Here is a 57671-nt window from a genome sequence, read left to right on the forward strand (position 1 = left end):
ACTCGGTGAGCTAAAAACTCCAACTGTTTACAATGCGGCTTTAAATATTCGTCAAGCGTGGGATGGCCGTGCGCAAGCGCTTTATGATCAAATCGACTCACCCATCTTAAACCCAAAAGAGCATGATATGACGTGGCCAGAAGTCGTTGCCAAGTTAAATCAAGATAAAACGCTGGTCGCGCAATTTACTAGAGTGTACTCGCAGGGCGTAACGCAGCACACGATAAAAGACGCAATAGCGACTTTTGAAGGGTCGTTAATCACGCTTAATGCGCCGTTCGATTTATGGCTTAAAGATAAAAGCGTAAAACTGCCTAAGTCGGCTATTGCCGGTTATGAGTTATTTAAACGGTATGGTTGCATTAGTTGTCATCAAGGGCGCAATGTTGGTGGCAATATGTTTGCCAAAATGGGCACCTTTGGTGATTATTTTGGCGATAGAAATACACCAATTCAAAACGCGGATTATGGTCGTTTTAACGTCACTGGCAATGAGCAAGATCGTTTTGTGTTCAAAGTACCGAGCTTGCGACTTGCTAGCAAACAAGCATACTTTTTTCACGATGCTAGTCATAGCAGCCTAGAAGCCGCCGTTGCGACCATGGCCAAATACCAACTTGGCCGCAATATCTCAGACTCCGATATTAACAAGCTAGTTGCCTTTATTGACAGCCTAGCAGGACATCACCACGAAATGGATTTGGAAAACCACGAATGAAGAATAAGGCCTTCATTGGTGTGCAAGCGTTACTGCTGTGCGCGCCAATTGCGCTTTTTGCGTATTTTTACTCGCAGCAAGAGCTCAGCAGTCAAACACACCAAGCACGAGTTACCCTGCTCTTTGAAGCCAAAAGTATTGATGCCAAACTGGATGCCGCTGTGTTACAAATGCTTAGTGCACAGCTCAATCAATATGATGAGTTAGCGCAATTAGCGCATGCAATTGATGCTTTGAATACACCACAGCGAGATGCATTATTTGCAGAAGCCACGCCTGACATTCGACAGCAATTTGATGCTTATCGTCGGCTACTCAGTAATAAAGTATTGCAAGTCGAGTCCATTAAAACTGCGGCGGCAAATATTAAAAATAGCCTGCTTTATCTTCCCGAGTTGCTAATCGAGCTGGAGCAGAGTGAGCCCGAACTGGCAACCCACGCCAATAGAATGCTTGCTAATTTAATGTTGGGTCAGCTCTACGAATTTGTCGCAGAGCCTTTAATGACCATCAACTCTGAAAGTAGCTTAGAGCAGCTTATCTATCAGCATTTTAATGTCGCGCTTGCTAACAGTGCAGAATTAAAAAAGGCAAAACAACGCTTTTTGTCTTTGCCGAGTGACCAAGCTTTTTCAGCACTTTACGCGGCATATAGCCAGCACCACAGTGAAACCATAGAAAAAACCAAGCATCAAAGTGAATTACTCTTACTGCTGACCATTGTGCTATTTTTGCTCTTGATTGTGTTTGCAAACCGACTTTATGTGGCCAAAAATAAAATTCTGAGCACCAGCCAAACTTTGTCCGATGCCGTTGCGCGTTTAACCGAAGGCTTTGCTCTTTTTAGTCGCAGCGGCAATTTGCTGCTCTGTAACAGTGCTTGGCGTAATCATTTCGCAATTGCCGATAGCGAAAAAATGCCACGCAAACTAGAAGAGTGGCAGCAGCAGTTTGGAGAAATTTTTAACTCCGACGCCAATTTGCATCAAACCGAATCTGGCGCTTGGTTACAGGTAAAACAAACGAACACACACAATAATGGCCAAGTGTTTGTGAGTGTTAATGTCTCCCTTTTTAAACAAGCGGAAGAAGAGCTTCGCAAGTGGGGCCATGCCATTGAGCAAAGCCCCTCTTCTATTGTGATCACCGATCCTCGTGCTCGCATTGAATACGTTAACCCTAAGTTTGAACAAGTTACTGGGTATTCACTTGAGGATGTGAAAGGACAAACACCCAAAGTACTAGGCTCCAAACAAGGATTTACCGACTACAAAGCGCTGTGGCAAACCATCAAACAAGGCAAAGTCTGGCGTGGTGAGTTTTACAATCGCCGTAAGTCTGGAGATTACTATTGGGAGTATGCGTCTATTTCCCCGATTAAAAACCAACAAGGGGAAATCATTAACTTTATTGCGATCAAAGAAGATATCACTGCACAAAAAAGCGCAAGTGCACAGCTTAAAACCGCAGCGGCGGTATTTAATGCAACGCAAGAAGGGATCATGACCACCAACGCAAAACTTGAGATCACCGCGGTCAATCCTGCTTTCACCAAAATTACTGGATACGAAGAACATGAAGTGCTTGGTCAACGACCTAATATTTTAAGTTCGGGTAAGCATGACAAACATTTTTATGAGCAGATGTGGAGCACCCTCAACTCGCACGGACAGTGGGCGAGTGAGATCTGGAACAAGCGTAAAGACGGTACTTTATATCCAGAGTGGCTAGCAATCAGTGTCGTGCATGATGACAAAGGGCTTGTGCAGCAATACGTTGCCATATTGTCTGATATGACCGAGCGCAAAGCGCAAGAAGAGCAGATTGAATATCAAGCCTATTACGATGTGTTGACCGGACTGCCGAATAGAACGTTATTACTTGAGCGCATTGAGCAAGATATTAAACGCATGAGCCGTACTCATCATCAAAGTGCAGTGTTATTTATTGATTTAGATAGGTTTAAGCGCGTCAACGACACCATGGGTCACGAGGCCGGAGATGCCTTACTTATCTCTGTAGCCAAGCGCTTAAACGGCCTGCTGCGTAAAAGCGATACCTTGAGCCGCTTTGGTGGAGATGAATTTGTATTGTTATTGAGCCAAATTGCGCATCCGGATCATGCCGCTCAAGTAGCCGATAAAATTGTCAAAGCACTGAGCGAACCATTTGTGATCAACGGCTTTGAGGTATTTACGGGGGCAAGCATTGGGATCGCGATTTTACCAAGTGATGCAAAAGATCAAAAAGAGTTATTACGACTTGCCGATTTAGCCATGTATAAAGCAAAAGAGGCGGGGCGCAATCAGTATCACTTTTTTGCGCAAGAAATGCAGCAACAGGTGAATCGTCGAGTTGAGCTGGAGCAGCTGCTCCGAGCTGCGCTTGAACATCAGCGCTTAACCGTACATTACCAACCTATTGTCGATACGGTGTCGGGTAAATTATATGGTGTCGAGGCGCTCATGCGCTGGCCAACTGATTTCGGCCAGTATATTTCCCCTGCTGAATTTATTCCAGTCGCTGAAGAAAGCGGCCTAATTGCTCCTCTTGGTGAGTGGTTACTTGCTAAGGCATGTAATGATATTCGCAGATTAAATAAAGCGCTCGGTATGAATTGTTATTTGACGGTAAATGTCTCGAGTCAGCAGTATCGACTCGGCTTTAACGCCACTATCATTAAACAAATCATGCAGCAATCAGGCTTTCTTCCAGAGAACTTAACGCTTGAAATCACAGAAAGCATCTTACTTGAAGATGATAAAGCCGTAACCGCTTGGCTGCAAAGCTTAAGGGCAACGGGGGTCAACTTAGCAATCGACGATTTTGGCACTGGCTACTCTTCGCTTAGCTACCTGAAACGCTTCCCCATCAATATATTAAAGATAGACCGAGGTTTTATTCAAGATATAGATCAAAACCAAGATGCTGCCGTTTTGGTCAACGCGATTTTGTCGATGGCGGAGAGTTTATCGCTCAAAGTGATAGCCGAAGGCGTAGAACAACAAGGACAACTAGATTGCTTAAAAGGCTTGGGCTGTCAGTATGTGCAAGGATACTTTTATGCCAAACCAATGGCGATTGAGGGATTAATCGACTGGGTTGAGCAATTTTCCATTGCATCGGAGCGAATAGCTCCCAAACTGTGGTTGGATTGAGGTGTGTGGCTGTTAAATTGCAGTATGGGGTGTTGTGATCCAATGAGAGCTGATATCTGGGCCCGTGAATGGGTTCCCAATCAAATGGCAATCCGTTCTAGATGGGTTGGCAAAGCTGTTTAGCTTTGCCAACTACTCAACGCAAAATCGCAGTTAGTAAAATTAAGATCTGTAAAAGTAGGCAAAGTACATTAGTAACAATGATTGCCATTCGCTGAAATCTCAGCCCATACATCAGCCAAAAACTAAACACCAATACATACCCGATTAAAAACGTAAAGGACAAGTTGGTTGGGCCTTGGCGCTCAAGTTCGCTGAGTAGCTGGCCGAATAATGCGATAAAACCGATCCCACCAAAGAATACACCGGCGAAATCCCAGTAGATATCTTTCGTTTGATAAAAGCCTGTCAGCCATGTTTTCATTCGCTTACTTCCTCTGATAAGTAGATATCCTGATAGTGATTGATACGGGCAACAATATGGTCATGCTGAATGGTACAAAAATGGTTAACTACGACTACGTCACAGCCTGCGCTAAGTGCGGATCTCACCCCTTGATCTGAGTCTTCAAATGCAAGGCATTTAGAGGTTGCCACTCCCAGTCGTTTGGCCGCCAATAAAAATGGCTCAGGGTGAGGCTTACCTTGCCCAACATCATCTGCGGTAATTAATATTTCAGGAATAGGTAAACCTGCTGTGGTGAGTCGTGCAACTGCATTGTGACGATTTGCAGAAGTTGCAACGGCCCACTTGCGTTGCTGTGCTTTTATTTCGCTTAAAAACGATTTAGCTCCAGGAATGGCTGTGACGGTATGGGCAAGGTCGGCTTCTGCTTGTTCCAACAGCTCAACTTCATGCAGGCTATCTAAATGCGGAGTAAATTGTTCTATAAAGTCTTTGAAACGTGCACCTCTGCCCGTAGTTAATACCATTTCCAAATCGACATGATGTTTCTCACACCAAGGCGCGACGGCCTGTCGTACTGCACTTTCAGAATCAACAAGTGTGCCATCCATATCGAATATCAATCCCTGATAACGGTTCAGGTTGAGTGAATTAAGTGCCATTTTTACTCCTTATGATAATATTTCACGCATAAACAGGCGTTAGTTAATAGTAAATCGGCTTTATCATGCATGTTTGTGCAAATAATACGCTTGTATCTCGATCTTTTTCAAGTAAAATTACGCAAAAACATGCAGGAACATGCAATGCTATTGGCAGAACGTCATCAATTCATTCTCGATCAGCTTAATTTACAAGGGCGGATCACCTCAGTGTCCTTGGCGCAAACGCTTGATGTAAGCGAAGACACAATCCGTCGGGATTTAAACAAACTGGCTGAGCTTAAGCTCCTGCGGCGTGTTCATGGTGGCGCTTTAGCGCTGCAGGATAATACTCCTGACTATATCGAGCGTTTAGATAAACCCGATACCAGTAAAATTCGTTATATTGAGCCTGCCTTAGCGATGCTCGTGCCTGGACAAACGATCGTGATTGATTCTGGCGAGACGTGCCGTTATTTGGCACAACACTTACCTAAAAATATGCCGTTGACTGTGGTTACGGGTTGTCCACTGATCGCCAAAGAGTTGGCTTATCATTCGCTGGTGGATGTGATTTTATTGGGCGGCCCGATGTTTAAACCAGCAATGCGGGTGGTAGGCATGACGGCGATCGAAATGGTGAAACGGATCCGTTTTGATATTGTTTTTATGGGGATTTGCTCGTTCCATATTCACCACGGTTTTAGTGCAAGCTATATCGAAGAAGCGGAGATCCTCTCTGCGACTATTCGTCAAAGCGATCACACTGTGATTATGGGACCGAGTAATAAACTAGATAAAGTCGCTACTTATCAGATTGTTACAGCTAACGAAATTGACACAATTATTACTGATGAAGAAATCAATCCAAGCTTAAAAAAGCAGATTGAGTCGCTAGAGATAGCGCTGACCTTGGTCTAGGTTAATAATGAAGCCAACAAATTAATATGGATCTACTTAGCAACTAGGGTCGCCGACTGACTATTGAGCTAAGCAGCTGTATACCTAAGGCTTTAATAAGGCAAAAATGTGATTGTTATAGAAACGTTCATTTTTGAATATAGCGTGTTTTAACACCGCTTCTTGCTCAAAACCTGACTTCTCTAGTAGCTTCATTGATGCATGATTGTCGTCAAATACTGCGGCAAAGATCCGTTCAATATTGGTCTCGCTAAATACCTCTGAGGTAATGTGCAAAATGGCTTTATGAGTAATTCCTTTACGCCAATGGCTTTTTGCGAGCCAATAGCCTATTTCACCAGAGCGCTCATATTCAAACTCGCCAGGATTAACACCTATACAGCCGATAAGCTGCTGACCATCGCAAATCGCCCGAACATAGCCGTGTTTACTGCCTTCATTTACCCACCACATGGCATCTTGCTCGGTGTAAGGTTGCGGAATTTTTGTTGATAAATACCGAACGACATCGGGATCGTTCAAAATCACGACCATGTTGGCAACATCATTGGCTTGGAACGGTCTTAGCTTGAACATTGAGCTCTCTTTCAATAAATTTAAACGTAAATTCATCAATAAGTTACCATTCCTTTTCGGGGTATACAATGCGTGCTTTGTGCAGAGAAAAGCAAGCTGGGGCTGGTTGTCGTCATCGGACTTTATTTTGCGTATTCTGATTGCATTAAATAAGGTTAATTATTTTATGGACGAGGAATCTACAGTGCTCACTTTAAACCTTGCATCGCAAATTCTTCAATTGAGATTACCTAACCTTAACTCGGGATAAGAAGTTAGTTAAGCTACTAAAATACCTAAGTTCAAAAGCGTAATATCACTCTAGCCAGAAGTTATTTCGTAATACAAGGCAAATTTGTGCGTCAATAGCTAGCCTATTGCAAGCAAATTTAATGCAGTAGTAAGGGATAACAGCTGCTAGAGAACAAGTTGTTATCCCGAGTTCAGGTTACCTATATTGTTTTTATTGTGTTTGCCCTAATTAAGAGAGTGGGATTACAAATTAATTGCAAAGGACTAGGAAGAAAAAACGATGGATAAAAATACCTTAATTGAATTGGTGACTGAGTACTTTAAAAAGATTGATGCTGGAGATTCAAGCTATTTAGACTTATTTCATGATGAAGTGACTTTCTTTTTTCCAAAGTTTGGTGACGCTGTTGGTAAGCAAGCATTACTTGAGTTTGGCGATAAAATTGGCAGCTCACTCAACAGTATTTGGCACGATATTGCGCATTTTAATTTCATTGTGTCTGGAAAAACTGTTGTTGTTGAAGGGCGCGAAGGCGGTGTGATGCGTGATGGTACGCACTGGCCTGATAATCAAATTTCATCTGGCCGTTTTTGTAGTGTGTTCGAATTCTCTGATAACTTGATCACAAGAATGTATATTTATGTTGATCCAGACTTCTCAAGCCAAGATAGTGATAGAATTTCAATATTATCGCGCTAATGTTGAGCGTTTTGATAAATAAAAGGATAGCTGAATTATGGTTTTCTCTGAAAGTGAAAAAGACACCTTACTCGCACTCAAGGGAGTTGGCCCTACGGTAATAAAGCGTTTTGAAGAAATCGGTATTTGCAGTTTGAGCGAACTTGCGACTTATGAAGTTGAAGAAATTGCTGAGCGGGTCGCTTCTATGTTGCGAACAACTTGTTGGAAAAACAGCCCACAGGCCAAAGCTGCGATCCAAGCTGCTATTACCAAAGCCAAAGAAGTAAGTTAACTGACTGGTTTATGGGTGGTGTGATGTAAAGCCCCTTTACATTTAGTGGGTTAGATTTATGGGTTTTACCGCTCTATCATCCGCAAGTGAGAGTATGAGTCAACCGTCTTACATCGGGTTGCAACTTAAACTACAGGTTTTTTAAATCAGGGCTCCTTTGGAGCAATGAATAAGGGAGTGTTTGCAAGAAAGCTCCCTTATTATTTGTTGCTACGAATAATCAATCTGCTGCGATAAAAGTAGCTTACTTTTCGTGTTGCAGAACATTCACTAAGTAGCCAAATGGATCCCGAACATAAAAGCGGCGCACACCCCATGGCTCCGACACGGGTCCATACTCAATCTGTATTTGCTCCGCAACAACTCTATTCAAAGCGGTGTCAAGGTCGTCGACTTCTATGGATAATTGAGGCACAGGCGTTCCTGATCCCCCTTCAGATGCCACACTAATTTGTGCGATCATTTCTTCACCTGAACTAAAAGTTTTAATCCAGCCATGGTCCATGACAAGCTCAAGACCAAAGACACGTTCATAGAATACTGCGGCATCCTCTGGGTTGGGGGTGTTAATATTTGAAATAATCCGTTTTACTTTCATTAGACTAAGCTCCAAATATGTCTAAGCGTGTGCTTAAAACTTTGTCTCACCGCCCTACTGAGAAGCGGCTGCTATAAAGTTGAGATCAAAACGTCCGTCCGGATCTTCTACTTTGATAAGCTCGTTAAGAGGTTTGTTTTTTAACGCCTTATTTTCAGCAAAGATGTCTAGTAATAGTGGTTTTACTTCGTTTCCGCATAGTGCCTCGGCGAGCGCTTCATGAGATAGCTTGAACAACATATCCATATTCTCGTCCTCGTCTTCAACGAGTTCAATATCTTCCCAGCTCTCGAAAATGTCTCTCAGTTTACTGACTTCTGGACAATCATCTTCAAAATCAGACAAGATGATAAACTCGTCTGAAGCAACGTTTTTATGCTGCTCGAAACGGCTGTCGGGCAGGCTGTAGATATTCCAATTTACATCGTAATGCCAAAATTCAACAGATAACGACATATGAGAATAAGTACTTTGATTTACATAAAATTTTAACTCGTTGATACGCTTTTTAATAAGCGTAATTAAAACGTTTTCGTAGGCTTCAATAAGCGTATTTTTATCAAACATAATGTATCCTAACTGCAGTCTTAAACAATAAAACTACGTGCTCCTAAATTGGTTCTCAGTATTATTTCCACTCTACTATGTAAATGTGAACTTTTGTTACTGGTGTTTGCTAAAAGGAAATTTATCCAAAACAGATCAATTTAACCATCAGTGTAGAAAAAATACCAGATTATGCAGAGCCTGTATGGCTTTAATTTGACAGTATAGGTTTACTCAGAATAAGTTAGCTGTTTCGTTATAAAGCCACTGCACAATGGGGCCTTTACTTTGTTCTCTGCGTTGCACTATGCCCATTTCGACGACCAAAGAGTTAGGAATATGCTCGGTTGACAGCTCGAACAGTTCTCCCATGTACCAAGGCGTATTGACAACATGTTCAGGTACTAATGCCCAACCAACGCCTCTAATGACTAAACCCATGATGTAATAGTAGCTGTCAATGTGCCAGTGGCTTGTGGATATGGCTTGTGACTGAGTATTACCAATGCGGTCGCGTATTACGAGCTGCCGATGTCGATTTAGCTCTTCAATACTCGGGGCTGGATGTTGTGCCAGCGGGTGGTGAGGGGAGCAGATCAAGATTTGTTTAAAGCTGTTTATCGAAGTGAAATCCAGCGATTCTGGCAATGGTTTTTGGTGAAATAAAATGCCTATTTCTGCCCTTTTTGCGCTTACCCATTGTGCAATGTCGTCTTGAGAGCCATTAATAATGGCTAATTTTAATAACGGAAATTGCTGAGCCAATCGTTCAAACAAAGATTCAAATGCGATGATGGGTACTGCTTCATCCATGGCAACGGTGAGAGACACCTCTTCGCCACTATTAAGAGAATTGGCTCTTGATTGCAGTCGCTGACACTGCATGAGCACCGCTTCGGCTTCTTTAAACAGATCAAGACCAGCTTGATTTAACACTGGCAGTCTGGCGGAGCGGTCAAAAAGTGCAAAGCCTAGATCGGCTTCCAGATTGGCAATTGCGGTGCTGACCCGAGATTGTGCCTTCCCCAAGTGTCTTGCTGCAGCTGAAAATGACCCCAACCTGACGGCGGTGACAAAGGCTTCGAGTTGATCGAGTGTCCAATGCATGATTATTTAACCTATCCGAATTCCGGATGGATACTAACTTTGACCAATCTCAATTACAAGGATAATAACGGTTTTTCTTGCTTAAGGATTTCATCATGCTGTTAGATTCAGCGAGCAACCCCCCCACAAAAGACGCTAACGTTACCCGCGCTTTTTGGCGTTATACTATCCCTGCCGTTGTCGCAATGGTGGTCAACGGATTGTACCAAATCGTCGATGGTATTTTTATTGGTCACTACCTTGGTGCTCAGGGGTTGGCCGCTGTAAACCTTGCTTGGCCCATTATAGGGATCATTATTGGTTTTGGCGTTTTAGTCGGGATAGGATCTGGCAGTTTGCTGTCGATTTATCGTGGCGCTGGCGACAATACCGATGTGCAGCAGCTGATGAGCACCAGCTTTTGGCTCATCGCTATCTTGACTGTGGTTGCAATGATTGTCCTTGTATTATTCGGACCGAGTTTGCTCGAGCTTCAAGGTGCATCGGGCGAGCTTTTACATTCCAGTTTGACCTACTTACAGGTATTGAATTGGGGAGCTGGGGTTACCATTGCGGCAGGTGCGCTGCCGTTACTACTAAGAAACAATGGTAAACCAGAAATGGCAACAGCTTTGCTAATTATAGGGGCGCTCAGCAATATAGTGCTCGATTATTTTATGATTGTGAAAATGCAATGGCAACTTCCCGGTGCTGCATTTGCTACGCTGATTTCACAAGGGATAGTCGCACTGGCGGCGCTCTACTTTTTGCTCACTTCTAGTGACGAAAGTAAACCCAAAGGCGCGTTTAATCAGCCACTAGCTCTGGAAATACTAAAGTTAGGCGCTGCAGGGTTGGTGATGTTTTTATATTTTGGCTTTATCGTTGCGTTACACAACAAGCAGTTGCTGATATTTGCCAGTGAAGTTGAGGTGGCGGCCTTCGCTGTGGTTGGTTACCTTGGCGTTATTTACTATTTTATCGCAGAAGGCGTAGCGAATGGTGTCCAGCCGCCCATCAGTTATTATTATGGAGCAGGCCTTTACCAGCGCATTCACACTATGGTTAAGCTGGCGCTCAAAGTAAGCTTGGGTGTTGGTGTGATGATGGTAACGATGTTTTATCTGTTTCCGAAGGATGTACTTGGGCTCTTCAGTGAGGATTTGGCTTTGCTCAATGCGGCCGAGCGTGGTTTGCAGCTGCATCTATCCACGTTATTCTTGGATGGCTTTATATTTCTTACCTCGATGTACTTTGTTGCGGTAGGCAAAGGCGGTAAAGCATTGGCTATTTCGCTTGGAAACATGTTGGTGCAATTGCCGTTTTTATATTTATTGCCCTTCTGGTTTGGTGTTGATGGGGTGTGGCTTGCGGTACCTATCTCAAACATCACGTTAACCGTTATTATCATCCCTCTGCTTTGGCGTGATTTATATCAGTTAAAGCAGCTTGAGCACTTTGCGGATATGAAGGACGCATAGGCGCATACTGAAGGCGCTTATTTTAAGCGCCTTCTTAGGGTTATCTTTGGCGTACGTAGTAATTTTTTACCACGCAATCTAAATATCTCACAGCATTCACGTGTTTGAATTTAAGCGGTTCGTTTAATTTTCCGAATAAAGGTGTTCCACCACCTAAAATAGTTGGAATGGTCGTGATAATTAGTTCATCAATGAGATCTTGTTGTAGAAAGCTTTGTATGGTTTTTCCGCCATCAATGTAAAGGTTTTTAAAGCTCTGCTGAGCCAGTTGTTCGACGATATCTGTCAGTTCACCTTGCACAAGCGATACCTTATCTGCAAAGGCCTTTGGTACCTCTTTAAGCGTATTACTTAATACAAAAACAGGTTTATTGTATGGCCATTCGCAATCAAATCCTTGGATTGTCTCAAAGGTATTACGCCCCATGATGATGGCATCTACGCGGGCCATAAAATCTGCGAACCCCAAGTCTGAACCTTCAAGGTTGGGTAATTCGTGTAGCCAGTCTAAGCGGTTATTTTTATCCGCGATAAAGCCGTCTAGGCTTGCCCCAATATAGACGATGTTTGCCATTTTATACTCCAATTGAACCCTAAACCATTTCAAGATAAAATAAATTCTACGGTGTAGAATTTATTTTATCTTAGCGAGAGTAAACAATGAGTGTCAAGGATAAGAAGCGTGGCCGACCGTTAGCGGAAGGTGAAGCACTAAGTCAGGAGCTGATCATACAAGCAGCAAAATTGCAGATGAAGGAAAGTAGAAAAGTGCCTAGTATTCGAGCGTTGGCGAGCAGCCTAAATGTCGATGCGATGGCAATTTATCACTACTTTAAAAACAAACAGGCTTTGCTCGAAGCTTTGACCTGCTCTTTAGTCGATGAAATCTATGAACCTAGCTGCGATGAACAGTGGCACACAGAGCTACAAAAGCTCAGTGCAAGTTATTTACAGTTACTCGACGACTATACAGGGTTGTTAACAGTGCTGCTGTCAATGGACTCAGTAGGTCCAGCTCAAGTATTTCAAACTCGATTTGAAGAAGTGACTCAAACGCTTGAATTACAGGGACAGGCACAACAAGATGCGATTTGCTTACTGGTTGATTATTTACATGGGGTAGCACTCGCTATGGAGTGTAACCCAGATAGAGAAGCGTTAAATGTCTCGATGACAAGCGGTGCAATTGCACTAATTTGTAAAGCGATTGAGGCTTAAGTGTCATTGCGTTGTGGCGTTGTAAAGGGGCATTACAACACATAGAGGCGAAGTACCTGTTAGGGGCGCTTGAGATAACGGTTTGGAGTGGTGCCGATTATTTCTTTAAAATCTCTTATAAGGTGGGACTGATCGGTATAGTTCAACTGAGCAACAATATCTGCCATTGTAGTCACATTGGACTCAAGCAGTGCAAGTGCTTGGTGCAGGCGATACTTTCGAATTAGCCATTTAGGACTAAAACCTATGTAGTGTTGGCAAAGCCTTTGTATTTTTCGTATTGGCATGTCGCATTGTTTAGCAAGTTGCTCAACCGAAAAAATATCGCTGTGATCTCGCAAAGTGTCGAGAATATCTTCAGCCATAGCAGCACCTGTGCTTTGAGGGAGTGTAAACGACATTAAAAATTGCGATAGCACTTTTACCCGCTCTGCATCATCACTTGCCATGGTTAATGAAGAAACCAGCGGACTCGATGGCACATCGCAAAGATGCTGCAAAGAAAAGGTTTTATCGACACATGTCAAAGGAGTGATATTAAATAGCTCCACTAGGGCACCGACCCTAAATTTAACCCCCAAGAGCTGCCCTTTTCCACGCATTGTGTAATCGTATACTTTGCTTACAGGGCCAATAATTTTTAACTCATCGGTACTTTGCAGCAAATGAAAGTTGGGATCTGGTAAGTTTCGTTGTGTATGGGTTTTATTATCCGGCAAACACCAGTCGACAAACCAAAATTGCTCGACAAGACCCTTTAACTCTGTACATGGAAAATACCGTCTAAGCTGGTAATTTGGCGCGCTTTGTTGTTGGTGAAGTACGCCGTTAATTTGACTATGGTTAGATTTCATCACTGCCTTGTTATGGATAGAGCTCTTCGTTTGTTGTCGTGTTTTTACAATACCAATTTGAAATCGCGTGCTAGATTTAAAATAAGCTGCATGAAACTGCAGAGCAAGGTCAAACTCTTCCACTATAAAATTAAGGGATAAACGATGCAACTAACAGGTGTGTACGAAATTAACAATTGGCAAGAAACCACAGAAAAACAATTTGATGATGGTGCTAAACTCTCAAAAGCCGTGGTGAGCCTCAGTTATGAAGGCGAAATTGAAGGCAGTAGCGAAGTTTATTATCAGCTTCACTATACCGAAGAAGGAGATGTTGAGTTTAATGGCTTTGAAGCAGTAACCGGGTGCTTTTCTGGGCAACAAGGTAAGGTTGTATTGATGCACGATGGTCGTTTTAAGCATGGTAGAGCACATAGTAATTTTACGGTGGTACAGAGCGATGTTGACGCGATTGCAGTGGGTGACAAAGGATCATTTGAGTCAACTGAAGGGAAAAAGGCAAACTACCAAATAACACATAACTGATAGCTTCAATGTCGTTACGCTAGGCTAAGTAACGGTGTCTTCTCGTGTCTAGCGTATACAGCGCATCAACTAACTCTGCAAAGTGACTAATAACGACATCTGCTTGATCCGCGTAATGAGGTTTATCATTGGGAGCAAACAAACATGACGGCATGTTGGCGTTATGTGCCGCCTCTATATCATAGAGATAATCACCAACATATACACATTGATAAGATGGCACTTGCCACGTTTGTGCAACTTGCAGCAGCGCGGCTGGGTCTGGCTTGGCTGGCGCATCGTCCCTCGTTAAAATCAATGGGATTGGCAATCCCGCTGTTTTAAGCTTCAATCGCGCCGCTTTTGCAAAATTTCTGGTCACAACGGCAAGCGGCACACCCATTCTCGAAAGGTGCGCAATGGACTCCTTTACCCCAGGAATAACTTCACAGTGCTGTGCGTCACATAATTCATGTTGGTGGACGATGTTCATGGCCTCTTCACGCATATAAGGTGAAGGCAATCCACTGATAAAACTGAGTAAGTCTTGCCCTACCGGACAGCCAATTTGTGCCCGAATAAGTGAGAAATCGAGTTCAGATGTCACTAACGTGCCATCTAGGTCAAAAATGATGCCTTTAACCGGTATCCTATCCATTTTCAATATCCTTTGGTTTCGCATGTGTACTGCGTAGCCCTACTTAAAGGTAGGTACGTAATTGAAGTTTGTAAAGATCAAGACGATAGAGTTTTACTTTTGCGGGATGAGTGGCTCACCAAAGGTGAACAGTGAGCCACTTTTTAGGCTTTTCGAGTATATTAGGCGAGTTTGCGTAGTAGCCCTTGTGTGTTCTGTTTCATGGTGTTCGCTACCATAAAGTAACCGATCACAGCAACGAACGTTGCGCCTGTTGCAGGCCCTAAAAGCCAAATATAGGGGTGCAAGCGGCCATCTACATCGAATGTTTGGACTTGGATCACCAAAAGTGCAATGTCACTGACCACGGCAGCTACCAGCCCTGCCAATCCGCCAAGTAATAAAAACTCATAAAGCGTGGCGAGCTTTATCAAACGACCTTTGGCACCGAGTGTGCGTAAGATAACGATTTCCTGCATGCGCTCGGCTAGGCTCGCCTGAACCTGAGAAATGAGCACCAATGAGCCGCTGATGAGCACGATACTCAGTACGAAGCTAATCGCCAGTGAGACTTGAGAAATCATCGACTGTGCCTGTTTGAGCTGGCTCTGAATGTCGATCATGCTAATTGTCGGGTACGCTTTCAAAAACTGACTAATCACCTTAGTGTCGGTGGTTTCAAGCTTGGCGGCAGTAAAGTAAGTCACAGGGAATTGGCCCGCGATTTTATCGTTAAATATCATCACAAAGTTAGGCTTCAGTGAGCCCCAATTGACGCTACGTAAACTCGTCACTTTGGCTTCAATTGTTTGACTGTTGATTAGGAAGCTAAGCGTGTCACCCACTTTTATCCCTACCCGATCGGCAAGCCCTTGAGCAACGGAAACTTGAAGCGCATCAGAATCATCGAACCACTCGCCATCGACCACTTCATTGCCCGCTGGCAATTCATCTAACCAAGTCAGATTGAGTTCTCGCCCTACCCCATCACGTGCATCTTCGTCTTTTTCTTCACCTTCTTGTAGCGAGACCCGGCGCGCAAACTCTTCACCATTTAGCGCATTTACACGGCCCAAAAAGACCGGATAAAAATGCTCATGTTTAATGCCACTTTCATCGAGTTTACGTTGCATTGGCTGAATTTCTTGCTCCGTGATATTGATAAAAAACGCATTGGGCGCATCTTCTGGAACTTGCATCTGCCAATCCGAGATCATGTCATTTTTCAGCACCACTAAAAACAACATTAATTTGATGGCAAGGGCAAAGCTAATAAGCTGTACTGCATTTGCATTGGCACGCTTTTGCAGTGTAGCAATAGCTAAAGACCAACTTGAGCCCGGACTCAACCCTAGCTTTCTACCCGCTGAAAATAATAGTCTTGAGATCACGTATAGCACAGCCATCAGTAGCAAGGTTGCACCGAATAAAATCGCGGTGATCTTAATGTCGCGACTAAATAACCACATTAACCCAAAGATAGTCAAAACTGAGAGTGCCATATGAATTCGACTAATCGCGATGGTATCTCCAAGGTTGCGTCTTAGGACGCGCAGCGGCGGGATATCAAACAAATCTAATAGTGGTTTCAGTGAAAACATCATGGCGCAAACTACACCCACGGCAATGCTCAGCAGCCAAGGCCTAAGCCCAGCTTCAGGCAAGGCTGTATCCATAAAGTTAATTAGGTAAGCAGCTCCAACATTTTGCAGCCCGTAACCGATAGCTAGACCAACCACAACGGAGAAAAAAGTCACTAAAGAAAGGTGTAATAGATAAATACGGCGGATGGTTTTGCGGCTACCACCGAGTGTTTTCATCATGGCGACAGGATCATATTGGCGCTCACAATAGCGCTTTGCAGAAACCGCCATCGCTACGGCAGCAAGCATGATCCCAAATAGTCCAGCAAGGAGTAAAAAGCTCTCCGAGCGAGCTAAATTTTCACCCAAAGGTGATTGCCTGTCTTTTATCCCCTGCCAAGATTGGTTGCTCTTGAGTTGCGGCTTAAGCCAAGTGTAGTACTCTCCCAGCTGCTGCTCTGAGCCCGAAAATAATAGGCGGTAGAAGACTCTGCTCCCGGGTTGAATGGCTTTTGTCACCGCAATATCATCATAATTAATGAGGACGCGTTTGTTCCCCGCCAGCGAGAAGAAAGGGGCATCAGGCTCGCTAATGAGCACCTTACTCACGGTAAACTGCCCGGCCCCTATTTCCACCTCGTCACCAATTTTAAGGCCAAGGGAGTAAAATAAGCCTTCGCTGAGCCATATATTGCCCTTTTTCGGGGCGGCTTTTATTTGGTAATTCTCGCCATCAAGACTATCTCTTAAAGTCAGCTTGCCTCTAAGTGGATATGTGTCTGTTACGGCTTTTAGCGAGCCAAGTATTAACTCATCGTTAGCGAATAACATAGAGTCAAAATACACTTGTTTGGCGGTATTTAAGCCAAACTCTTGCGCCTTGGTTAGTACTCGGTCGTCGAAATCATGGTTGCTCGAAAGCCGCCTGTCAGCAGCAATAAAGTCTGCGGATTTTTGTTCTAAATTCAAACGGATCCGCTCGGTAATGGAAGACAAGCTAAACACCGTCAATACTGCAAGCGCAATTGCAGCTAGAATGATAGTGAGCTCGCCTCGTCTAAATTCCCTAGAGAATAAAGTAAGTGCTAACTTAAACCACATTAACGGCCGCTCCTTGTTTTATTACCTCGAGTTTCCCAGCTTCAATATGAATAATGCGATCACACTGTTGAGCGAGTTGCTCATCATGGGTAACAAGCACCAAAGTGGTGCCATTCTCTTTGTTTAGGTCAAACAGCAAACGCTCGATAAGATGGCCGTTTTTACTGTCTAAATTAGCCGATGGTTCGTCAGCAAAGAGGATTTTAGGTTTACCGACAAAGGCTCTGGCGATGGCCACCCGTTGCTGTTCACCACCCGAAAGTTGTGAGGGGTAGTGTGTTAAGCGATGCGACAAGCCAACCTTTTCTAATAGCTCTGTCGCTTGATTTTTTGCACCTTTGTCCCCAGCTAATTCAGCAGGAAGCATTACATTTTCAAGCGCTGTTAAGCTTTGCACTAGCATAAATGACTGAAATACGAAGCCGACTTTTTCTGCTCGCAGTTGAGCTCGAGCTTCTTCATCCATTTTTTGTAATGATTCGCCATCTAAATGAACTTCTCCTTTGGATGCGATATCTAAGCCGGCAAGCAAACTAAGTAAGGTTGACTTACCAGAGCCTGAAGCGCCAACGATAGCCACGGACTCACCTGACTTGACAGTGAAATCGATATCACTAAGGATAGTGAGATTACCTTCGACGGTAGAGACCTGTTTAGTAAGGCCTTTTACTTGGATCATATTTAACTGAGAAAGCACTGACATGAAGTACTATTTCCTAAAGTTGTTGTTCATACTTGTTATTGTAATGACGCCGTTAAGCGCAAATGCCAAGCAAAAACTCATGATAGTTGGTGATAGCTTAAGCGCCGCTTATGGCCTGAAACAAGATGATGGTTGGGTTAAATTGTTACAAAATAAATACGAAACAGAACAAAATCCGATCGAAATTATCAATGTTAGCGTTAGCGGTCAAACAACAGGTAATGCTGTGGCAAAAATAAATCAGCAATTGAAAACGATTTCGCCTACTCATGTATTAATCGAGTTGGGTGGTAATGATGGCTTGCGCGGTTTCCCTGTAAAAAGGTTAAAGGCAAATCTCACACAGCTGGTGCAATCTAGTCAACAAGCAGGCGCCAACGTTGCCGTAATGGAAATCCAAATACCTCCTAACTTAGGTCCACGTTATACCAGTATGTTTACCGAGAGCTACCAACAAGTGACAGAGCAAACCGGTAGCTATCTAATGCCCTACTTTATGTTAGAAGTGGCGGACAAACCGGAGTTAATGCAAAACGATAACCTACACCCAAACAAAGAAGCACAACCTCTAATCCGCGACTTTATGTATCAAGAAATAAATCAATGGCTGGCAAAGTAAGCACGAAAAAAACCCGCTAAGAGCGCGGGTTTGGGTGTGTTTTAGTTTGAAATTTGAACGTAAAGCGATTACTTGAAGTTTGCGATGCTCGTTTTAGTCGCATCTACCGTTTTCCAAGCATATGATTGACCAACTACACCATAAGGCACACCGCCAAGAGACCAGTTCGGGTTAGCGAAGTAGTCGTACTGTGTTGCATTACCAAAGACATGTGGATAAGCCATGATACTGGCGAAGTTGTCTTGTACGCCGTGGCCCATGCCATCAACGTATACACCACCACTGGTGTCACCTTGTTTGCGTGAATGCGCTAGACCTTGGTTGTGACCAAGCTCATGAACAAATGTTGTTGCACCACAATCGATACCTGTAATGCTGAACATACGGTTGCTCATGCTTGAATATAGGTTGCCATTACTACCTTGACCTACCCAAGCTAGACCACATGTGATGTAGTTACCATTGCGCTCACCCGTACCAAGTACTGCAACCATATCTGCACGCCAAGTATTACGTAGGTTAGCTACATAGCTGCTGTTAGTCACAGAATCTAACCAAGCACTCGTTGGTGTGATGTTGTAGTTACCTAAGTTTTGCGTACCTGCAAGGCGTAGTTGCAGATCGATACCGTTCTGGCTGTAAACTTGGTTTGTAAACGCAATCAACTGATTGATTTTAGTATTAATGTTTGATGTAGCAGCCGCAGACTGATCAGTATAAAGAATGCCGATATCAACGGTGACTGCTGATGCGCTTGCAGATAGAGCGAGTGCTGTTGCCAGCGATGCTGCCTTTACTGTTGTATTCATTGTTTTTCCTTTCTTTTAGTTAACGTTACTTTTAGGTTGAAAAATATCTTCCTTTACAGAAACTGAGTTATGTTCTGTTTCGTCATGACTATCATGCGGATGCAGCTCTTCTTCTTTGTGAGAGCGATATAAGTCTCGCTTGGCTGCGATCCAGCCAAATTGGTTTTTAGATTCGAATACATAGTTGCCGCTTGGCGCGGTGAGTTGACCATATACGGCGTCTTTGCCTACCGTCAAAACGGTGGTATGGAAACGACCATCAGCACCAGTGACCTTACCAAAGACGCTTTTATCGCCGTTTTCTGCTAAGGATATGCCGGTCACTTCTGCTACAAATGACTCTTGTGTTTGCGGAATAAGCAATTCAAAGTTATCGCCGCCTTCTAATTTTCTGAGTGTAGGTAAGTCAAACTCAATATAAGCTTCATTGTTTAAGTCTTGTGGTAAAACCTTTGCGGCTGACAGCACGGCTTGTGCTTTATTCGAGACCTTATTCACCGCATAAAAGTCGCTACTTTTTTGTATTGGCGCTGTTGTGGTGATGGCTTGCTTAGAACCTTGTTCAAGCGTGTCAAGCTCTAGTGTCGCCTTCGACTCATCTTCTGTGTTGTTCGAAACTTGAATTACATTTGCATGTGAAAGTTGAGCTTCAGGCATAATTTTCCAAAAAGCAATTCCAATAAAACCAACAAGTAATGCAACAATGAGCAATCGCATAATCCACCACGAATACGTTAATAAGTGGTGAAATACTATTCATTTTGAGGGTTTGTGATCAACTTTAAATTTACCAAGCGTTTTCATTTGTATTCATTAAAATTAAATATCTTCATGATATATATGTATAAATCTCATTAACAAATCTTTACAATGTGGTGTGGTTTAATGTGTTATGCAGTGGGGTTGTCAAACTAATGTAACTAAAGTGTGTTCTTTGAAAGTAATTGATTAGATTAACTTTATTTTTTCAATTAGTGGCATTATTTATCTGTTAGTCTCTATCTAGTTGATTTGTATATTTAAAGTTTTCTGCTTTAGTTGACGCTTTTATTCATAATCCTGATGCGTGTTCAGGGTATTTTGCCATTTGTTTTGAAAACTGTTGTTTGACTTGGTGAAGTAACTGATCTGGAGTGAGCTCTGTAGTATTGTTAATCGCCGGCATAACAACAAAAGTTTTACTACGGTAGTCTATTGCCATAGGCACAATGGGGACTTCGGCGGATTGTGCGATGTAGATAAAACCTTTTTTCCATTCTGAGGTGTATTTACGAGTCCCTTCTGGGGCTAAGCCCAAAATTAATTTGTCGTTGGCATTGAAGATATCGCGAACCTGCGTGACCATACCATGAGGTGTATCTCGCCTAACCGGAATACCGCCCCATTTGCGTAACAGCCAGCCAAATGGTGGGATAAAAATGGTGTGTTTGCCTAAAAAACGAATTTCAACATCAAGTGCAAGCTTGACAGCAATGCCAATAAAGAAATCCCAGTTTGATGTATGCGGCGCGACGGCTGCTACGAATTTGTCTTCACTTGGGAAAGTGCCAGCTATCCTCCATCCCATCATCTTAAGCATCAAGTTTCCAAGCTTTCGACCAATAGGGCTGTTCGAGCGTGGGATATTAGGTGGAATATTGATCAAGGTAATGGCCTTCTTTGTTTTTATTATTTATTGGTGGTGAATTTATTTTAGTAGACAACTTTAGGTAGCCAGCGCTGGTGTACGATACCATCGTGTAAAATTAACTACTGACTAGACAGAGAAATCAACAAAAGCATGATTGAACTAATGTCGATCCCTTACTGCTGTATCCCAGCCCCAGATTAATTAACCAAAGCCGATAATTCAAGTTTCAATAGCTTGTCGCTCTGAGTTAGGTTTAGTTGGGTGAAATGCACTGGTGGATAGGTTGCCAAGTATATTTGGGGTTAAACAGGGTATCCCTTGTGTGGCCACTCAAGTTTGGGTTTTGCAGTTTCAATGCTTTTCTCTCTTCAAATTTAGCTTTTGCAATGGCTTCACGAGTAATTGGGTGATTGAAAAACAGTTTATCAAACGAGCCGTCTTCTATTGCTTTGTTGAGGCCATAGGTAAGGCGCTCCTTGAGTCGACGATTGTTTTTATTAACGAAAAAATACATGGCGGCGGGATAACAAAACGCGAACTTGGACTCTACCACTGCACTATTCATACTTTGTAACTCCGTCCATGGTTCGTGAAGCGCACGAGGAAAGAGCTCAAAGCGCTTTTCTTCTAGCATTTTAGGTAATAGAGCTGCCATGCTAGTAACCACAACAAAGCCATTTTTTTCGTAGATTGAGGTATCAGGCCAATCGATACCACTGCCAAGCGTGAAGCTCATTAATTGGGCGGGTGAGTTAAGTAGGGAGAGTCTTTCCTCGGTATCTTTATGGATAAGAAATAAACGCGCTCCCATCATCCCTTTTAATAACGGCACATATACCGTCGCTAAACTTTTTTCCCTTTGGATTGACGTCATGCTCCAGTGAACATCTAAAAGTTTCCCTTGCTCCAAAATTTCTAAGGTGCGTCCTTGGGGGGTGTGATCGAAAGAGTTTTCAATGAGTTGGTAAGCGCCGTATTTATCGCGGCTCTTATTTAAAGCCAGTCTTAACAACGCGATGTAGTAGTCTTGTTTGGGATCGGCAAATTCTTTAGAGATGTTATAGCGCACAAGATCGCTTGCACAGACGCTATATGACGTTAGTAATATGAAGGTTAAAACCAGCTTTATTGAGGCTATCATTCCTTTTCCTCGTCGCGCGTTCACAATGTATGCTTTAACTTTAGCGCAGAACATGAGTTGATAAAGTAAAAAAGACACCGAAGTGCCTTTTTACTTTAGCGAGTTAGATAACCTAAAACGTGACGCTTAGCCAATCATCATTGCCATCAAAGTGCAGCGACCTGACTTTTCCTTTGCCTTCAAAGTTTACCAAATTGACTTGTTCTGACCACACATCTCTAAGTGCATTATGGCGCATTTTAAGCTCTGTTATTGGTGAGAAAAGCGGGGTTTCTTGATATACCCAAAAGAATTGGCCATCGATTTCCGCACCAACCAAATTTAAAGGCAGCACTTTCCCTGCGCCTGTTTTTATTTCAACACGCTTACTGACATAATCCGCAAACCTTGCTCTATCAGCAGCATTGTTGAAGATGTCGGCATTGTGACTCAGCAGGCTCTCTATCGCATGTTCAGTATCATGGAGATAAAATCTGTGCATGATTTCGATATTGCCACTGCGTTCGTTAAATAACACGGTGGTGATCGCTGCTTTTAATTGGTGCGCCTGGCAAAGCGGCGAAATCAGCACCAGTAAACAGGCTAAGCGCCAGGTTTTCATTAATTATCCTTTTTCTCTTCAAGTGGTTTTAGCTCGGCTTTTACGTCTTGCATAATATCGCGATACACTTTACCTTCACGCTCTTTCTTTTTATAGAGTTCTAGGCGAGATTCTATAATGCGCCTTGGGTAATGGTTATTCTCGATATCAACGTCAGCAGTTTCCCATCGCGGATCAACGGTCACGGACGCAAGCGGTTTATCTTTATCCGTAATAATTAGCTTGCTGACGTTACGGGCATTGCGGCGCCAAATCTCAGCAGGGATAGTCCGCTCTTCTTTGCTACCATCTTGGTACGTGAGTTCAAGTAAGATTGGCATCACAAGTCCGCCGACATTACTAAACTTAAGCACGTAATAGTTTTTGTCTTCTTTTACCGCGCGTTCAAGGGTACGTTTTTCCCAAGGTTTAAGCTCAGATAAAAACTCACGATACTCATTTCGTTCTTCATTGGTTACCGTAAACTGGTCATTACTATCGTAAAAGTCTGTTATGTCTTGGTTTTTATCAATCCAAAGTGCGCGCCCTTGTTCTTGATTGCGTTTGACGAATAACGAGATTGGTTTGTTCTTTTCAAACTCACGTAGGCGGCCAAAGTCGATATCTGGGTTTTTGGTGTCTAACCGCAATTGATAGATTTTATCTAATGAGATATCGACATGATCAGTGCTGTAAAACCAGCCACGCCAGAACCAATCTAAATCGACCCCTGAAGCTTCCTCCATCGTTCTAAAGAAATCTGCTGGCGTTGGGCGTTTATATTTCCAGCGTAAGGCATATTCTTTAAATGCAAAATCGAATAGCTCACGGCCTAAAATCACCTCGCGCAGAATGTTAAGAGCCGCAGCTGGCTTAGTGTAGGCATTTGGACCGAGATGCAATACGCTGTCTGATTGCGTCATGATTGGAGACTGATCTTCAGATTTCATGTAGGCAGCAACATCTCTTGGCTCAACGCCCCAAGGAATGGTGGGATCCCATTCGCGGCCAGCAACGCCATCTAAAAAGCTATTGAGGCCCTCATCCATCCATGTCCACTGGCGCTCGTCTGAGTTGACTATCATGGGGAAGTAGATGTGCCCGACCTCATGAATGACAACGCCGATTAAAAAACGTTTCTCGGCCAGTGAATAAGTACGAGAGCCATCATCTTGCAATTTCGTACGCGGACCATTGAAAGTGATCATCGGATATTCCATCCCACCGACAGGACCATTTACCGACTGCGCGGTTGGATAGGGGTAATCAAACGAGAAGCGTGAATAGACTTCCATGGTATGAATAACGGCTTCGGTGGAGTATTTTTTCCACAAGTCCCCCCCCTCTTTGGGGAAAAATGACATGGCCATCACGAGAGGTTGCTCGTCACCACCTTGCTGATAGCCTTTAGCATCCCACATAAATTTACGTGATGAAGCCCACGCAAAATCGCGCACATTCTTGGCCTTAAAGCGCCACGTTTTGGTGTCATCGGTGCCGGCTTTTTCGTTTTCAAGCGCTTCTTCTTCAGTAACGACAAATACTGGGCGTTTTGCTGTTTTTGCTTGCGCTAGTCTGTCACGCTGGGTTTTGCTCAGAACTTGCTTTGGGTTATCTAACTCACCGGTTGCAGAAACGATATGATCGGCCGGCACCGTGATTTCAACGTCGTAGTCACCAAATTCGAGCGTGAACTCACCACTGCCAAGAAACGCCTTATTGGTCCAAGCTTCATAATCTGTATACGCCGTTAGACGAGGGAACCATTGCGCGAGCAAAAAGATGTCATTACCATCTTTTTCAAAGTGCTCATAACCCGAACGTGCGCCAACCGCATCTTCTTCAACAATATTAAAGGCGAAGTCCATGCTAAATTGCAGATCTTTACCTGATTTGAGCGGTTCGTTTAGGTCAACACGCATCATGGTATCAACAATCGTGACCTTGAGCGGTTTACCGCGACCATCCTTGACATTATTGATGACAAAACCAAGCTCAGTGTCATCCATAAACTGCTGGCGTCTGAGTTGATTTAGTGAAATTTTTGCATGTTTTGTAACCGGATTACTCTGTAATTCGTTCCCAAAAGTTGCAGTGCGTTCAGCGATTGAATCGTTTTTGAAGATATTTTGGTCTAATTGTAGCCATAAATATTTGAGGGTGTGAGGAGAGTTATTTTTGTAATGTATGGTCTGCGTAGCGGTTAATCTTTTGGCTTTCTCGTCCAAGTTGACATCAATATCATAATCCACCTTTTGTTGCCAATAACGCTCTCCGGGCTCACCGGCTGCGCTGCGGTAGATATTTGGGGTAGGTAAGGCTTCATCTAATTGGCGAAACTTATCTTCAAAGTGCCCTTTGGTTTGTGAAATAGCGCTGGCGTGTGCGACACCGGAGAGCGCGAGTGCAACCAATAAAGGCATAGCTGGTGTTGATTTTTTCATTGTTATTTCCCGTTTTATCATGCCAAGGCATTGACCGATAAACATTTTTATTTCAGTTTTTTGCTCTGAGTGAGTAGAGGGGATTTACATGGTGACAAAGGAAGACAAATAAAACCTTCTACGTGTCAATAAACTGACAAATAAAAACACATAAATCAAAGTTTTGAGATAAAGTAACAAGATTTGGACACGACTGAAATGAGACTGTTTTGAATGTTTTTTAATCTGTTGTTTTTGATAGAAAAAATACAGTGGTCTAAAAAATTAATTTGTATGCCAAAAAGGTATTTTGCTGGGTTATTGTGTACATTTTATAAATAAATAAAGAAAACAAAATTAGTTGTTGATATTGACCCAAGTTTGTCTTTAAAATCGCGCACTTTACAATCTCTGGGTAAAACTGGCGTTAGTTTTGCTCTGTACTAAATACCCGTTTAGCGAATCGAATGTGGTGGGCAGTATGGATTTCTACATACTAAAAAAACAAGAGAAGTTTGTTGCAATTCCTGCAGACGAACAAAACTGTAAAGATTATTTAGATGACGGCTATTTTTATGTTGATAAAGTAGCTGCCTGTAACGAGAAATCGGCGATTAAACGCGTGCAAGATAAGCATAGTCGTGTTTTCAAGTTACCTGCTAAATTCTTTTTACTGGCATTACCTATAATCATTTTTGCTTGGTGGCAGTTGACTCACTAAGCTGTTGAAGCGTCAATATTCACAAGACGAATATTGCTCGACGATGCTATATTAGCGTTTCTATAGGAAAAGGAACGCTAAATGAAGGTTTTACACACGTCTGATTGGCACTTAGGGCAATCGTTTTACGAGCATGATCGCAGTGAAGAGCATCAGCTGTTTTTAGACTGGCTATGCGATGCGCTGGTGGAACAGCAAGTCGATGTACTGTTGATCAGCGGTGATATTTTTCATACCGCAACACCGCCCGCCAGTGCTGAAAAGCAACTGTATACCTTTATCCAAAAAGCATCTCAACTTTGCCCTCAGCTGCACATTATTCTGATTGCTGGCAACCACGATTCCGCTAATCGCATTGAAACCGCAAAACCACTCTTAACCTTATTCAACACCCATGTTATTGGACGCTTTAACAAACAAGCACCTGAACAAGTTGTTATCGATTTACCTATCGCAGCGCAGCATATGCATGTTGTGGCAATGCCATTTTTGCGCAGTGCTGATTTACCAAAACCGCTAGATGACGAGTTTGACTATCAAACCGGGGTACAATTAGCTTATCAGCATGCGCTAAGCACGATAGAAGAAGTGAAAGGTCCTATTGTGCTAATGGGGCATCTGCACGCCAAGGGGGGAACGATTTCAGAAGATTCTGAGCGTAATCTCAACATTGGCGGTTTTGATGCGGTATCTGCGGGCGTGTTTGGCGAGCAGTTTGACTATGTTGCGCTAGGTCATTTACATAAAGCGCAAACCGTCGCTAAACAAAGTGCTATCAGATACTGCGGCACACCTTTGCCAATGTCATTTTCCGAACGCAATTATAAGCATCAGGTATTGCTCGCTGAATTTAACGAGCAAGGTCTGGTCGATGTAAACCCCCTTTACGTTCCCCGTTTTAAAGATGTGTTATATATCCCTGAAGATGGTGCAAAGCGCTTGACTGAATTATGCGAAGCTATCGCGGCGCAGGATTTTAGCAAGTTCGATAGCGCTCCCTATATTCGCTTAAAATTATCTGCAGCAGAAACCAATAGCCGCTTTCGAGCCGAGATTGATGAAGCGCTAAAAGGAAAGGATATAAAATTTTGTGGTATTGAGCGGGTGTCTAAAGGCGCAGCTGCCAGTGAGTGGTTGTTTGAAGATTTGGGTAAAGTTGAATCCTTATCGCCCAATACCTTGTTGGATATTGCCTATCGCGAAATTGAACCTGAGCAGGAAAAAGCACCAACGACATTGCATGAAAAGTTAGCAGAAGTGATCGCGAGCATGGAGGAGTAGGGCGATGAAACTTGAAAAAATATTAATCACCAACCTTGCCTCTATAGAAAGTGCAGAAGTCGACTTTACTGCGGCACCACTCAAAGACACAGGTCTTTATGCCATTACTGGTGATACAGGGGCGGGAAAAAGCACTTTACTGGATGCGGTTTGTCTTGCATTTTATGGCAAAACCGCACGGTTAAAATCGGACGACAAAGAGAAAGTTGCCTTTAATGGCGATAATATTAAGTTAAACGACCCGCGAAACCTATTGCGTCGGGGTTGTGTTGCGGCATCTGCTAGCGTGGTTTTTATTGCTCAAGATAGCAAACGTTATCAAGCTATTTGGTCAGTAGAGCGCGCTAGAAAAAGCCCTAAAGGTAATTTGAAAACCGCCACTATTGAGTTGTTCAGCCTACCTGATATGACCCTAGTCTGTGAGAAGAAAAAAGAAACAGAACAAAAAATCGAACAGCTAGTCGGGCTTAACTTTGAACAGTTTACTCGAGCCGTGCTGCTTGCTCAGCATGAATTCTCCGCGTTTTTGAAGGCTGGGGGAGATGAACGGGCTCAGTTACTAGAATGTCTTACGGGTACCGAAAAGTTCAGCAATATCGGTAAAGCGGTTTTTGAAGCGCACAAACAAAAGAAAGTCGAGCTGCAATCCCTGCAAGATAGGCTAGGTCAAATTGTGCTTTTGTCACCAGAGCAGCTTACCGAGCTTGAAGCACAAAAGTTGGGATTGCTTGATACAAGAAATCGACAACAAGAAACAAGCACAAAGCTGCAAGCTCAGCTGCAATGGCTCGCGGATGTCGAGCTAAGAAAGCAAAAAATAGCTGAGGTGGAGCACACGCTAAAAACGCTTGAGCAGCAAATAGAAGAGGGAAAGCCACAGCAGGAATATGCGCAGCAAGTCTTAAAAGCCAATGAGATGCGTGATAACCGTGAGCAGCATGAGCTGGCGGATAAACGCGTTGCGCAGCTATCTCAAGAGCAGCTAGCACTGCAGCAACAAGATTTTGCATCCACTATTGCAACGCTAAAAGCAAAACAGCAGCAACTTGAACAGCAGCTTATTACGCAGCAAGCCAATTTTGTAAAGTTAGAACCAAGCTTTAATACCATTCGTCTATTGGATGAAAAGCTGAGCCTACACAAAGCGCAAGAACGAGAAACTAAGCCCTATCTCGACAAGCACGCCAATCTTATTGCGCAACATGAAGCTGCGATACAGAAGTATCAAGTGCAACAAGGCGAGATCGCTACTGAATTACAGCAGCTAGAGCATGAGCAAGCGAACTTGCACTCAGTTAGCAATATTGCCGGGCAATGGAGCGTGGTTCAGCCTCAATTTGATGATCTGCAAAAGTACCAACAACAACGCAACGATCATGAAACCCAGTTGCAAAAATTACCGAACGAACAGCAAGCGCTAGGTATACAATTGAGCAAACATGAGGCTGAGGTACAGCACCTACAAAAGGTTTACGATACCGAAGCCAGCGCGCTCTCAGCGTTAAAAGAAGCACTCGCACCTTTGACTCAACAAGACCTAAATTTGGCATTGCAGAACTGGTCTCTATGCGTGCAAGCCTATCGTAGTATCGAAGAAGGGGATGCCTTGCTGCATCAGTTACGAGCACAACAAACGCAACATCATATTGGCTTGGAAAGGCTTGAGATACTGATCCGAGATACCAAGCAGCAAGACGAGTTGTCTAAGCAGCGCCTTGCCTTAACTCGTGATAACTTGGAGCAAGTGCAGTTACGCGCAAGTGAGCGGATCAGCGATTTACGTTCTCAACTGCGGGCAGGGCAAGAATGCATGGTGTGTGGCTCAAAAGAACATCCTTATGGTGTGGAGCACATCGATGCCCACTGGGAACAGCTACTATCGGATTTTCGGTCTCAGTATCAAGCTGCTGAGCAAGCTCGTGAACAAGTGTTGCAGCGTTATAATCAACAAGTCGGTGAAAAGGAGCGTGAGAATGCGCTATGGCAGTCAGTCACTCAGGAAATTGCTCACTGCACTAAGCAAATAAACGAGAATCGCGCTCGACTAGATGCATTGAGCGATGAGTATAAAGTTGGCAGCGCTGAGCAAGCTGAATTGCAACTCGTGAGTATTCAGTCACGGCTAAATGAACTATCAAAGTTACGCAATAATATCGACCGCCAGTGGCAATCGGTTCAGCAGGCACAACAACACCTCGAGCAGGCTAAACATAAAGGACAGGCACTTCAGCAGCAGCACCATGATTTAGGTAATCATATTACCTTTTTGCGAACTGAATATGAGCAGCTATCACAGACAGCAGACGCCTTACGCAATCGACTTGAAGCGTTAATTTCCGATAAGTCGTGGTGGCAAAACTTTGATTCATCTCCTCAAGCTGCCATTAGCCAACTTAAAACGGGGGTGCAAACTTGGCTAAAAACCACCGAGCGTACAGATGCGTTAACGGCGAATAAAGTTCAGCTTGAGCATAAATTACATCTTGTCAGTCAACAAAAACAAGACGAGGCGCAGCGGCTTGAAGAATTAGAACATACGCTTTTACAACATCAGCAGAATATTGAACGCCTCTATCGCGAACGTGCTGAATACTTACCACAGCAGCACACCAGATTGGATGATTGGATTGCAGAGCTGAAGCAGCAAGAACAGCAAAGCCGAGAGCAGATCACACAAACCCAGTTGGCGCTGAGCCAAACCGAAGCACAACGTGAAAAGACTCAGCACAGCCTGACGCAGCTAGAAAAGCAAATTGCCGAGCAAACATCGCGGTTGCAGCAACTTGATGCGCGCTTTGAACAATGGCTGCTCGACCAGCAAGGGCAGCTAAACAAAGTAAAAGTATTAGCGTTACTTGAGGTTTCGTTGGATGAAGCTCGAGCGAATTTAGAAAAGTGTGCGCAAGTTCAGCAAGCCTTTCAAAACACTAAGCTGCAGCTTAGTCATCAGCGTGAAGAACTCAGCCAACTTGAAAGTAAGTATCCTGATGGGGTTGATAGTGAACACGTTAAGCAAAGTCATGCCGAGACGACGCAAGCACTTGAGCAAACTCAAAATCAGTTGCTACAAGTGCAAAGTGCATTAGAGGTTGATGCTCAGAATAAACAACAATTCTCTTTGCAAGCGGCAAATCTCGCTCAGTTGCAACAAGACTACGAACAATGGCATTTGCTAGACAAGTTATTAGGCGACGCAACAGGCAAAAAGTTGCGTAATTGGGCGCAAACACAAACGTTAAAAATCTTATTGCAGTATGCTAACCAGCAATTGCATACGCTTTCTAGACGTTATCTGCTTACCAATATTGAGCAATCTTTGGAAATTGCAGTTATAGATAAAGATATGGCTGACGAACAACGTAGCGTCAACACCTTATCTGGAGGAGAGTCCTTCTTGGTATCTTTATCTTTAGCACTTGGACTTGCCGCGCTTTCATCAAATAAAGTGCAAATACATTCATTATTCATTGATGAAGGGTTTGGTACGTTAGACCCCGAGACGCTAGGTGTCGCAATTGATGCACTAGACGCGTTGCAATCACAAGGCCGCAAGGTTGGAGTGATCTCGCATGTTGCTCAGATGAGCGAGCGGATCGCCACCCGTATCCATGTGAATAAACAGCCGGGAGGCTACTCATCTTTAAATTTAGTACCACAAACATAAGGAAATTTGGATGCCGACTTTTACGGGCGAAGAAGCCCAAAACTACGACTCTAGGATCACAAAACTGGTGCCAGGTTATGCGTTAATTCACCAACTTACCGGGGCGCAACTGTTAGCACTTTACCCAGATAGCGCAACCATTTTGGTTGTGGGTGCAGGGACAGGCAAAGAAATTGTAGAGCTTGCTCAGCTAAACCCGAGTTGGCGGTTTATAGCGCAAGATGTATCTGCTGATATGTTGGCAATTGCAGATCAGCATTTTACTAAGTTAGGCCTACAGGAGCGTGTGCAGATCCATCATGGCGCGATTTCACCACAGGCCTACCAAGCGGATGCAGTACTATGCTTGCTGGTAATGCACTTTGTAAAAGATAACGGCGATAAAGCAAGCTTGTTTAAACAAATGAGTGAACAGCTAAAGTCGGATGGACGTCTTTTTATTGCCGACTTAGAAAAACCTGCGACAAGTTTTGAACGTGAAGCGCAGTTAATCGTTTGCAAACAACTTGGCCTGACTGATGTTGGCGAGCAGCGCATGAGGGTGAATTTAGAGCATGAGTTTTATCCCGTGGATAAAATGCGCCTTGCTGAACTGCTAGACACCGCAGGTTTTGGCATTGCTAAACCTTTCTTTAAAGCCCTTGGATTTGCAGGCTTTGTGGTAGATAAACAGTAGTTTTTATCTAAATAACCTGAGCTTCGGATAAATAAGCCAGACCATATTCGGGTGTGGCTTTTCCTTTCTTACTTTTTCAAAGTAGCTTGTATTAAGTTAGTAAAATAGTGATCTATACCAAGTCAATTGCTGCTCTGCCACTGACGTCACCGCGTTCTATCTAAACCTCACGTCATTTACTTCTAAAAAGTTAGTAAAACTCTGATCTCAATGACTATGATACGGAAGGTAGATCAGTATTTTACTTAGTAAAAATTTGATCTCTTCACAAATTGGCATACAGTTTAGTTGCCGCCTAATATCTAACCTTGTCTTATTGTTTCCACTAACTTATTGATTTTTATATTACTAAGTTGGCGATAATCCAAAAATGGCGAAATAATAAGACGCAAGTTATAGTCAACGGCGAACTCATCATCCAGCCAAATTAGATTGTTAGTAAAAACCTGATCTCTGAGTAATGATTTCGCGTAGGTGCGTCCTGCAATAATATGCCAATCGTATGTTTTTGCTGAAAAATCAGGCGTTGAGAAGAGCAGGGCTTCTTGACTTGAAGCTTGAAGTAATGCGCTATCACGATATGACTGCCAAGTTGAATAGTTAGTAATATCGTGATCTGACAGTCTTGCAGCAAATAAAAACTTGGCAAAAACATTGAAGATTTTCCGCCAACCATTGCCACAATGCGCATTAATATGTTCGATCTCCCCACTCGCTAACGCACTGACTTGTATTAAATTATTATAAGGTTCTATGCGTGGTGGATGTTCAATATAAAACGCAATTTTACCCGTTGCTACACCCAAACCATGAGTTAGTATTTTTTTGCTCTGTGCTGTATTCATCATACTTTGCTGCGATCTATTCATTTACACGTAAGTTTAAAATAAATAAGGTGAAATTGGCATGGTAAGGGTTTGAATTAAATTTTGCTTTTACTAGGTAAAAATCGAACCTATCGTTAATCTTAGTGCTTGGTTACTACGTATGACATCAAGATGGAATATGGAGAACTTATATGAAAGTACCACAGTTATTTTTTACGGTGATTTTAGTGCTTGTAATTTCAGCATGCACAGGGCTACCTGAGGGCATTAAACCAGTTAAAGACTTTAATGTTGAGCGCTATACGGGCACTTGGTATGAAATCGCGCGATTAGATCATTCATTTGAAAGGGGAATGCAGAACGTCACGGCAACGTATAGCCAAAATCCTGATGGTTCAATTAAAGTCGTAAATAAGGGATATGTAACAGAGGAAGGAGAGTGGAAAGAAGCGGTTGGCAAAGCTAAGTTTGTTGCAAATGATGAAATAGCGCATTTGAAAGTGTCATTTTTTGGTCCATTTTATGGCAGTTATGTGGTATTCGAGTTAGATGAAGATTACCAGTATGCATTTGTTACCAGCTACAACCGTGATTACCTTTGGTTGCTTTCTAGAGCACCTAAAGTGCCCGATACCGTAATGAATCAGTTTAAAACCATGTCAGAACAATATGGTTTTAACACCAATGAACTTATCTATATGAGACACGAACCCGTTCAAAAAGAATAGTGTAAACCCCCTTTACATTAAAGTTCCTTTTATCGGTATTTAAACTTACTAACAGAAGGGAGGCTGTATGTGAGTTGAGCCTAAGTGTCTTATTCCTGTAGGAAATGGTTAATAAATCATTCAGTCAACTGTAACAGGAACACTTCACACTGTTGCACGCTTTACAAAAAATAATACTTAGGAACTGGAGTAACTCATGAAGCGTGTAGCATATTCTCTTATTGCAGCGGCAGTTGCAATGGCACTTACAGCCTGTGATGGTGACGATGGAGCACAAGGTCCTGCGGGTCCTCAAGGTGAGCAGGGCACTGCTGGCCAAGATGGTGCAAACGGTACTCATGGCTCAAATGGTACAAACGGCACAAATGGACAAAATGGTACTGACGGCCAGGACGGTCAAAATGGACAAGACGGCCAAAATGGTCGCGATGGTAGTTACAGCGTACCAGGCCTTGTTCGCATCGCAACCGTCCCTGCTGGTGCTGAAGTAACTGGTCTATTTCTTTCTGAAGGGGGTGACTTGTTCTTCAATGTTCAGCACCCAAATGATACCAACACAGCTACTGATAAGTTCAATAGCAAGCCATTCAATACGGGTACTGTTGGTGTACTAACCGGTGTGAACTTTAATAATTTACCTGCAAATATCCCAAGCGCGCCAGTTCCTGCTTCGACCATGGAACAACAAACCGTGATTTCTGCAATTGGTCAATATCAAATTCTAGGCCAAACAGGTGATACATTCGCAAACCTTGGCACTAAGGGGTTAGCAGGTGGTTTGGGTGTACATTACAGCATCTCAACTGGTGAAGAAATCATTAAAAATGATAACCCTGATTTCAATGGTTATATTCCAGTCGATGCAAACACAGGTTACCTATTCACAAACTGGGAAGCGTACCCTGGTGGTGTCAGTCGTTTGAAAATGAGTAAAGCGACAACGGGTAAATGGTCAATCGAAGAAGCCATGATGGTAGACTTTGACGGTGTTAAAGGCACTGCTGCTAACTGCTTTGGTTCAGTATCACCTTGGGGCACACCGCTGACTTCGGAAGAATGGATTGTCTGGTCTGAAGTTGATTCAACACAAGATCCACAGTGGAATAACCCTGCTGAAACAGGTAATGACACAATGGAAGCGTTAATGGCACCTGATTTCCCTAACCCTTATCGCTACGGTTACATTGCAGAAATCAAAAATCCTACAACCGAAACACCTGATGTTGTAAAACACTTTACAATTGGCCGTTATGAGCATGAAAACTCAGTTGTAATGCCTGATCGTCGTACTGTCTATTCATCACAAGATGATACCGGTGGCGTACTATTTAAATTTGTTGCAGATCAACCAGAAGACTTAAGTGCAGGTACCCTATACGCAGCAAAGCTAACTCAAGATGCAGGCCTTACCGATCCGGCTGTAACTGGCTTTGACATTAGCTGGGTTGAGCTTGGTAGCGGCAGTAATGCACAGATTGAAACTTGGGTGGCCGAATACGACGGCATCAATGAGACTGACTATGTTGAAGGTCAAACAAGCTATTTGTCTGTTGCTGATGTAAAAGCGTGGGCAGAAGGCGCTGCAACTTATCCAACTGTTGCAAACGGTGGCGGTAAAGTAACGGCAGGTAAAGCGATGGACAACCGCGCTATCTTCCTTGAGTCTCGTCAGGCTGCACGCCAAAAAGGCGCTACGGCTGAATGGCGTAAACTTGAAGGCTTAAGCATCAACCATAACCGCGTACTTGAGGCAGTAACTGGTCAAGATGTAGTTGTCGGTGAAGTGGTAGATAAAGCCTATATGTATATCGGTATCTCGGATATCGACAACACCATGATTGATGGCGAAGGTGACATGCAGCTTTCTGCGCGTGTTAAAGATTGTGGCGGTGTATACCGTGCACATATCGATAACAACTATAATCTAACTCGTATTGAGCCGGTTGTTATGGGTGCAACTTACCGCTCGTCATTAACTGGCGCTGAGCGTTGTGACGTTAATCAGCTTTCGCAGCCTGATAACGTAATCGTAATGGAAGATGGTCGCATCATCATTGGTGAAGATGGCTTCCAAGAAAACAATACGCTTTGGCTTTATGACCCTAAAGCAAAATAATTAAGCAAGTAGCAGTGCACTGAATGGTGCGCTGCTTTTTTTTAGCAAAATTTTGGAGTCATAAAAATGAAATACGTTAGCCTAACTCTAGTGGCATTGACGAGCGTAGCCTTGTTTGGTTGTAATGATGAACAGACTCAAGGGCTAACCAATACCGCACTTATGTCGGCGCAAACTACAGCACCTTATAAACAGGGTGATGACATTCCTGCGGCCGCATTTATGCAGCACAATGAAGTCTATAACCCTGAATCAGTGATCCCACCTCAGTGTTACACCAAAACGGATGGCGTGAATAACCCTTGCTATGCCTGCCATCAATCATATGATGAAAAAAACCGACCAAACATGATGCGCGATGCCAATTTACAAGGCGCCTATGAGTTTTCCGATCTTGGATTTAAAAACCATTGGAAAAATCTGTTTAAAGATCGTTCTGAGCTTATCAAAGGTATCTCAGATCAAGATATTACTAACTGGGTCAACCAAGATAATTACAGCCCCTTTATCGAAAAACTAAAAAATAACCCCGACTGGAAAGGTGAGATCACCCCGCTTAACAACTTGGCATATCCGGAAAAAGCCTTCGATGAGCTTGGTATAGCAAAAGACGGCAGTGGCTGGGTGGCATTCAATTATAAACCTTTCCCTAGTACTTTCTGGCCAACCAATGGTTCTACTGGGGATGTCATGATCCGCCTTGCTGACGCCTTCAGAGAAAAGGGCGAAACGTATAATCAGGACGTTTACCTTGCCAACTTAAGTTTGGTTGAAATGGCTGTAAAGGGGCTTGACGAAATATCAACGCCAGTGATTTCTGAGCCGCGAATTGGCGTAGATTTAAATGGTGATGGCAAACTCACACAGATCACCAGCATGCTGCGCAGTGAACGTTACCTTGGTGATGCCAATACTATCAAGCTTGCTCATCAGTTATACCCACAAGACACTGAGTTTTTACACACCGTTCGGTATATTGGGGTGGATGATAATGGCCAAGTATTTAATGCGCCAAGAATGAAAGAAGTGCGCTACATGAAAAAGCACAACTTTAAATCCAAGCAGTCACTCGGCGCTGCTTACTACAGAGAAGCGAAAGAAAAGTCATTCGAAAATTACCCACAAACGCTTTATTTGGGCGACCAAGGGATCAATAACAACTTCGGTTGGACGATTAACGGTTATATTGAAGACAAAAATGGTGCTCTTCGTCCGCAACATGAGCAAGAGCTCGCTTTTTGTAATGGTTGTCACAAAACCATTGGTTCAACCTATGACCAAACCTTCTCGTTTGCGCGTAAAGTTGAAGGCAAACTGGGTTGGGGTTATATCAATTTAAAAGAGATGCAAGACGTACCTAACAAAGGCGAAGAGCAGGGGGAGTTCTTGACCTATATGATGCGTGTTGGCGGCGGTGATGAGTTTAGGCAAAACCAAGAGATGCTAATGCGCTGGTTTAACGAAGATGGCACGGTAAACAGCAAAAAAGTGCAGTCTGCGAAAAACCTTTATGAATTGATCACACCTTCAAAACCACGTGCGCTGGCACTGAATAAAGCCTACTTGACCATTGTCAAAGAGCAAAGTTACCTATTCGGTCGTGACGCCACTATAGTAAAAGCGCGTAATGTACTTGAACAAGTCGATGATTCTCAACAGCCTCTAGAGCCAGAGCACCGATATGTGTGGGATATGCAGCTGGACTGGAATAAAGCCGAGTAAAGTATATTCAGGGTAGGACACTTCCTGCCCTGAGTTGATAAAGGCGCAAAGATAGGGGACTGGCACTGATAAGAGGTAGTTTCAAATTGAAATTGCACGCTAATCTTTTGATAGCGGATAAGTGCATGTCTTTTCATTATTTCTGAAACTCCAAAAGCAAGTTTCTGAGGGCAATTCATTGTTTTTATTACAGCTTTAAAGTTACACTTGTTTTAAGACAGGAGTGGGTTTGAAATACGTGAAGAAGTTGCTGGTTTTTATTATTGTTACGGGGTTAGTCGTTATAACATGGTTATTTACACAAGATAACAGTATTCAGCTTACTCCGTTCGTGGGTGAAAATTCAAACTTAATCAAGGTATTACCTCAAGAAGAGCGCCTTGTTGAGAAGTCAAATGCTCAACAACCGCTTTTGCTTCATGCTCACGAGAGTTCTGATGAGCTCTACGAGCAAGCAAACAAAATAAGAATATGCAGAAGAGTGCCTAAAACGCAGAGTGAACTCGACACTTGGGCTGAACAAGCGCATGCTAATGATGAGTACTATGAAATCATAGATAGTATGTATAGAAAATTTAAAGTGTGCTTAGGCAGCGCAGATCGCGATGGCCCTTATGTTGACATGTTGATAGAAGCTGCTGAAAAGGGCTCAGATAAAGCAGTGTCTTTGCTTTGGCTACTGGGCGACGTTGAGCTGGTTGATGAGCTGAAGTTAAAAGATGTCCCAAGAGATGAACAAGTTTCGCGTCGACAAGCATTTATCGCGACTAAGTATCGCTTAGCGCACAAGGTTGCACTTCAAGGTGGTGAGAATTCGATGCTAAAGCTTATCTCTGGCTTTCAACACTTAGATCCACAAACTGGTGGGCAGGATTATGTTAAGTCTCTCGCTTTTGCTTACTTTTTTGTAGAAGTGGTGAGTAACAGTGACGTATTTGGCAGAGTTGAGTGGACAATCAGAGATCTCGAGGGAAAAATGTCACCAGAAGAAATTACTCAAGCCAACGAACTGACTCGTGACTTTTTAGCGCAGCATAGAGCGCTATAGACCTTGAAGGTAAGATAAAACTTAAGCTCGGAGCAGAGCTGAGTTACTCTTCTCGCTTTTTGGATCAAAATTTAACTAACCAATAGTATTCTTTTGGCGCTTAGATCAGGATTTTACTAAGCTAGTCCGAAAACAAGACTGTCAGATCATATTTTTACCAACTGATTAAGCTTATTGGGCTCATTAGATCACGATTTTACTAACCTACCTTAGTTTGAGTTGGTAAATTTGCGGTGTATATCGTCATTATTGCTGATATTTTATGCTAAATGATGTGGTTTCAAAGAGTTAACAAAGGAATGTTAGTAAAATTGTGATCTAAAAAAGGCGCCGTTAGTGGCGCCTTAGTTAAAATATGATCCAATATAGCGTACTGAGCAGCATAGCGATAATGACTAGGTAAAATAGTGATCTGAAGTAACTAGGTTTGGTCGCAAAGATAGCGATAAGTAGTAATACTGCCAAGGTCATATAACCAATAAACTCTAAGCTACCGTAGGTCCCCTGAGTTTTAAGAGCAAGTGCTAAGCTGCCGCCGAGGCAGAGCCAGCTGGCAATGGTTAATTGGTTTGTTACGTTACCTTTTGGACGTGTACCAAATACTTCTTTATAGTGATTGGGCTTTGCTACTGCAAAACCCATAAATGCTAGTAGGCAAAGTAAAAACGTTAGCCATTCCATTAGGCGTTTACCTCGCGTTTTGCTTGGCGACGCGGTGTCGCTGGTGCTGCTTTGGTACTGCCGAGCTTTTTGGCTTGAACCAAGAAACCGAACGCGATACCAATAGCCATCGCGTCAAAACCAAATAATACCCACTGACCATTAATGAAATAGCTCACGAGGCTGCCATCAGTGGTTAGCATGTTTACGACAGGCAGTAAGCCCCATATGATTGCATTTACTTTCGCAGATAGCAGCCACGCTAGCCTATCCGACTTAAATAGAGCGGCCAGAGTGAATATTCCCCACGTAACAAAGAACGCCAGAACTTCTTTGTCTGCACGTCCCGCTAATTCCATTGGAAGCAATCGGTTTGCATAAAAGAACATCGCCGTTGCGGCTGGTAGACCCATAATGGTGCCTAAATTGAGCGACTCCACAAGCCTAAGGCCTACACCCGGCTTGTCATCACCTTTGAGCTTTTGGCGCAGTCTTTTTGCCCACATAACCGCACCAGTAGCAATCATGGCACATCCCGCTAATCCAGCAACAAAGTATAACCAACGCAAAAGCGGCTCTGCTAAACGTCCGGTGTGCAGTGCTATCATTCCGCCGTAGAGATTTTCAGCGCCAGACAGTGTCACATTGTGCGTTTTTAACAGCTCACCTGATACCGCGCTATACATCCAGCTTGGTGGGTCATCCTGAACAGTACGTTGAGCATTGGCATAAAGCTTAATCGTTGCGCTTGCATCCCCTGGCGATGAGATCACAATGCGGCGAAGCGGTGCGTCACCAGAGTTAGTAAAATAATGATCTAACGCTGTATTTAATGCGAGCTCCTTCAATGGTTGTCCTGTTTCAGGGATCGCAGCAAGAAAGGGGTAGCGTTCGGCTCGGAGCGTTTTTGTATCTTCAAAGCGCTGCTCAGTTGGTTGTGGCAGCAACATAAAAATAAGCGTCACTAAGCCGGTATAAGTGATCATAATATGAAACGGTAATGCCACTACGGAAGAGAGATTGTGGGCGTCTAGCCAACTTCTCAGTCCTTTCCCGTTTCTAAATTGGAATAGATCTTTGAAAATGCGTTTATGGATCACTACGCCAGAAATAAGCGCAATCAGCATAAACAGAGTCGCAAAACAGACAATCCAGCGCGCGGTGATTGCGTTCATGTAGTGCAAGTCAAAATGTAGGCGGTAGAAAAAGTTACCACCTTTGGTTTCTCTAAACTCAGGAAGTGCCTCCAGCGTTACTGGGTCAAGATACTCAGAGTGACGTTTTCCACGTCTTTCCCCTTCGGCTGGCTTTTCGGAGTACATCAATAGCAGGCTTGGGCGGCGCTCCGTTGGCATTTCAATACGCCAAGACTCTGCGTTTGGTGCTATATCTTGAAACCGTTCGATACTCTTTTTAACGGTTTCATTTTGTTGAGCGCTACCGTAATGAGGTAGATGATGTGTCGCAGGTTGTGCCCACAGACTGATCTCATGTCTGAAAAAACTCGCTGTACCGGCAAAAAAGATTAAAAACAGCAACCAACAAACGAGTAAACCAACCCAAGTGTGTAGCCAAGTCATACTGCGGAAAAATGACTCTCTCACAGGGAGCCTCCAAAATGCGTCAGTGCGCCGTAGAGAATACAAAGTAGTCCGATCATGCCAAGAAATACTTTTCTAAAAGAGCGGCATCCAAACACCCAAATAAAAACGATGGCGTAAAAGACGATGCCGGTTGTTAATGCATATAAAAGCGCATCTAGGCGCGGAGTAGGTAAAGTTAAAGCTAACAAAGATGAAGCCAAAACGGTCACGTAATAGCCGCCGAAAATAGCGATGAAAAAGCGTGCTAGCACTTCAGCTCTGTACAAAATAGCCTTATTGTTTGTGTTATCCCGACTAGGCATAGCACCTCTTAAAAAGACAGAAAACGTAATAGAATATTATCCAATAATTTGCATCTAAATGATAGTGATTCGTACTTGTTTTAAGTCGAGTGGAGGTGTTTTAACGACTAAGTGCTTTTGGTTCAATGGGGTTTTGAATGTGGTTATGCCATAATGACTCTCGGTGCGATTGGGTAAAATAAGAAGTAAGGGAAGATGGATACTTTTGAACGTGTTAGGCAGTGCAAGCTTTGTGATAAAACGCTTCCCATGGGGGCAAAACCTATCATCCAAGGCAGTTATAAGGCCAAAGTCTTAATTATAGGCCAAGCGCCGGGGTTAAAAGCACATCAAACCTGTCAGCCGTTTAATGATCCAAGTGGAGATAGATTGCGAGACTGGCTGGGTGTAAGTCGAATACAGTTTTATAACCCTGAACTCTTTGCCATTATGCCAATGGCATTTTGTTACCCTGGTAAAGGGAAATCTGGAGATTTACCACCACCTAAAATCTGCGCGCCCACGTGGCATTCTCAGGTGCTAGCTACACTCAGCCACGTATCGCTGACACTACTTATTGGGCAATATGCGCAAAAATACTACTTAACGCAATATTCATCAGTAACTGAGATGGTAAAAAATGCTGACTTTTCCAGTCAAAGTCATTTGCCATTACCTCATCCTAGCCCCCGTAATCAGATCTGGTTAAAAAAGCACGACTGGTTTGAAAAAGACAGTGTACCGCAGTTAAAGACAAGAGTTTCAGCTGCGCTATCATCTTGATAACGCGCTAATTAAGCTTTCACTTAATGCTTTAGGGTTAGGTTTAAAATCAAAGGCAATCTGATAGGTTTAAAACTAAGGAATAAAGGTCATATCAGCCAACATTTATCACCATTTAGTTGCGTAATTACGAGTATTACCTCATACTCCAGCCTGTTTACATAACAAACACTTTTTAACATTTTCAAAGGACTTGATAATGATATACAAAACTACCGGTTGGGCTGCTGTACTCCTTTCTCTCGTCGCATTTTATCCTAGTATGCAACCTGGTGCGTTTTCCGTTATAGGCTTCTACTTATGCCTGTTTTCCCTCATTATCGCAGCATTTGCGAGCCATATGGATAAACCGATTTATTTTCGCAGCGTGATCACACTGTCTCTTGTTAACATCTTGTTAGTGAATGATGGTACTCGTGCAAGCCTTTGGTTTGGCCAAAGCGACTGGGTTTATATCGGCTCTATGTACGGTATCTTTTTAGTCGTGGTGAGTATTTGTGGTTTTCTAGTGAGCCGAGACTTATTGATATCAACCTTAGAAGGTAAGGTTGAGTAAAAAATAAGTGCACAAGCAAAGCCTGTGCACTATATCAGCGGTAAAATACGCTTAACTCTTTGCGAGCGACTGGGCCACCGTTGTGGTCGGGCGACCAATCAACTGGCTGAGCGCATTACTCTGGGTTGCCAAATATCCTTGCTGTGCTTGTGCCTCGGCGTCAACCAATAACGCAGCAAACGCTGCTGGCACGCCAAGAGCAACCAAGTAGGCCAAGTATTCTTCTTCAGATACAAACTTTGCTTTTACTTCAACTTGAGTATGCTTTGACACCGCTTGTGCCAAACCTTCAATTGTAAATGCGTTATCGCCAGCCAGCTCATAGACTGAATTATCATGGCCAGAACTACTTAATACGGTTGCAGCAGCCAGTGCGTAGTCTGCACGAGCAGCGCTATTGATCTGAGCTTGCGGCGCGATTGAGGTAATGGCATTATTTGCTGTAAATACAGGTACTAAATCAGTGTAGTTCTCGTTATACCATCCATTTCTCAGCATGCTATAAGCCACGCCGCTTGCTCTCAAATACGCCTCTGTTTCTTTGTGCTCTTTAGCCAGTTCCAGTGGTGAGTTGTCCACATTCAAAATACTGGTATAGGCGATTAAGCGCACTTGGTTTTTCACTGCGGCGTCAATAACTGCTTTGTGTTGAGGTGTGCGGCTTCCGATCTGATTGCCTGAGATCAGCAGCAGCTTTTCAACACCTGCAAGTGCTGCATCAAGTGTATGCGGTTTGTCATAATCAGCTTGCCTTACGGTGATCCCTAAATTGGTGAGTGCCTTTCCTTTATCGAGATCTCTGACAAGAGCCACGATGTGCTTGGCTGGTATCTTCTGTGCCAAAAACTCGATAACTAATTGACCTAATTTGCCTGTTGCGCCTGTGATTGCGATCATGATGTATACCTCTTTTGAAAATGAGAATGTATTGGATGTGGCTATTATGCGTGGTAATTTTTGTTATCATAAGTGGGTTAATTCGATATGGTGAGTTCTGAAATTGAGTACAATAGACTTAAATGCATTAAAACTATTAGCAATATTTGCAACGGTTGTGGATGCGGGAAGCTTTGCTCAAGCTGCGCGAAAGCTCGCGACTAGCCGTTCTAGAGTGAGTGAACAAGTGTCCCAGTTAGAGACCATGCTGGGTGTTCGACTACTGCAGCGTAGCACGAGGCAACTCACGCTAACGCGAGAGGGGCGTGACATTTTGGCTCAAGCGCATTCATTGCACGCTATTTTGGATGATGTTGAGGTATTGCTCGATAACAAAGAGCCTCATGGTATGGTCTCAATAACCATGACACACGACACCGCACATAAGTTTCTGTTACCAAAACTTTCTGAGCTCACGGCGCGATATCCGAAGATCCAATTAAATATCATCGTTGATGATGACAAGCGCGATATTATTAACGACCAAATAGATCTCGCCATCAGGGTTGGCTTTCCTAAAGACAGCGCACTGATTGCAAGGCAATTACATCAAGAATGTTTTAAGCTCTATGCAAGTCCTAAACTGATAGCATTGCATGGGTTACCAAGCAAAGACACACAGCTAAACCAGCTACCTTGGTTACTGTTAGAGCAGGCTAAATCAACGGGGATGACGCAGTTTTATCGTGGTGGTGAAGCCGTAAACTTTACACCAACTCAAGTACATTGGTGCAATTCCCCCATGCTGTTACAACAAATGACAGTGGCAGGATTAGGAGTTGCGCAATTATTGCCTTCTACTGTGAAGCAAGAAGTTGAGCGTGGGGAGTTACAAATGATCTGTCCAGAGTTAAGTAGCGAGCAACTGGTGTTTTCTCTCATTTATCCATCACGTAAACAAATTCCGCCTAGAACACGGGCGGTGATTGACTACCTATTGGAAGCGAATCTGTTTGGATAGCTTTAATTCTTTTTAATAGAATGATGTGTGATATTTTTACTAATTTAATTATTTTAAAGCGAACGTATACTTTCTTCCAACGGCTCATCACCGAGAGTCAATCCAATGTCGTCTATATTTATCGAGGAAAGTATCATGAACCTAATTAACATCATTAAACCGAACAGTACAATGGCATCAGTATTATCTTTATTTGGCCGAGTAGGGCTGTCAGCCATTTTTATACTGGCTGCTATTAATAAAATCCAATACTTCGAAGGTAATGCTGCATACATGGCTTCAAGTGGATTACCAAGCGAGCTGCTGCCATTGGTTATAGCCTTTGAATTGATAGGAGGGCTTTTCATTCTTGCGGGGGCATATACTCAACTGACAGCGATTGCATTTGCAGGGTTTAGTATTGTCAGTGCGTTGCTGTTTCACTTTGATCTGGCCGACCAAATGCAGTTCTTAATGTTTTTTAAAAATATTGCAATGGCTGGTGGCTTTCTCGCACTTGCCGTGTCAGGTGCTGGTAAATTCAGTATCGATAGTAAGCTCGTAGAGAGTAAGTAACCTGAGCTGCGGATAATTAATGCCTTTCTAGCAGCCAGTTTTAGCGCTAACTGCGTTGAATTCACTTCCAATAGCCAGCTATTGGTGCGTAAATTCGCCTTGCCTACAGGATGTAGGTACCTTAGCGAGAGCAGGACGCGGACGCGGTGTTTTCCCTAAAACTCTCTGGCTAGACAAGGAAAAAACTAAGTTGTGCTTTAGCAACAATGAGTTGGAACATTCCTTATCCAAACCTCAGGTTAAGTAATTACAAAATAAAAGCGCACAGGGTTGGGACCGTGCGCTTTTTGGTTGTCCTGTTAAGCCTTTTTAAATTTAATTTGTGCGACAAAAAATAATGCTAGCGTTTGTGTAATTAGGACGGCCGCATGGAGGTAAACTGGAAAACCCAAGGTGGCATCAATGGTCGAAAGCGCCAATTGGGAAATATGGAAAGTGGGCAACAGCCAAGCAAACCATTGCATTGCTTCAGGAAATAGCGTGATAGGTAGCCACAGGCCAGAAAGCAATGAGAGTGGTAGGTAAACTAAATTAACCACTGCAGGTGCCGCTTTTGCTGATACTGACAGCCCAACTAACAGCCCTAACATACACAAAGGCAAGGTGCCGAGTAGGGCAATGGCAATCACGAGTAACCATTGAGCTAAACTTAAAGACACGCCAGAAAATAATGCCAGCAAGCTCATTAGGCAGGCTACGAGCAATGAAAAAGCCGTCGCACTCACACATTTTGCGAGCAGATACTGATAGGGAGAAACGGGAGAGAGCTGCTTGAGTATCAGCCAACCATTTTGCTTTTCAAGGGCGACGTTAACGCCAAAGGAAAATAGCGCAGGTCCTATCATGCCAAAAATCAAATAATTGATATACATATAGTTATGGGAGTCATGATGACTGAACACCACGCCGAAGAAAAGATAAAACAAGCAAGGAAATAGGGTGGCTGGGATCACAAAACCCTTACTTCTAAATGTGCTCAAAAGTTCAGTTTTGCTTTCAAGTATAAAGGATGCTGTATTTATCATGGCTAAGCGCTCCTAGGATTCATTAGGGATAAATAAGCTTCTTCGAGGCTCATTGGGGCTACATACAAATTGCGGATAGAAAATTTCTCTAATAACTGCTGCAAAATATGGTTTGGCTCGTCCGTCAATATAGTGAACTGATCACCTTTAACATTCAGATCTATCATGGGAAGTGCGTTAACCAGTGCAGCTGCAGACAGGTCGCTGGTGAACTTGATTTGTGAGCGACGATAGGTGTTGGCAAGCTCAGGTATGTCGTTAAGCTTGGTACATTTTCCTTCGTTTAAAACTAACAATTCATCCGCTAATGCTTCCGCCTCGTGAAGATAGTGAGTGGTAAGGAGTACCGTTTTATTTTGTTGTTTTAACGTCCGTACGGCCTGCCACAGTTGCTGCCTCGACTCTACATCCATACCAACACTAGGTTCATCCAAAAAAACAATGTCGGGGTTGCCTGCTAGTGCAATTGCCATAAACAGTCGTTGCTTTTGACCTCCAGATAACGTATCGAAAGTTTGTTCTAAAAATGGTGCTAATTGGCAGAGGGAAATTAGCCGCTCCAATGGAATTGGGGCTTGATGGTAACTTGCAAATAACGCCAGAAACTCCTTCACCTTGGTTTGCAGAGGTAGTCCGCCTAACTGCATCATGGCACCCACGCGCTGGCGACAAAAATCAGACTCAGGCTGATGGCCAAGAACTGAAACTCGTCCTGATGTGGGTCTTAGTCTGCCAAGCATTATATTGATCAGGGTGGTTTTTCCTGCGCCATTTGGACCAAGAATGGAATATACCTTACCCTGTTCAAGCGTAAGGTTTAGGTCTGCTAATATTGGCTTAGTATTGTTGTATGCAAAACTGATATTTGATAACTCAATGGCATTGCTCACGGTCTTCGCTCCTACTGAACTGTACTATTTGCAGTATGCGCTGCTGTAAGATGAAGCGTGAGTGAGGGTTGTCAGAAAATAAAATGACAAATGTCAGAACTTAAAAAGAGAACTCACAGGCATTGCAACACCTGTGAGTATTCAGCATTACAGCCCTGTCATTTTTGATAAATGCGTAGAGAGGGCAAGTTGGATCTTAGTGTCAGGGGCCTTTACAGTAAACAAAGCCTCTTCAAAATCTCCTTTTGAAAAGCTATCGTGAATGTTATTCGACAGCGCATAAGGCTCACTTGGCATGCCGGTAAATGGGAAGATCATCCGATCCATGCCGCCATCACCATCTTCGTCATGGATCACGTGGATCGCATACTGGCCTGCAGGCACGCCTTCAAAAGTGACCGTCGTGGTAGGAGTTTGCGGTGTGACAATCAGCTTGCGAAAAAAGTGAGCGTCTGGATCATTCACATTTTTATCGCTGTGGTAGTCAGCGCTGTTGTCAAATAGCAGTACTAGCATTTGACCATCGGTATTGGTCACATCAGTGATCTCAACCGTAAGATTCGTTGGGGGACCTGCAACCGTATTTACGCTTACCGGACTTGTTGAACTACACGCCGCAAGTAGTGCCAGCGCAAACAATAAACTTAGGGACCTCATCCTTTGCTCCTATTAAGGGTTAAATTGTAGCTCCACAAGCTTGTCAGATAATTGTGTAAATACTGTTAAAAATTGTTAGATGCGAGCAGTGTTAAAGACTGTTCTGACCAGTATGACCGCGCGCTGTAATAGATGGGAATAATCATTCGATGTAATAGAACGAAATAGCCAAATTTGACTAATTTTATTCTCGCGCAGGTTTGGTAGGCTAACTATTAAATAATTGCGCTGAACTTATTACCCCAAGTTCAGGTTAACCCGAGAGCTATTATGAAAATTATCCGAACTAACAAAGCACAGGCAACACAAGATGGTGCTGGCGTAAATATTAACCGCATCGCTGGATTTGAAAACTATGGGGAGCAAACGCTGCTTGAGCTTGACCCCAGCCAAAACCTTGATCTCTTAGCTACGGATGATGTTGGCTTTTTGATCCTCGCAGGGCAGCCGATTAATGAAAAAATAGCGCATATGGGACCATTTGTGATGAATACCCAAGAGGAGCTTCATCAAGCGGTAAAAGATTATCAACAAGGACGCTTCGGCGATATTGTATAGGAGGTTTACATGGGATTATTAATTGACGGTCAATGGCACGATAAGTGGTATGACACAAAAAGTAGCCAAGGCAAGTTTGAGCGTGAGTCTGCAAAACTAAGAAATTGGGTAACAGCAGACGGCAGTACAGGGCCAACGGGTAAAGCGGGCTTTAAAGCCGAGTCCGGACGTTACCATTTGTATGTTTCCCTTGCGTGTCCTTGGGCTCATAGAACGCTTATTTTCAGACAGCTTAAACAATTAGAGGCGCATATTGATGTCTCGATTGTAGACCCAGATATGTTAGATCAAGGTTGGTGCTTTACCAGTCAGCGGCCAGAAGTCGGTGATAGCCTGTATCAGCTCAGTTTTATGCATCAGCTGTATACGAAAAACGACCCAAATTATTCGGGTCGAGTCACGGTGCCAGTCCTTTGGGATAAACAAACGGAGCAGATCGTGAGCAACGAATCGAGTGAAATCATTCGTATGTTTAATCGTGCGTTTAACCAGATAACGGGAAACGACACCGATTATTACCCAGAGGCGTTACAGCATGAAATCGATGAAATAAACGAATTTGTTTATCACAATATCAACAATGGCGTATATAAGTCCGGATTTGCGACAACCCAAGATGCTTATCACAATGCGGTAAGCGCGTTATTTAACGCGCTAGATAAGCTCGAAGCAAGACTCGCTGCGCAACGTTATCTTGTGAAAGGACAATTAACGGAAGCCGACTGGAGACTATTTACGACTCTCATCCGTTTCGACAGCGTGTACCATGGTCACTTCAAGTGCAACATTAAGCAAATCGAAGATTACCCCAATATTTCTGCGTATGTGCGTGACTTATATCAACATCAAGGTATTGCAGATACGGTTGATTTTTACCACATTAAAAGGCACTACTACTTTAGCCATACGATGATCAATCCAACCCAGGTAGTACCAGAAGGGCCAAGCATTGATTATCACCGTTTTCATAACCGTAAAGGCATCACGTTGTAAATAACCTCCGTGTGCAGGGTAAGTAATCTTTGTCTTTGTTTCTATTTGGACTAGATTTAATAATGCGTTTGCTTGTAGCTGCCCTTTGTGCTTAAGTGCAAACGCATTTTAGGTCTTTATGCCTAACAGTTAGGCCACTGTCCAAGGAGAAAATGTGTCTTCTTCCAATATTGCTAAGGGCGCTATTGTACTGCTGCTCGCCGTGATGGTGAGTGCCATCTTATATTTTGAAAACAGTATCCATCGTGACCTGAACGAGGGCTTTTATCAGCGCTTGGAGCAGGTACATTCGGCACAAAACAATATTTACTTGGGAGAGATCGACGATAACCGCCGGTTTCTTTATTTTCTGCTAGATACCCCGCCAATTCAGGGTATCGCCAGAGCGGAAAAAAACGATGGTATCGACCCTCAAGAAAACACGCCGCTTGATGTTTGGCGGGCACGACTAAGTACGATTTTTAGGTCAATGTTATATTCGTATGATGGCCTTAACCAAATCCGCCTACTTGACGCCCATACAGGCGTTGAGATGGTTAGGGTTGAACGGCAGCTAGGGCAGGTTATCGCTGTACCTGATAGCAAACTACAGGATAAGAGCGAAAGTGATTACTTTATCCAAGCACTGCAACTGCCAGAGCGCACTATCTATTCCACAACTATCAACTTAAATCGCGAGCACGGACAAGTCGTCACGCCTTTTCAACCAACCAAACGTTTTACTTTACCGACTTACGATATAGATAACGACTTATTTGGTATATTGGTAATTAATACCAATGCTGAAAAGATGATAGATAGAATTGTCTCTCAAGCGCCAAGTATGCAAAAAGTGATGCTCTTAGGTGCAGATGACTCGTTTATTTATCATCCTGAATTTTCGCTACGATACAGCAAAGATATAAACCCCGAAATCAACTTTCAAACATTATATCGCGTGACGCCATGGTCCAATAAAATCCAACTGGTGGAAGAAAAATCAACGGGAGAGCAGTTTCTTGCGCTCATTAGCAAGGTTGAAGGGGCTAACTTTAACAACTTAGAAGTTAAGCTCGTTAATCTTATCCCTTTTGCTGTTTATCAGCAAAGCCTCAATGAAAAACGATTAACCACCTATGTTTTACTTGCTATTGCCTGCGGTGTATTCGCTCTAGTCTTTTTTGCGTTTTGGCAATATACGAGCAGTTTACGTGCGCTCGATTCAACGCGAGCAGAGTTTAAGGCGATTTTAGATGGTGCATCAGATGGTGTGCTTGGCTTTGATAGCAACTTAAAGCTCACCAGCTTTAACGAGTCAGCACAGCGCTTCTTTAAGCCGCTGAATGACAGTCGTTTAGGTAACAACCCACAGTTTTTGCCAGAGGCTGTGCATCAGTTTTTATTTCACTATGCCAATATGGTTTTACAGGGCGAAGTGGTGGAGTCTAAGTCATTACAACTAGACTTGAACGCCCATGAAAACATCTGGCTTTCGCTTAGCTTGTCTCCAATCTACGCAGGAAATGGACGCATTCAGGGGGTTGCACTATTTGTTGAAGACATCACTGTGAAAAAAGAAGCGGAAGCACAGTTAGTTGGTGCAAATGAACGACTGGAGCAAGAGGTGAAGGAGCGTACCAAAGAGCTGGTGGACGCTCGGGATAAAGCAGCGAAAGCGTCAGAAGTGAAAAGTGCATTTATTTCCACTATCAGCCATGAAATGAGGACGCCTCTCAATGGTATTTTAGGATCACTAAACTTGGTGAGAAAAGAGCCTGTTACTAAGCACCAACATAAGTACCTAGAAATGATGGAAACGAGCTCGACTACGCTTTTGTCGTTAATTAACGATGTACTGGACCTGTCGAAGATAGAAGCGGGTAAGCTGGACATTGATAATGAGCCGTTCAACCCGCTCTCTGTCATTGAGCATGTCGCGCTGTCTATGTCGGCGAAAGCCAAAGAACAGGGTATCACTTATATTTTGGACCAAACTGGTTTAGCGCATATTGAACTGTGCGGTGATGCGGCGCGCGTTAAACAAATAATTTATAACCTCCTCAGTAACGCAATTAAATTTACTAAAAAAGGTCATGTGAAATTGACCGTTACCACCGAACAGTTAGACGACACGGTATGGCTTAAAGTCACTGTGGAAGACACTGGAGTTGGAATTGAAAAAGCTAATCAAAACAAGCTATTTCAATCGTTTAGTCAAGAATCTGCTAATACCTCGAACGAGTTTGGAGGCACAGGCCTTGGACTCTCTATTTGTAAGCAGTTAGTCGAAAAGATGCTCGGCCATATTCACTTTGAGAGTGAAAAGTTTAAAGGCAGCAAGTTTTGGTTTGAATTACCGTTTTCTAGTGCGCAAACTAAACCCACCAACGTGCCTGAAGTATTGGCCGGTAAAACAGTCTCTGTGTTCAGTGAAACCAAATTGGAGTCAGAGACTGTTGCTAAGCTTATCGCTAAATGCGGTGGTAAGTACCTTGAGAAAGAGATGCAGAGTGATATATGCATCATTACCAATGAGCAAGATTATATTCAAGTGAAATCAGCTCAAAATCATTTTGAGAAACTTATTTTAGTGGGGGATGAACTTCAGAATATTAACGATGCTGATAACATAGTGCATATCTCTTCACCTCTTCGGGTTGGAGAATTTGTCGCGCTATTTGACTTAAATAAGGCAATTCGATTACAGCCTAGCTTGAAGAAGTCAGGTGAGACAGTCGCGTTAAGTGGTAACTTGGTCGCGGGCTGTCACTTCTTGGTGGTAGACGATAATCAAATCAACCGGATTGTGGCAAAAGGTATTTTGGAAGGACAAGGAGCTAAGGTGAGCTTTGCCGTTGATGGTCAAGATGCTGTGAACAAGCTACTGTTATTTGAGCATCAAGAGGTTGATTTTGATGCTATCTTTATGGACTGTAATATGCCAGGAATGGATGGGTATCAGGCCACAAGAGCGATCCGTCAAGGTCAAGGTGGTGATAAGTATAAAGATGCGATCATTATTGCGATGACTGCCAGCGCCCTTGCGGGTGAAAAAGAACGTTGTCTCAATGCAGGAATGGATGAGTTTGTGACTAAACCTGTGGTCGTCGAACAGTTATTTGACGTGCTAGATGCGCTAGGTGTGCATGCTAAGGATGATGATTCTGTGCTTATTCACCCGTTTGAAAGCATGGCAGAAGAGCAAATAAGCCTGCCGATAAACGAAGCTGACGTGCTCGAGCGCCTCTCTGGGGACGAAGAATTACTTAAAAAGGTGTACACCTTATTCTTGAACGACTCTGAAAATCAAATGCAACAGCTTAGATTGAGTATCAAAAATAGTAATTGCGATGCATCGGCAAAATACAGCCATGCACTTAAAGGTCAAGCTGGTGATTTAGCCGCAGAAGCACTCTTTGATCTGCTTGATAAAATAGAAACTTATGCGCGTGAACACCAAGCTGGGCAGTGTAAATCACACTTGGAACAAGCGCAAAGTGAATACGATAAAGTCGTCGTATTTGCTAAAAAACGCGTGAGTGAGCTAGAGTTCGTAGATATCAACAGTGGCTAAAGTGAGTAAGGCCTTGGTTGAATAATGGTGAGGTTATTCACCATTATTAACTTCTAGGCCAGTCATAATCCATTTGGGTTGCGGTTTTTCTTGCAACAGATTGCCCAAAGCGTTTTTTCACCAGCTCTAAACTCATATCTATACCTGCCGAAATACCCGCTGAGCTAGTAAAATTCTGATCCATCATAAATCTTACGTCCTCAACGACTTCTAAAGAGGGATATTGCTCTCTCAAATCGTCGATATCCTGCCAGTGGGTGGTGACTCGCTTGCCATCAATAAGGCCTGCTTCGGCATATAAAAACACACCTGTACAAACAGATGCGCACTGAGAGGTATGATTCGCTGTTTCTGCAAGCCAATTAAGTACGTTGTGATCTCCGCAAATTTGGTGATGAAGTCCGCCGACTACGATGAGCAAATCAAACTTTGGATGCGAATAGATACTGTAATGGGGGTTTACACTCATACCGCCACGCGAGGTAACAGGAACATGACTTGGTGCGACAAGGCTGACGTTAATCGGCGTTTCGATAAATCGCTTTGCGGTGTTGAATACCTCAAACGGGCCACAAAAATCTAAACACTCCGCACCGTCATAGATAAAAATACCAACTTCCATCATTTTTTCTCACAGATCAGTTTTTTACTAACTTGGCTGATTTTAGTTAAATTTTCAAGATAAATTGTAACAACCCATGAAAAAACTCTACTCACTGTCGTTTTAGTGTCTTTAAGCTACTATGAACTCAAGCTTTTCTGCTCCATCGCAGAGAACCTTGTTTCTCCCGCAAAGCGATTGCACTTTTAGAGACGATCCGTAATATCTTACCCACGATAACAACAAGCGATGAAACAAAATGTTCAAACCTTCCATCACATTATTAAGTGCAGCCGTATGTTTAGCCCTTGCGGGTTGTGCGGGCACTGCAGACCAAAGCCAAGAGCCAGTAAAATCACTGCAAAGTAAGCAATATGATAACGTGCTTTTACAGGAGTTTTCAGGTCCTTATCAAGGCGTTCCTCATTTTGACAAAATGAAGCTTGAAGATTTAGAAGCCGCGCTTGAAATTGGTATGGCTGATAATTTGAAAGAAATTGAAGCAATAGCCAATAATCCAGCTAAGCCAACTTTTGAGAACACCATTGTTGCACTAGAAAGAGCGGGTGCCGCTTTGGATCGCGTTTTTACCTACTATGGTCTTTGGAGTGCAAACATTTCAAGCCCAGAGTTTAGAGAAATCCAATCGCGAGTTGTGCCTAAGTTTTCAGAGTTCAGCTCTAAAATTACCCAAAACCAAGCGCTTTTTGAACGCGTAAAAGCAGTATATGAAGGCGCTGAATATAAAAAGTTAACTGCTGAAGAGCAGCGTATCACTTGGATGCGTTATAACGGCTTTGCTCGCAATGGTGCGACGCTAAAAGGTGAAGACGCTAAGCGTTACGCAGACATCAATCTTGAGCTATCAAAGCTACATACTAAGTTTGCAAATAACGTCCTTGCAGATGAAGAAAACTACGTGGTTTACCTCACTAAAGCGCAGTTGTCAGGTTTGCCCGAGTCGTTTGTTGCATCGGCAGCGGCTGCTGCAAAAGCACGCGGCAAGGCGGATATGTATGCGATTACAAACTCTCGCTCTTCAATGGATCCATTTTTAACCTACTCAACAGAGCGTGAGTTACGCGAGAAAGTATGGAACAACTACTATAACCGCGGCAACAACGGTGGTGAGTACGACAACAAAGCGATTATCTCTGACATCTTAACGCTTAGACATGAGCGCGTTAACTTACTGGGTTACGATAATTACGCGCAGTGGCGTCTTGAAGACCGCATGGCGAAAAAGCCTGAAAACGCGATGGCGCTGATGAAAAAAGTGTGGCCAGCAGCAATTGCCCGCGTGAAAGAAGAAGTTGCTGACATGCAAGCGATCGCCGACAAAGAAGGCGCCGATATCACCATCAAGCCATGGGATTACCGTTTCTACGCCGAGAAGGTTCGCCAAGCTAAATATCAATTGGATTCAAACGAAGTTAAAGCTTATTTACAGCTAGACAATCTGCGCGAAGCAATGTTCTATGTTGCAGGCCGTTTGTTTAACTTTGAGTTCACCGAAGTGCCTAAGGGCTCAGTACCAGTGTTCCACCCTGACGTTCGTGTATGGGAAGTAACAGACAAAACCACCGGTGATAATATCGGCCTTTGGTATTTAGACCCGTTCGCACGTAAAGGTAAACGCTCTGGTGCGTGGGCCATATCATATCGTAGCCATACAACATTTGATGGTAAAACAAATGTGCTTAGCTCAAACAACTCCAACTTTGTGAAAGCACCTGAAGGTGAAGCGACCTTAATTTCTTGGTCAGATGCAGAAACCTATTTCCATGAGTTTGGTCACGCGCTGCATGCGCTTTCATCAAACGTGAAGTACCCAAGTTCAAACTCTGGTGTGCGCGACTACACTGAGTTCCAATCTCAGCTATTGGAGCGTTGGTTGGCAACGGACGAAGTGATCAATCGTTACTTGGTTCACTATAAAACAGGCAAACCTATGCCTAAAGCACTAATCGAGAAAATCAAGAAGTCAGCAACCTTTAACCAAGGTTTCGCGACGACTGAATACCTTGGATCGGCTATCATGGATATGCTTTTCCATACCACAGATCCTGACAAGATTGGCGATCCTGTTGCATTCGAAAAGTCTCAGTTAGGTGCGCTTGGCATGCCGGACGAGGTAGTGATGCGTCATCGTACAACTCACTTTGGTCACGTATTCTCAGGTGAAGGTTATTCTGCGGGTTACTACGGTTACCTGTGGGCTGAGGTATTAACTTCTGATGCAGCAGAAGCGTTTGCTGAAGCGCCAGGTGGCTTCTACGACAAAGACGTTGCACAGCGTTTAGTGGATTACCTATTCTCAGTTCGCAACTCAATGGATCCAGCAGAAGCGTATCGCAAGTTTAGAGGCCGTGACGCTGAAGTTGAGGCGCTGATGCGTGATAGAGGCTTTCCTGTAGAGAAGTAAAAAGTTTACTCTGCTATTTGGATAATAAAAAACCCCTGAACCAAGGGGTTTTTTATTAAGCTTTAGCTTTTGGATTTCGTGCCGTCACCAAATAGGGATTTAAGGCCGTCGGCAAATTGCTTTATTTGCGCTTTCATCGAGCGCTTTACACTAACTTCAATGCTACCCAAAATCATTCTGCCGTGAATATAAATTCGTGGACGCTGTTTCACCTGTCCTGCAGATGCAAGCGTATTTCTTGTGTTTTCTACTGAACCCATAATATTACGAATATCGGTGACGACATCGACTGTGTCTGGTACAAAGATTTCGTCACTGCCTAAAATGCAATCTATATAAATATGTACTTCAGGGTGACAAAAAATTGCGTTGCTAAAATCTAGTTCCAAGCTGCCAAGGTAGTTTTTTAGGTGGATCTCTTTAGGTACGACCCACTCGCCACTGCGATGGTTGGAACTAAGTATAGAGGTAATGCTTATTGCCTCAGCACCATCTACGCTTGAGGTAAATTTTGGACCCAAACGAGCGGCTTTTTCGCTGTGATATCTTGCATCCGACTTGAGCGGTAAATCAGCACTAAGTGCTGCAATTTGTTCTTGTTCGTTCAGAGCGTATGCTTTATCCAATCGTCTCTCGAATGCATCAGCCGAAAGCTCACCGTGGCTGTAATTTAGAATTAACTGGTCAATCACCTCTTCCCTGACGGATTCGAGAGGTCTATCTTTTAATGGTACAGACATATGGTTGGTTCCGTTCTCTTGATTTGTGGTTAGAGTAGCAACAACCAAGCCAACATTAAATCATTTATAAAACAAGTGGTTAGTATTTTTTAATGTCAACTTACTCTATTTATTTACTAATATTTAGTTGTACAAAATAGTATTTGGTCAAAATTACCACTATTAGATGGCAGGCAGCGCAGGTGTAGTTTGATATTGTCAGTCACTTTGCTATGGTAGTAGGTGTTCGCAAAACAACCAAAGGAGATTAGTTATGGCGAAGAAAAGCGATGTTAAAGCGCTTAAAAAAGAGCTGAAAGCGCGTAAAGCAAAGATTGAAAAGCATGAAGCGAAAATCAAAAAGCTGAAAAAAGCGATTAAAAAGGCTTAGAAGCCATTAGCCCTAACGTAAAGGGTATTAGTAAGCGAGCGGTAAATATACCGCTCTTTTTGCGAGTCAGATTAAATCGAAAGATGGCTATATAGCAACCAAGCTCCCACACAGATTAAGGTCACCCCACCAAAGGTTTCAGCTCGACTACCAAGAAACTTTCCAGCCGAATGCCCAATCATTACACCAATTGTTACCATCATGGTGGTGGCAAGGCCAATGAGCGCAGCGGCGAGCCATATATTCACATCAACAAATGCGAGACTGACACCGACAGCCATTGCATCAATGCTAGTGCCAAACGCTGTGATAATGGTTTTTAACCAAGGCTGCTTTGCGTGTTGAGTTGGTGCATCGTCATCACCCTTAAGACTCTCATAAATCATATGAGCACCAAGTCCTAACAATAAGATAAAGGCAATCCAATGATCCCAAGCCTCGACATAGCCAGCTGCAGATTGTCCTATTAACCAGCCAATCAGCGGTGTACTGGCTTCAATAATCCCAAAAATGAGGCCGATTTTTATGGCTTCGGTAAGCCGAGGTGATTTTAGGCTGGCGCCTTTACCGATTGCCGCAGCAAACGCATCGGTAGACATGGCGTATGCTAACAGTAGCAGGGTGACGAAATTCATTTACATTGCTCCGGTCGGGCGATTTGAGTCCACGATACATCCACACGCCCGACCACAGGCATGGATATATCGATGGTCTCGCCAACCGAGAGGTGTCCGCACCATGGCATGTGGCCAATTATGTTGATACGAACTCTTCCGAGCATTGGAAGCAGGCTACTCCCCAACGAGTTGCGATAATATCAAGAATTGCAGTGGATGCAAAACCAAAATTGAGCAGCTTCTGACGGTGATAATTCTCGTTACCTTTATGACGGGGTCAAGAAGTCTATTTCGGTTGTGATAAGCTGCTCTCTTGCATCGCCGAGTATAAGTACCTCGCCATTAGGGCTCACAAGAAGGCTTTGGCCGATAAATTGAATTCCCGTGCCATTGCTGTGGTCCATTCCTAGGCGATTGGCTGACATAATATGGACTTTATACTTCTTGGCTTGTTTTATGATTGTATCAAGGCTGTCTTCGCCACAATAATTTGAAGGGTTCACAATGAGCTGTACACCCTGATCGGTGAGTTGCGTCAGCCCCTCTTCAAACCAGATGTCGTAACATAATAAAATACCCACTTTAATACCCATTACTTCGTGCACGTTGAATGCATTACCTGATTGAAAAAAGCGCTTATCGGGCGGCGCTAAAAAAACCTTGCGATGCACGCCAACAATCCCTTCTGGACCCACTATAGCCGCACTATTAAAGTGCTCACAGCCTGCCTTCTCAATGATGCCAGCGATGATAGTACCGTGTTGCTGTTGTGCGATAGATTGAAGCAGGCTGATAGTCGTGCTGTCGGATAACTCCTCTGCCATTTCCTCCATATGAGTATGGCAAAGAAAGAGGCTACCTGAAGTACATAATTCGGGTAAGACGATGAGATCAAAGTCAGCCTTTGATAAGGTTTTTTCTATGGTTGTCCGGTTGCATTGAGGGTCGCCATAGTTGACTGCAAATTGATAAAACCCCACTTTCA

The 57671-nt window shown here is 43.4% G+C and carries 54 protein-coding genes and 1 riboswitch (2 of these 55 cut by a window edge); of the genes, 25 read left to right on the forward strand and 29 right to left on the reverse strand.

Annotated elements, in window-relative coordinates; genetic code table 11:
* A protein-coding gene (locus MHN30_RS18550) for a cytochrome c peroxidase (RefSeq protein ID WP_130165609.1) crosses the window boundary here: on the forward strand, nt 1-718 show its 3' portion. 233 nt of this gene lie to the left of the window's left edge; 718 of the gene's 951 nt are visible here — the last part of the coding sequence; its start codon lies off the left edge, out of view; the stop codon is at nt 716-718.
* The gene (locus MHN30_RS18555; RefSeq protein WP_130165610.1) at nt 715-3876 is read left to right on the forward strand and encodes an EAL domain-containing protein; all 3162 of its coding nucleotides are present in this window, start codon (nt 715-717) and stop codon (nt 3874-3876) included. The genes MHN30_RS18550 and MHN30_RS18555 overlap by 4 nt, the downstream gene beginning before the upstream one ends.
* Before the next feature lie 136 nt (nt 3877-4012).
* Here the strand turns inward: MHN30_RS18555 and MHN30_RS18560 are convergent, their stop codons facing one another.
* A complete protein-coding gene (locus tag MHN30_RS18560; RefSeq protein ID WP_130165611.1) occupies nt 4013-4300 on the reverse strand; it encodes a hypothetical protein in 288 nt (95 codons plus the stop codon).
* Nucleotides 4297-4944: an HAD-IA family hydrolase gene (locus MHN30_RS18565; protein WP_130165612.1), complete on the reverse strand. Its 648-nt coding sequence runs from the start codon at nt 4942-4944 to the stop codon at nt 4297-4299. The genes MHN30_RS18560 and MHN30_RS18565 overlap by 4 nt, the downstream gene beginning before the upstream one ends.
* Nucleotides 4945-5088: 144 nt before the next feature.
* Between MHN30_RS18565 and MHN30_RS18570 the strand changes: the two genes are divergently transcribed.
* A complete protein-coding gene (locus tag MHN30_RS18570; protein WP_045965520.1) occupies nt 5089-5844 on the forward strand; it encodes a DeoR/GlpR family DNA-binding transcription regulator in 756 nt (251 codons plus the stop codon).
* Nucleotides 5845-5928: 84 nt separating this feature from the next.
* On the opposite strand, the gene MHN30_RS18575 is transcribed toward MHN30_RS18570, so the two are convergent.
* Nucleotides 5929-6420 carry a GNAT family N-acetyltransferase gene (locus tag MHN30_RS18575; protein WP_222244591.1) on the reverse strand — a complete coding sequence of 164 codons (492 nt, stop codon included), beginning with the start codon at nt 6418-6420 and terminating at the stop codon, nt 5929-5931.
* 511 nt (nt 6421-6931) lie between these two features.
* On the opposite strand from MHN30_RS18575, the gene MHN30_RS18580 reads away from it, so the two are divergent.
* The gene (locus MHN30_RS18580; protein WP_130165614.1) at nt 6932-7351 is read left to right on the forward strand and encodes a nuclear transport factor 2 family protein; all 420 of its coding nucleotides are present in this window, start codon (nt 6932-6934) and stop codon (nt 7349-7351) included.
* A 37-nt stretch (nt 7352-7388) separates the two neighbouring features.
* Nucleotides 7389-7625: a helix-hairpin-helix domain-containing protein gene (locus tag MHN30_RS18585; protein ID WP_130165615.1), complete on the forward strand. Its 237-nt coding sequence runs from the start codon at nt 7389-7391 to the stop codon at nt 7623-7625.
* Nucleotides 7626-7869: 244 nt separating this feature from the next.
* On the opposite strand, the gene MHN30_RS18590 is transcribed toward MHN30_RS18585, so the two are convergent.
* From MHN30_RS18590 to MHN30_RS18600, 3 genes are all read right to left on the reverse strand, one after another.
* On the reverse strand, nt 7870-8223 hold the full coding sequence (locus tag MHN30_RS18590) for a VOC family protein (protein WP_045988624.1): 354 nt from the start codon (nt 8221-8223) through the stop codon (nt 7870-7872).
* Between the two features lie 54 nt (nt 8224-8277).
* The gene (locus tag MHN30_RS18595; protein ID WP_130127479.1) at nt 8278-8790 is read right to left on the reverse strand and encodes a hypothetical protein; all 513 of its coding nucleotides are present in this window, start codon (nt 8788-8790) and stop codon (nt 8278-8280) included.
* Between the two features lie 213 nt (nt 8791-9003).
* Nucleotides 9004-9876 carry a LysR family transcriptional regulator gene (locus MHN30_RS18600; RefSeq protein WP_130165616.1) on the reverse strand — a complete coding sequence of 291 codons (873 nt, stop codon included), beginning with the start codon at nt 9874-9876 and terminating at the stop codon, nt 9004-9006.
* Nucleotides 9877-9971: 95 nt separating this feature from the next.
* Between MHN30_RS18600 and MHN30_RS18605 the strand changes: the two genes are divergently transcribed.
* Nucleotides 9972-11336 carry an MATE family efflux transporter gene (locus tag MHN30_RS18605; protein WP_239360697.1) on the forward strand — a complete coding sequence of 455 codons (1365 nt, stop codon included), beginning with the start codon at nt 9972-9974 and terminating at the stop codon, nt 11334-11336.
* A 40-nt stretch (nt 11337-11376) separates the two neighbouring features.
* Here the strand turns inward: MHN30_RS18605 and MHN30_RS18610 are convergent, their stop codons facing one another.
* A complete protein-coding gene (locus tag MHN30_RS18610) occupies nt 11377-11910 on the reverse strand; it encodes a dihydrofolate reductase family protein (RefSeq protein ID WP_239360699.1) in 534 nt (177 codons plus the stop codon).
* An 86-nt stretch (nt 11911-11996) separates the two neighbouring features.
* On the opposite strand from MHN30_RS18610, the gene MHN30_RS18615 reads away from it, so the two are divergent.
* On the forward strand, nt 11997-12554 hold the full coding sequence (locus MHN30_RS18615; RefSeq protein WP_239360701.1) for a helix-turn-helix domain-containing protein: 558 nt from the start codon (nt 11997-11999) through the stop codon (nt 12552-12554).
* Between the two features lie 59 nt (nt 12555-12613).
* On the opposite strand, the gene MHN30_RS18620 is transcribed toward MHN30_RS18615, so the two are convergent.
* Entirely contained in the window at nt 12614-13408 is a 795-nt protein-coding gene (locus tag MHN30_RS18620) for a helix-turn-helix domain-containing protein (protein ID WP_239360703.1), read from the reverse strand.
* A gap of 144 nt (nt 13409-13552) precedes the next feature.
* Between MHN30_RS18620 and MHN30_RS18625 the strand changes: the two genes are divergently transcribed.
* On the forward strand, nt 13553-13933 hold the full coding sequence (locus MHN30_RS18625; RefSeq protein WP_239360705.1) for a DUF3224 domain-containing protein: 381 nt from the start codon (nt 13553-13555) through the stop codon (nt 13931-13933).
* Between the two features lie 19 nt (nt 13934-13952).
* Here the strand turns inward: MHN30_RS18625 and MHN30_RS18630 are convergent, their stop codons facing one another.
* From MHN30_RS18630 to MHN30_RS18640, 3 genes are all read right to left on the reverse strand, one after another.
* Nucleotides 13953-14570 (reverse strand): HAD family hydrolase, encoded by a 618-nt coding sequence (locus MHN30_RS18630; RefSeq protein WP_239360707.1) that lies wholly within the window; start codon nt 14568-14570, stop codon nt 13953-13955.
* A gap of 161 nt (nt 14571-14731) precedes the next feature.
* Nucleotides 14732-17233, reverse strand: a complete 2502-nt coding sequence (locus MHN30_RS18635) for an FtsX-like permease family protein (RefSeq protein ID WP_239360709.1) — start codon at nt 17231-17233, stop codon at nt 14732-14734.
* A complete protein-coding gene (locus MHN30_RS18640; RefSeq protein WP_010376092.1) occupies nt 17223-17936 on the reverse strand; it encodes an ABC transporter ATP-binding protein in 714 nt (237 codons plus the stop codon). Before MHN30_RS18640 ends, MHN30_RS18635 begins: the two co-directional genes overlap by 11 nt.
* Between MHN30_RS18640 and MHN30_RS18645 the strand changes: the two genes are divergently transcribed.
* The gene (locus MHN30_RS18645; RefSeq protein WP_130127488.1) at nt 17935-18555 is read left to right on the forward strand and encodes an arylesterase; all 621 of its coding nucleotides are present in this window, start codon (nt 17935-17937) and stop codon (nt 18553-18555) included. The two genes, MHN30_RS18640 and MHN30_RS18645, sit on opposite strands and share 2 nt — an antisense overlap.
* 68 nt (nt 18556-18623) lie before the next feature.
* On the opposite strand, the gene MHN30_RS18650 is transcribed toward MHN30_RS18645, so the two are convergent.
* The 6 genes from MHN30_RS18650 to MHN30_RS18675 all read right to left on the reverse strand — a co-directional run bounded on the left by MHN30_RS18650 (nt 18624) and on the right by MHN30_RS18675 (nt 25159).
* Nucleotides 18624-19364: a reprolysin-like metallopeptidase gene (locus tag MHN30_RS18650; RefSeq protein ID WP_039495419.1), complete on the reverse strand. Its 741-nt coding sequence runs from the start codon at nt 19362-19364 to the stop codon at nt 18624-18626.
* A 15-nt stretch (nt 19365-19379) separates the two neighbouring features.
* A complete protein-coding gene (locus MHN30_RS18655) occupies nt 19380-20081 on the reverse strand; it encodes a hypothetical protein (protein ID WP_239360711.1) in 702 nt (233 codons plus the stop codon).
* A gap of 334 nt (nt 20082-20415) precedes the next feature.
* Nucleotides 20416-21009 carry a 1-acyl-sn-glycerol-3-phosphate acyltransferase gene (locus MHN30_RS18660; protein ID WP_338139175.1) on the reverse strand — a complete coding sequence of 198 codons (594 nt, stop codon included), beginning with the start codon at nt 21007-21009 and terminating at the stop codon, nt 20416-20418.
* A gap of 238 nt (nt 21010-21247) precedes the next feature.
* Nucleotides 21248-22135 (reverse strand): hypothetical protein, encoded by an 888-nt coding sequence (locus MHN30_RS18665; protein WP_045988636.1) that lies wholly within the window; start codon nt 22133-22135, stop codon nt 21248-21250.
* A gap of 112 nt (nt 22136-22247) precedes the next feature.
* Nucleotides 22248-22736: a DUF6702 family protein gene (locus MHN30_RS18670; protein ID WP_239360714.1), complete on the reverse strand. Its 489-nt coding sequence runs from the start codon at nt 22734-22736 to the stop codon at nt 22248-22250.
* A complete protein-coding gene (locus MHN30_RS18675) occupies nt 22736-25159 on the reverse strand; it encodes a M1 family metallopeptidase (RefSeq protein WP_239360716.1) in 2424 nt (807 codons plus the stop codon). Before MHN30_RS18675 ends, MHN30_RS18670 begins: the two co-directional genes overlap by 1 nt.
* Before the next feature lie 460 nt (nt 25160-25619).
* On the opposite strand from MHN30_RS18675, the gene MHN30_RS18680 reads away from it, so the two are divergent.
* The 4 genes from MHN30_RS18680 to MHN30_RS18695 all read left to right on the forward strand — a co-directional run bounded on the left by MHN30_RS18680 (nt 25620) and on the right by MHN30_RS18695 (nt 31480).
* On the forward strand, nt 25620-25859 hold the full coding sequence (locus MHN30_RS18680) for a hypothetical protein (RefSeq protein WP_010376069.1): 240 nt from the start codon (nt 25620-25622) through the stop codon (nt 25857-25859).
* Nucleotides 25860-25940: 81 nt separating this feature from the next.
* Entirely contained in the window at nt 25941-27140 is a 1200-nt protein-coding gene (gene sbcD, locus MHN30_RS18685; protein WP_239360718.1) for an exonuclease subunit SbcD, read from the forward strand.
* A 4-nt stretch (nt 27141-27144) separates the two neighbouring features.
* Nucleotides 27145-30804: an AAA family ATPase gene (locus MHN30_RS18690; RefSeq protein ID WP_239360719.1), complete on the forward strand. Its 3660-nt coding sequence runs from the start codon at nt 27145-27147 to the stop codon at nt 30802-30804.
* Nucleotides 30805-30814: 10 nt separating this feature from the next.
* Entirely contained in the window at nt 30815-31480 is a 666-nt protein-coding gene (locus MHN30_RS18695) for a class I SAM-dependent methyltransferase (RefSeq protein WP_069021006.1), read from the forward strand.
* A 302-nt stretch (nt 31481-31782) separates the two neighbouring features.
* Here MHN30_RS18695 and MHN30_RS18700 read toward each other — a convergent pair whose 3' ends face one another.
* The gene (locus tag MHN30_RS18700) at nt 31783-32325 is read right to left on the reverse strand and encodes a hypothetical protein (protein WP_239360746.1); all 543 of its coding nucleotides are present in this window, start codon (nt 32323-32325) and stop codon (nt 31783-31785) included.
* Nucleotides 32326-32498: 173 nt separating this feature from the next.
* Here MHN30_RS18700 and MHN30_RS18705 point away from each other — a divergent pair, with 173 nt between their 5' ends.
* The 4 genes from MHN30_RS18705 (at nt 32499) to MHN30_RS18720 (ending at nt 37921) form a co-directional block, all read left to right on the forward strand.
* Nucleotides 32499-33035 carry a lipocalin family protein gene (locus MHN30_RS18705; protein WP_130165629.1) on the forward strand — a complete coding sequence of 179 codons (537 nt, stop codon included), beginning with the start codon at nt 32499-32501 and terminating at the stop codon, nt 33033-33035.
* A 196-nt stretch (nt 33036-33231) separates the two neighbouring features.
* Nucleotides 33232-35151, forward strand: coding sequence for an alkaline phosphatase PhoX (locus tag MHN30_RS18710; protein ID WP_239360720.1), 1920 nt, complete (start codon nt 33232-33234; stop codon nt 35149-35151).
* A gap of 66 nt (nt 35152-35217) precedes the next feature.
* Complete coding sequence (locus MHN30_RS18715; RefSeq protein ID WP_239360721.1) at nt 35218-36873, forward strand: hypothetical protein; 1656 nt, start codon at nt 35218-35220, stop codon at nt 36871-36873.
* 229 nt (nt 36874-37102) lie between these two features.
* Nucleotides 37103-37921: a hypothetical protein gene (locus tag MHN30_RS18720; RefSeq protein WP_130165632.1), complete on the forward strand. Its 819-nt coding sequence runs from the start codon at nt 37103-37105 to the stop codon at nt 37919-37921.
* 348 nt (nt 37922-38269) lie between these two features.
* Here MHN30_RS18720 and MHN30_RS18725 read toward each other — a convergent pair whose 3' ends face one another.
* From MHN30_RS18725 to MHN30_RS18735, 3 genes are read right to left on the reverse strand one after another with little or no spacing between them, the layout of a single operon-like run.
* Complete coding sequence (locus MHN30_RS18725; RefSeq protein ID WP_130165633.1) at nt 38270-38602, reverse strand: DUF3325 domain-containing protein; 333 nt, start codon at nt 38600-38602, stop codon at nt 38270-38272.
* On the reverse strand, nt 38602-40185 hold the full coding sequence (locus MHN30_RS18730; protein ID WP_130165634.1) for a PepSY-associated TM helix domain-containing protein: 1584 nt from the start codon (nt 40183-40185) through the stop codon (nt 38602-38604). Before MHN30_RS18730 ends, MHN30_RS18725 begins: the two co-directional genes overlap by 1 nt.
* Nucleotides 40182-40487, reverse strand: coding sequence for a hypothetical protein (locus MHN30_RS18735; RefSeq protein ID WP_010376045.1), 306 nt, complete (start codon nt 40485-40487; stop codon nt 40182-40184). The genes MHN30_RS18730 and MHN30_RS18735 overlap by 4 nt, the downstream gene beginning before the upstream one ends.
* Nucleotides 40488-40682: 195 nt before the next feature.
* Here MHN30_RS18735 and MHN30_RS18740 point away from each other — a divergent pair, with 195 nt between their 5' ends.
* Both MHN30_RS18740 and MHN30_RS18745 read left to right on the forward strand, forming a co-directional pair.
* The gene (locus MHN30_RS18740; RefSeq protein WP_130165635.1) at nt 40683-41249 is read left to right on the forward strand and encodes a uracil-DNA glycosylase family protein; all 567 of its coding nucleotides are present in this window, start codon (nt 40683-40685) and stop codon (nt 41247-41249) included.
* Nucleotides 41250-41448: 199 nt separating this feature from the next.
* Nucleotides 41449-41805, forward strand: coding sequence for a hypothetical protein (locus tag MHN30_RS18745; protein WP_010605604.1), 357 nt, complete (start codon nt 41449-41451; stop codon nt 41803-41805).
* A 51-nt stretch (nt 41806-41856) separates the two neighbouring features.
* On the opposite strand, the gene MHN30_RS18750 is transcribed toward MHN30_RS18745, so the two are convergent.
* On the reverse strand, nt 41857-42702 hold the full coding sequence (locus MHN30_RS18750) for an SDR family oxidoreductase (RefSeq protein ID WP_130165636.1): 846 nt from the start codon (nt 42700-42702) through the stop codon (nt 41857-41859).
* A 103-nt stretch (nt 42703-42805) separates the two neighbouring features.
* On the opposite strand from MHN30_RS18750, the gene MHN30_RS18755 reads away from it, so the two are divergent.
* Nucleotides 42806-43702 (forward strand): LysR family transcriptional regulator, encoded by an 897-nt coding sequence (locus MHN30_RS18755; protein WP_010605606.1) that lies wholly within the window; start codon nt 42806-42808, stop codon nt 43700-43702.
* 135 nt (nt 43703-43837) lie between these two features.
* On the forward strand, nt 43838-44257 hold the full coding sequence (locus tag MHN30_RS18760; protein ID WP_130165637.1) for a DoxX family protein: 420 nt from the start codon (nt 43838-43840) through the stop codon (nt 44255-44257).
* 299 nt (nt 44258-44556) lie between these two features.
* Here the strand turns inward: MHN30_RS18760 and MHN30_RS18765 are convergent, their stop codons facing one another.
* The 3 genes from MHN30_RS18765 to MHN30_RS18775 all read right to left on the reverse strand — a co-directional run bounded on the left by MHN30_RS18765 (nt 44557) and on the right by MHN30_RS18775 (nt 46829).
* Nucleotides 44557-45282, reverse strand: coding sequence for an ABC transporter permease (locus tag MHN30_RS18765; RefSeq protein WP_039495447.1), 726 nt, complete (start codon nt 45280-45282; stop codon nt 44557-44559).
* A gap of 2 nt (nt 45283-45284) precedes the next feature.
* Complete coding sequence (locus MHN30_RS18770; RefSeq protein ID WP_239360722.1) at nt 45285-46172, reverse strand: ABC transporter ATP-binding protein; 888 nt, start codon at nt 46170-46172, stop codon at nt 45285-45287.
* A 147-nt stretch (nt 46173-46319) separates the two neighbouring features.
* Nucleotides 46320-46829: a DUF2141 domain-containing protein gene (locus MHN30_RS18775; RefSeq protein WP_010376030.1), complete on the reverse strand. Its 510-nt coding sequence runs from the start codon at nt 46827-46829 to the stop codon at nt 46320-46322.
* Nucleotides 46830-47099: 270 nt separating this feature from the next.
* Here MHN30_RS18775 and MHN30_RS18780 point away from each other — a divergent pair, with 270 nt between their 5' ends.
* The 3 genes from MHN30_RS18780 to MHN30_RS18790 all read left to right on the forward strand — a co-directional run bounded on the left by MHN30_RS18780 (nt 47100) and on the right by MHN30_RS18790 (nt 51933).
* Complete coding sequence (locus MHN30_RS18780; protein WP_239360723.1) at nt 47100-47387, forward strand: pirin-like C-terminal cupin domain-containing protein; 288 nt, start codon at nt 47100-47102, stop codon at nt 47385-47387.
* Between the two features lie 9 nt (nt 47388-47396).
* Complete coding sequence (locus MHN30_RS18785) at nt 47397-48380, forward strand: glutathione S-transferase family protein (RefSeq protein WP_239360724.1); 984 nt, start codon at nt 47397-47399, stop codon at nt 48378-48380.
* 154 nt (nt 48381-48534) lie between these two features.
* The gene (locus MHN30_RS18790) at nt 48535-51933 is read left to right on the forward strand and encodes an ATP-binding protein (RefSeq protein ID WP_239360725.1); all 3399 of its coding nucleotides are present in this window, start codon (nt 48535-48537) and stop codon (nt 51931-51933) included.
* Nucleotides 51934-51979: 46 nt separating this feature from the next.
* Here the strand turns inward: MHN30_RS18790 and MHN30_RS18795 are convergent, their stop codons facing one another.
* Entirely contained in the window at nt 51980-52558 is a 579-nt protein-coding gene (locus MHN30_RS18795) for a DJ-1/PfpI family protein (protein WP_239360727.1), read from the reverse strand.
* A gap of 235 nt (nt 52559-52793) precedes the next feature.
* Between MHN30_RS18795 and MHN30_RS18800 the strand changes: the two genes are divergently transcribed.
* Entirely contained in the window at nt 52794-54959 is a 2166-nt protein-coding gene (locus MHN30_RS18800) for a M3 family metallopeptidase (RefSeq protein WP_130165642.1), read from the forward strand.
* Nucleotides 54960-55021: 62 nt separating this feature from the next.
* Here MHN30_RS18800 and MHN30_RS18805 read toward each other — a convergent pair whose 3' ends face one another.
* The 3 genes from MHN30_RS18805 to MHN30_RS18815 all read right to left on the reverse strand — a co-directional run.
* The gene (locus MHN30_RS18805) at nt 55022-55699 is read right to left on the reverse strand and encodes a LiaF domain-containing protein (RefSeq protein WP_239360729.1); all 678 of its coding nucleotides are present in this window, start codon (nt 55697-55699) and stop codon (nt 55022-55024) included.
* A gap of 441 nt (nt 55700-56140) precedes the next feature.
* Nucleotides 56141-56704 carry a manganese efflux pump MntP family protein gene (locus tag MHN30_RS18810; protein WP_239360731.1) on the reverse strand — a complete coding sequence of 188 codons (564 nt, stop codon included), beginning with the start codon at nt 56702-56704 and terminating at the stop codon, nt 56141-56143.
* 36 nt (nt 56705-56740) lie between these two features.
* Nucleotides 56741-56881, reverse strand: a riboswitch (yybP-ykoY riboswitch).
* Between the two features lie 71 nt (nt 56882-56952).
* Nucleotides 56953-57671 carry the 3' portion of a nitrilase-related carbon-nitrogen hydrolase gene (locus tag MHN30_RS18815; RefSeq protein ID WP_239360735.1) on the reverse strand. The gene runs 1 nt beyond the window's last position, so the window shows 719 of its 720 coding nt (coding positions 2-720); only part of the start codon is in view: it crosses the right edge, with 2 bases visible at nt 57670-57671; its stop codon occupies nt 56953-56955.

The organism is Pseudoalteromonas sp. OF7H-1 (assembly GCF_022347825.1).
Lineage (GTDB): Bacteria > Pseudomonadota > Gammaproteobacteria > Enterobacterales > Alteromonadaceae > Pseudoalteromonas > Pseudoalteromonas maricaloris.

What these genes read in the sequence shown, in the direction of transcription:
- MHN30_RS18745 (WP_010605604.1), top strand. Translation starts at nt 41,449, where the DNA reads ATGATATACAAAACTACCGGTTGGGCTGCTGTACTCCTTTCTCTCGTC.
- MHN30_RS18555 (WP_130165610.1), top strand. Translation starts at nt 715, where the DNA reads ATGAAGAATAAGGCCTTCATTGGTGTGCAAGCGTTACTGCTGTGCGCG.
- MHN30_RS18795 (WP_239360727.1), bottom strand. Translation starts at nt 52,558, where the DNA reads ATGATGGAAGTTGGTATTTTTATCTATGACGGTGCGGAGTGTTTAGAT.
- MHN30_RS18780 (WP_239360723.1), top strand. Translation starts at nt 47,100, where the DNA reads ATGAAAATTATCCGAACTAACAAAGCACAGGCAACACAAGATGGTGCT.
- MHN30_RS18670 (WP_239360714.1), bottom strand. Translation starts at nt 22,736, where the DNA reads ATGAAAACCTGGCGCTTAGCCTGTTTACTGGTGCTGATTTCGCCGCTT.
- MHN30_RS18580 (WP_130165614.1), top strand. Translation starts at nt 6,932, where the DNA reads ATGGATAAAAATACCTTAATTGAATTGGTGACTGAGTACTTTAAAAAG.
- MHN30_RS18585 (WP_130165615.1), top strand. Translation starts at nt 7,389, where the DNA reads ATGGTTTTCTCTGAAAGTGAAAAAGACACCTTACTCGCACTCAAGGGA.
- MHN30_RS18620 (WP_239360703.1), bottom strand. Translation starts at nt 13,408, where the DNA reads ATGAAATCTAACCATAGTCAAATTAACGGCGTACTTCACCAACAACAA.
- MHN30_RS18710 (WP_239360720.1), top strand. Translation starts at nt 33,232, where the DNA reads ATGAAGCGTGTAGCATATTCTCTTATTGCAGCGGCAGTTGCAATGGCA.
- MHN30_RS18565 (WP_130165612.1), bottom strand. Translation starts at nt 4,944, where the DNA reads ATGGCACTTAATTCACTCAACCTGAACCGTTATCAGGGATTGATATTC.
- MHN30_RS18785 (WP_239360724.1), top strand. Translation starts at nt 47,397, where the DNA reads ATGGGATTATTAATTGACGGTCAATGGCACGATAAGTGGTATGACACA.
- MHN30_RS18800 (WP_130165642.1), top strand. Translation starts at nt 52,794, where the DNA reads ATGTTCAAACCTTCCATCACATTATTAAGTGCAGCCGTATGTTTAGCC.
- MHN30_RS18595 (WP_130127479.1), bottom strand. Translation starts at nt 8,790, where the DNA reads ATGTTTGATAAAAATACGCTTATTGAAGCCTACGAAAACGTTTTAATT.
- MHN30_RS18765 (WP_039495447.1), bottom strand. Translation starts at nt 45,282, where the DNA reads ATGATAAATACAGCATCCTTTATACTTGAAAGCAAAACTGAACTTTTG.
- MHN30_RS18740 (WP_130165635.1), top strand. Translation starts at nt 40,683, where the DNA reads ATGGATACTTTTGAACGTGTTAGGCAGTGCAAGCTTTGTGATAAAACG.
- MHN30_RS18570 (WP_045965520.1), top strand. Translation starts at nt 5,089, where the DNA reads ATGCTATTGGCAGAACGTCATCAATTCATTCTCGATCAGCTTAATTTA.
- MHN30_RS18575 (WP_222244591.1), bottom strand. Translation starts at nt 6,420, where the DNA reads ATGTTCAAGCTAAGACCGTTCCAAGCCAATGATGTTGCCAACATGGTC.
- MHN30_RS18760 (WP_130165637.1), top strand. Translation starts at nt 43,838, where the DNA reads ATGAACCTAATTAACATCATTAAACCGAACAGTACAATGGCATCAGTA.
- MHN30_RS18605 (WP_239360697.1), top strand. Translation starts at nt 9,972, where the DNA reads ATGCTGTTAGATTCAGCGAGCAACCCCCCCACAAAAGACGCTAACGTT.
- MHN30_RS18615 (WP_239360701.1), top strand. Translation starts at nt 11,997, where the DNA reads ATGAGTGTCAAGGATAAGAAGCGTGGCCGACCGTTAGCGGAAGGTGAA.
- MHN30_RS18750 (WP_130165636.1), bottom strand. Translation starts at nt 42,702, where the DNA reads ATGATCGCAATCACAGGCGCAACAGGCAAATTAGGTCAATTAGTTATC.
- MHN30_RS18625 (WP_239360705.1), top strand. Translation starts at nt 13,553, where the DNA reads ATGCAACTAACAGGTGTGTACGAAATTAACAATTGGCAAGAAACCACA.
- MHN30_RS18650 (WP_039495419.1), bottom strand. Translation starts at nt 19,364, where the DNA reads ATGAATACAACAGTAAAGGCAGCATCGCTGGCAACAGCACTCGCTCTA.
- MHN30_RS18725 (WP_130165633.1), bottom strand. Translation starts at nt 38,602, where the DNA reads ATGGAATGGCTAACGTTTTTACTTTGCCTACTAGCATTTATGGGTTTT.
- MHN30_RS18600 (WP_130165616.1), bottom strand. Translation starts at nt 9,876, where the DNA reads ATGCATTGGACACTCGATCAACTCGAAGCCTTTGTCACCGCCGTCAGG.
- MHN30_RS18705 (WP_130165629.1), top strand. Translation starts at nt 32,499, where the DNA reads ATGAAAGTACCACAGTTATTTTTTACGGTGATTTTAGTGCTTGTAATT.
- MHN30_RS18675 (WP_239360716.1), bottom strand. Translation starts at nt 25,159, where the DNA reads ATGAAAAAATCAACACCAGCTATGCCTTTATTGGTTGCACTCGCGCTC.
- MHN30_RS18590 (WP_045988624.1), bottom strand. Translation starts at nt 8,223, where the DNA reads ATGAAAGTAAAACGGATTATTTCAAATATTAACACCCCCAACCCAGAG.
- MHN30_RS18665 (WP_045988636.1), bottom strand. Translation starts at nt 22,135, where the DNA reads ATGATAGCCTCAATAAAGCTGGTTTTAACCTTCATATTACTAACGTCA.
- MHN30_RS18735 (WP_010376045.1), bottom strand. Translation starts at nt 40,487, where the DNA reads ATGCCTAGTCGGGATAACACAAACAATAAGGCTATTTTGTACAGAGCT.
- sbcD (WP_239360718.1), top strand. Translation starts at nt 25,941, where the DNA reads ATGAAGGTTTTACACACGTCTGATTGGCACTTAGGGCAATCGTTTTAC.
- MHN30_RS18635 (WP_239360709.1), bottom strand. Translation starts at nt 17,233, where the DNA reads ATGTGGTTTAAGTTAGCACTTACTTTATTCTCTAGGGAATTTAGACGA.
- MHN30_RS18645 (WP_130127488.1), top strand. Translation starts at nt 17,935, where the DNA reads ATGAAGTACTATTTCCTAAAGTTGTTGTTCATACTTGTTATTGTAATG.
- MHN30_RS18630 (WP_239360707.1), bottom strand. Translation starts at nt 14,570, where the DNA reads ATGGATAGGATACCGGTTAAAGGCATCATTTTTGACCTAGATGGCACG.
- MHN30_RS18775 (WP_010376030.1), bottom strand. Translation starts at nt 46,829, where the DNA reads ATGAGGTCCCTAAGTTTATTGTTTGCGCTGGCACTACTTGCGGCGTGT.
- MHN30_RS18680 (WP_010376069.1), top strand. Translation starts at nt 25,620, where the DNA reads ATGGATTTCTACATACTAAAAAAACAAGAGAAGTTTGTTGCAATTCCT.
- MHN30_RS18715 (WP_239360721.1), top strand. Translation starts at nt 35,218, where the DNA reads ATGAAATACGTTAGCCTAACTCTAGTGGCATTGACGAGCGTAGCCTTG.
- MHN30_RS18560 (WP_130165611.1), bottom strand. Translation starts at nt 4,300, where the DNA reads ATGAAAACATGGCTGACAGGCTTTTATCAAACGAAAGATATCTACTGG.
- MHN30_RS18700 (WP_239360746.1), bottom strand. Translation starts at nt 32,325, where the DNA reads ATGAATACAGCACAGAGCAAAAAAATACTAACTCATGGTTTGGGTGTA.
- MHN30_RS18810 (WP_239360731.1), bottom strand. Translation starts at nt 56,704, where the DNA reads ATGAATTTCGTCACCCTGCTACTGTTAGCATACGCCATGTCTACCGAT.
- MHN30_RS18640 (WP_010376092.1), bottom strand. Translation starts at nt 17,936, where the DNA reads ATGTCAGTGCTTTCTCAGTTAAATATGATCCAAGTAAAAGGCCTTACT.
- MHN30_RS18805 (WP_239360729.1), bottom strand. Translation starts at nt 55,699, where the DNA reads ATGTCTGTACCATTAAAAGATAGACCTCTCGAATCCGTCAGGGAAGAG.
- MHN30_RS18695 (WP_069021006.1), top strand. Translation starts at nt 30,815, where the DNA reads ATGCCGACTTTTACGGGCGAAGAAGCCCAAAACTACGACTCTAGGATC.
- MHN30_RS18690 (WP_239360719.1), top strand. Translation starts at nt 27,145, where the DNA reads ATGAAACTTGAAAAAATATTAATCACCAACCTTGCCTCTATAGAAAGT.
- MHN30_RS18655 (WP_239360711.1), bottom strand. Translation starts at nt 20,081, where the DNA reads ATGCGATTGCTCATTGTTGCATTACTTGTTGGTTTTATTGGAATTGCT.
- MHN30_RS18610 (WP_239360699.1), bottom strand. Translation starts at nt 11,910, where the DNA reads ATGGCAAACATCGTCTATATTGGGGCAAGCCTAGACGGCTTTATCGCG.